This window comes from Saccharibacillus sp. JS10, from assembly GCF_024436065.1.
Classification (GTDB): domain Bacteria; phylum Bacillota; class Bacilli; order Paenibacillales; family Paenibacillaceae; genus Saccharibacillus.
Genome location: NZ_JANFNS010000002.1, coordinates 1 through 57,671 on the forward strand (window position 1 = coordinate 1; position 57,671 = coordinate 57,671).

Consider the following 57,671-nt stretch of genomic DNA (forward strand, 5'->3'; position numbering starts at 1 on the left):
CCGTTAAGCCCTCTTACGCCGATGGTACTTGGACCGCAGGGTCCTGGGAGAGTAGGAAGCTGCCAAGCCGAAGAAGAGGCCTGATCTGCATTTGCGGATCGGGCTTTTTTGTGTTTATTTCAAACCTCATAAACAGCTTCTTCACAAAGTGTGTGTAACCGCGAATCACCACTCCATTTTTATCCCCAGTTAGCAAGTTATTCACAAATTTTAGTTGCAAAAAATATCTACCCACAGGTTCTCCCCAATATACGAAGTCTTACAATGCTGATCTATGTGTTTGTCCTCTGTCACGAGACAATTTAAACCTCTATTTTATAAACAAGTACATATGTTCCTAGATTTATATAAACTTTCTGTGTATTGAGTTGGGGTTTTTTATGAACCAATTGGGTCTTTTGATTCGTTAAGTTTCTTTGCTGTAACTTCCTGAAAATTGCGGTCGATATAAATATCGTGGATGCGTAATTTCATTATCGAATATAAATAGATATGTATATTTATTTAAAAATTCATTATGGAAAAAAGCATTTTATAAAGGAATACGATGTCTTAGATCTTTATTCACTTTTCGGTTTTTACATCATGGGAGGGATACATCTTGAAAAGAAAGAAAGTTATGATCGCACTCGTAGCACTAGCGCTTGCAGTAAGCGGAGGTAGTGTTATTTCGGGGAAAGTACATGCAGCTTCTTCAGAAACGTACAAAGCTTCACCGAATTTTAGTCAGACTACGCAAGGAAATAGCAATTGGTATTATCAACAAAGTGTAACACTTCAATATTCCGATCTTCAGTATGATAAAAATCAAAAACGTTGGAGTACCTCTTCTGGATTTCCGTGGGTGAGTGCAAGTGCTCAATATCCAAGCGCTCAATCAGATGCTGTGCGTAAATGGGTTGCACCGAGTACCGGTATCGTTGAAATTACAGGGATCGTCAAAAAAAGCGGAAATAAAGGCGACGGTATCATAGCCAGCATTTCAAAAGATAACACTGTACTTTGGAGCTCATTAATCACAACCAAAACAGGCGAAAAACCTAAAAACGTCGATCGGATTTCGGTACAAGCCGGAACAGCCATTTACTTTAGTGTAAATAAAAACGGAACAACCGAAGATGACGAGACGCTGTGGAATCCAAGTATTTCGTTTACGCCGACCACTACTGTACCTGTTGAAGTAGCGGTACCACCGACTACGTCTCAACCTGTAGTCAGTATTCCTGTAGAAGAGAAACCAGTGAATAACGTAGAGATTCCTCAAAGCTCAGTGACCCCGGTAATTACAGGGTTGAGCGTAACCGATTTTGGAGCCGTAGCGAATGATGGAAAAGATGACTATGCTGCTTTTGTCGCTGCAATCAAAGCCGCAAAAGAGCAAAAGAAAACTTTATCTATTCCGGCTGGCGAGTTTAGTTTAAGCAAAATTTTAAAAATTGACGGGATTACGGTAGTCGGTGCGGGAAAAGAATCGACAGTCCTGGTTTCTACGGATCCAAATGGCGGCTCAATCGATCTGTCAGGTGACGGCGTACAACTTCGCAACTTGACGCACACGTATCAAACGACGGTGCCAAGAGGAAACGGTTCGCATGATAAAAATAGTATTACTGTGCGTGGCGCGACTAATTTCGTGATCGACAATGTACGTGTGAATAAATCGAGTACGGCTGGAATCATGATGGCTTACGGTTCCAATAATGGAGTCGTGTCGAACAATACGGTTGAGAATACAAACGCTGACGGGATTCATATGACGACAGAAAGCCATCATATTACGGTGGAGAATAACACGGTGATGGGGGTTGGAGACGATGGAATCGCAGTGGTCAGTTATGACACTAGCCCTTCGCCGGTCAACAATATCAAGATTCGGGGAAATCAGATCGGAAACTTTTCAAAAGCTCGCGGGATTTCGGTCGTAGGCGGAACAGATGTGTGGATCGAAAATAACAAAGTTGCGGATACGATGATGGCAGGTGTTTATATTTCGGTAGAAGGCTCATACAATACGCTGAATGTAGATCGAGTGAAAGTAGTGAACAATACAATCCACAATACTGGAATTCAATCACCGCAAAATCATCCGAATGTTTTAGTTTACGCGGGCAAAGGAAATATCGATCATATCGAATTTATAGGCAATATGATCACAGACGGGGCTCATCGCGGTATCGGGATATGGGGAGACGGTACGATTAAAGCCGTAAAATTCGAACGTAATACGCTGATTAACAAAAACGGCGCAGCTACAACTTTCAAGAACGGGATTATCACACTTGTTGATAACATCGGCTTCTGATTCTTCAAATCTTCTCTCACAAAGATTCTTTTTCAGCGGGGACCAGCTGCAACTGGTTCTCGCTTTTATTTTTGCCGATTGCATCCCGTTATTCAAAGTTATACACTACACCGTAAATATGTTTGCAAGTAGTTATACCCGTGATAAACATAGATGAAACATTAACTTTTAAAAAATTAAAATAAAAAATAAATACATAGAGTATCGATACCGCTTATTTATCCGTTTAAGCTCATGAACCCTACGGAAAGGAGGAGACGAATGATGAAGAGTTCTAGCCAGATTGAAGGGAACAAACGTCGCGATGAATTTGAACAACGGATTGCTGAGCATGATGTCGCTCTTACTAAGTACTGTCGGTTTTTAACGGGTTCGATCACGGCTGGGGAAGATTTGCGACAAGAAATGTGGATGAAGGCTTGGGCATCGTATCGGGAAAAAGGCGGTATTCAAAATCGTAGCTATCTGCGGCGGATTGCTTATCATGCCTGGATTGACGGGATGCGCAAAAGTACAGACGAAATAGCGACTACGCAGGATCTAGCAGAAGAATTTAGCTTGGAAGCGGGCATGATGAATGTGGATCGTTCAGATCCTCTTCGATTATGGTCAGCGGCAGAACTGCTAGTACGATGGCTCACTCCGGATCAACGAACGGTTTATTTGTTAATGGAGTATCTACGTTTTACCGCTGCGGAAACGGCTGAGTTTTTGAGAACGACAGAAGGCGGCGTGAAGGCTTCGCTACATCGGGCACGCAAAAAGCTGGAGGAGTACCGAGATTCTTCAGCCAATTTCAATAAGGTTGCCAAAAAATCGAATATCGTCGATGAACAAGTCGTTTTTGCTTATATGCAGGCGATCCAACTTCAAGATGTACGTGCACTGATGGTTTTGTGGAATGGCGGGAGCGGAGAAGAAGCTTCGCTCGCTGTACGATGCGCGGTACCTGTGCCACAACCGAAACGTCAAAGCGATCGACTTTCTCATTCGTCTACCCTACAGCAGATGGTCGAATACCAAGCGGCGGCTTAGTCTTTCCTTTCCGGCAGAGATCAATAGCGAGGCAAGGCTTAAGGAGGCGTAATAGTGAGTACATTTATCCCTTATGTAGTGGAACAAACAAGTCGCGGCGAACGTTCGTACGATATTTATTCCCGGTTGCTCAAAGACCGTATCGTGTTTTTGGGTTCGGCCATCGATGATCAAGTCGCAAATAGCATTACGGCTCAATTGCTCCTTCTGGAAGCGGAAGACCCGGACAAAGATATTTACTTTTATATCAACAGCCCAGGCGGTGTAACGACAGCAGGATTTGCGATCTACGACGCGATGCGACATATCAAGCCGGATGTGCATACGATCTGTACCGGAATGGCAGCTTCTTTTGCGGCGATTTTGTTACTGTCGGGTGCGCCGGGTAAAAGAGGAGCTTTGCCCAATAGCGAGATCATGATCCACCAACCGCATGGGGGAGCTCAAGGGCAGGCAAGCGATATTGCGATCAGTGCCAAACGTATTATCCGTACGCGGGAACGATTGAATGAAATTGCAGCCAAGCATACCGGGCAGCCTTTGGAAAAGATTCAGCGGGATATGGATCGTGATTATTTTATGTCGGCGGAAGAAGCTTTGGAATACGGAATTCTGGATCGAATCATTGACCGTTCCAAATCATAAGCCTATACAGATGAAGACCCTACGCTTTAAGCGGCAGGGTCTTTTTTGATACCTATGCCTACCTATTCAGGGACTTGCCGATGTAAGCCAAAAAGAAGTAAGGTTAGAGTTGCGAAGCAAGATGAAGTGAATGCCTATTAACCGCATCGAGGGGAGCCGAAAAAGTATGGAAATTAGACGTCTCAATCAACAAGATTTCGATGCGTATATCGCATTGGACGAGTATGCTTTTTTGTATAAGGTAAGTGAAAAAGATAAAGAAGAAGATCGCCGTAATTTTGACAAAGAAAAGGTAATCGGAGCCTTCGAGAACGAGGAGTTAAGCGCGAAGTTGGTGCTGCTTCCTTTTGAAGTCTATATTCATGGTCAAGTGATGCAAATGGGCGGTATCGGCGGTGTGGCAACATGGCCGGAGAAACGCCGTCAAGGCATGGTCTCTCAGCTCCTCAGACAAGGTCTCGAAGAAATGAAAGGTCAAGGTCAATTGATTTCGTATCTGTATCCGTTCTCGGTAGGCTTTTATCGGAAATATGGATGGGAGTTATTCACAGACAACAAAAAGTATCAGATTCCTGTTGAAAAATTACCTCCACTCAAAAATGTACCGGGACGCGTTGTTCGCGAAGTGCGAGATATTGAGGTATTGAAGTCGATCTATGACCGCGCAATCGTACGTTTTAACGGTGCAGTCGTCAGAAGCGAAGAGTGGTGGACGAAGCGGGTACTGAAGCGTGCGACCTACACAGCCGTTTATTATAACGAAGCCAAAGAGCCGGAAGCTTATGTGATGTATAAGATCGAAAATGAGAAGTGGATGACGAAAGAAATGTTTTGGATCAACGAAACAGCGCGGCAAGGCATTTGGGACTTTATCGTAAATCACGATTCGCGGATTACGGAAGTTCAAATGAATACGCCTGTAGACGATCCGTTTTATCTGCTGTTACCTGATCCGATTGTCAAACAAGAGATTCAGCCGAATTGTATGGCAAGAGTGGTAGACGTTGTACCGTTCGTTGAACAATATCCGTTTGTACAAACAGGGACAGAACATGCTTTCACCGTACATATTCAAGATCCTCATGCACCGTGGAATGACGGCTTATGGAACTGGCAGATTTCTCGGGAAGGAATCGGTCGCTTGGAAAAACTAGAGTCCGGCGAACACGGCTTGTCCGAAGCAACAGACGTTACTCTTTCGATCGGTACGCTGACTGCGATTTTGCTCGGCTATCGTCGTCCTGCGGAACTTCAACAGATCGGATTGTTGGAGACTTCGGAGGATACCGCGCAATTACTGAATCAAGTGATTCCGGTACGCACGCCATTCATTGTCGATTTCTTTTAACAGGTTACGCACATAACTTGGATAACTTTATCGAGAAACTTAAAAAAAAACCGCAAACTATCCACATGTGGATAAGATTTTGATACGATCAAGAAAAGAGGAACAAACATGACATTGACGATTCCGATCAGTGTTCTGGCAATCGCGGCTTGGCTGATTTTGCTAAACCTGTGTTCGTACGTCGTAATGACATCGGATAAACGTAAAGCCAAACGCAATAAACGAAGAGTACCGGAGCGTACCTTATTCATATGGGCGGCAGTGGGCGGTGCGCTTGGCATCTGGATCGCGATGCGGGCAAAAAGGCATAAAACACAGCATAATTCGTTTAAATTCGGAATTCCGGCTTTGTTTTTACTGAATATTGTCATCTACGGAACACTGCTTTATTTCGCCTCTTCTTATTTCTACATCTAAAAGGCATTTGGGAAGCTAGGTGTTTAAGTCTTCGTTTTGAACGGGTAATAATAGACATACGAAGCAGCGGTTATATTCCAAATTCGCAAGAAAAGAAAGAGGTGCTTGATTATGCTATTTTCTAGAGTGTTAGTCGCTTACGACGGTTCTAAAGCTTCCAATAAAGCGCTCGATCGTGCAGCAGCGCTCGTCAAAGCTTCGCCGGAAGCGGTACTGGAAGTGCTGCATATTTATGATTATCCGCGCTTTTTCGTCGGAGACGGGATTGCTCCGGTTCCGGGTAGCGTAAATAAAGAATTTTTCGATCTTGCTGAGCAAACGGTGAGCGAAGCGCGTCGCCGCATCGAATCTGCCGGTGTGCAAGCGAATATCGAAATGCGTCAAGGTGCGCCTGCGGTACTGATTTTAGAATATGCAAAAGAACTGGATGCGGATTTGATCGTGATCGGCAGCCGCGGTCTAGGCGCGATTCGTGAATTTGTACTGGGTAGTGTCAGCCACAATGTTGTGCAGCAAGCGCAAGTGCCGGTATTGGTCGTTAAATAAAAAGAAAAGGGTCGGAAAACGCATCGCGTTTTTCGATCTTTTTTTATTGAAAAAATAGACAAGTTATACGCTATTTAACGTAAGCCAAGAAGGAATTCAAGAAATTCGGCTTGTCAATTGTGTAAAAACGAACATTCAGATTTTACAATTTTAAAATGTTCGGTTTTTAATTTGACATAGCGTGTACGGAATTGTTAAACTGGAACAGAAGTCGAGCGTGTGAACACCGCGCTTTCGACACTTAACTAAATGATTCTTTTGACCGTATAAAGCTGAGGATAAGGCTCGGCAGTATCTACCCGGGAACCGTAAATCCCCGGACTACGGAAGTCAACGAACAATCTGATCTCAATTTGAGACAAGGTTGGGCGCCGGGTTAACTGGTTGCCGGTTCAACGCGTTCCTTTAAACGAGAATCCGTTTTTTCGACGATAGTTGCATGAGTTGCAGCTAGATGAGATAAAAGCGCGTATTTTCGTCTTTGTGCGTCTAAGCCTTTCTTCTTGACTTCTACAGCCCGGATTCCCGAGAGATCTTTACGATTTTGCGGCGATGTCCGGGCTTTTTGTTTGGACAAGTCAAAATAATGAATATTGGAGTGTGAATGATGTCTTTGCAAGTAGCCGTTATTATGGGCAGTACATCGGATTGGGAAACGATGCAGCATGCTTGTCAGATTCTCGAAGAACTTCAAATTCCGTATGAAAAAAAAGTCGTCTCGGCGCATCGTACGCCGGACTTGATGTTTGAATACGCGGAGCAAGCTCGCGGCAAAGGGTTTAAGGTCATTATCGCAGGTGCAGGCGGAGCCGCGCATCTGCCGGGTATGGTGGCAGCGAAAACGCCGCTGCCGGTGATCGGAGTGCCGGTGCAATCGGCTGCGCTGAACGGATTGGATTCGTTGTTGTCGATCGTGCAGATGCCAGGCGGCATTCCCGTGGCGACGGTTGCGATCGGCAAAGCCGGCGCCATCAACGCCGGCTTGCTGGCGGCGCAGATCGTCGGCGCCGCGGACGGCGAGGTGCTCGACCGCGTCGTTGCCCGTCGCGCGAGAATCGAGCGCGAAGTGTTGGAGGCGGAGTTGCCATGAGCGAAGCCGGCAACGTTAAAGTAGACGGCGCTAACCAAGCGCGCGTCATCGCCCCGGGCAGCACGATTGGGGTGCTGGGCGGCGGGCAACTGGGCCGAATGATGGCGCTGGCAGGCGCGCCGCTCGGCTATCGGTTTGTCGCACTCGATCCGGTCTCGGACGGACCGTGCGGACAAGTATCGGCGCAGATCGTCGCCGCTTATTCAGACAAAGACGCGGCGGCGCAGCTCGCCGCGCAAACGGATGTGATCACGTACGAGTTCGAGAACGTGGACGCGGAAGTTGCCGCTCTGCTGGAAGAGCGGTCGTATGTGCCGCAAGGCAGCCGGCTGCTCTACACGACGCAGCACCGCCTGCGCGAGAAGGCGGCGCTGGAAGCGGCGGGGGCCACGGTTGCGCCTTACGCGGCAGTTACAAGCGAAGCGGAACTAGACGCGGCGTTGCGGCGTCTCGGCACGCCAAGCGTGCTGAAGACCGCGACCGGAGGCTACGACGGCAAAGGTCAATTCGTTATTCGAGACCGCAGCCAAGTCTCGGCGGCTTATGCAGAACTGTCCGCTACCGGCGCGGAGCTGGTACTGGAACAATTTGTTCGGTTCCAATGCGAGATTTCGGTGATCGCGGCGCGTAGCTCTAATGGCGAGACAAGCACGTTCCCGCCAGCCGAAAATATTCATCGCGGAGGCATTTTGCACGCTTCGATCGTACCGGCACGAGTGCCTGCGGGCGTGCTTGCCCAAGCGGAGCAATTGGCAGCGACGATCGCAGAATCGTTCGGAGCGGTAGGGCTGCTAGCCGTTGAAATGTTTTACGGTCAAGACGGCAAGTTGTACGTGAACGAAGTCGCGCCGCGTCCGCATAACTCGGGTCATTACACGATGGAAGCTTGCGTCACTTCCCAGTTCGAACAGCATGTACGCGCGATCTGCGGATTGCCGCTTGGCGCTCCTGATTTGCGAACACCGGTCGTCATGGTGAATGTACTCGGCGAACATCTGGAAGGCGTAGAAGCTCTGATGCTATCGCCGGAAAGCGCAGGTTCCGATCTGGTGCGTCCGAAGTTCCATTTATATGGCAAAGCCGAAGCGAAAACCGGACGCAAAATGGGGCATATCAATCTGCTCTGCGGCGATGTAAACGATGCGCTTGCTTGGATCGATGAAGCTGGAATTTGGCAGAGTGCGGACAAAGACTAAAGACATTTTCCTTTTTGCTTCAGAATGAACTTTTTTATCGGAACCGATTTTATCTTATATAATGAAAGAAAGCTTTGCGATGCTTCGGAAGTTTCGATTCGAAACAGTGAACGCCGCAACGCTAAAACTTAAATTTTGGAGGCTATACCCCTTATGATCGAACGTTACAGCAGACCGGAAATGCGCAGCATTTGGAGCGAAGAAAACAAATTCAAAGCGTGGTTGGAAGTTGAAATTTGTGCTTGCGAAGCTTGGGTCGAACTTGGTGTCATCCCAGCGGAAGACGTGCAAAAAATCCGCGAAAACGCGACATTCGATATTGATCGTATCTACGAGATCGAACAAGAAACGCGTCACGACGTGATCGCTTTCACCCGCGCCGTATCCGAAAGTCTGGGCGAAGAACGCAAATGGGTGCATTACGGTCTGACTTCGACGGACGTCGTCGATACTGCAATGGGTTATCTCCTGCTGCAAGCGAACCAAATCTTGGAACGCGATATTGTGAACTTTATCGAAATTTTGAAAAACAAAGCGATCGCTTATAAAAGTACCCCGATGATGGGACGTACACACGGCGTACACGCGGAACCGACTACATTCGGTCTGAAAATGGCGCTCTGGCATGAAGAAATGAAGCGTAACTTGGAACGTTTCCGTCATGCAGCGGATGGCGTACAATACGGCAAAATGTCCGGCGCGGTCGGCACGTATGCGAATATCGATCCTCGCGTCGAAGAAATCGTCTGCGGCAAGCTCGGTACAAAAGCGGCTCCGATCTCGACGCAGACGCTGCAACGTGACCGTCACGCCGAATATATGGCTTCGCTCGCGTTGATCGCGACGTCGCTCGACAAATTTGCGACTGAAGTACGCGCTTTGCAAAAAAGCGAGTTCCGCGAAGTGGAAGAAGCTTTCGCTAAAGGGCAAAAAGGTTCGTCGGCAATGCCGCACAAACGTAACCCGATCGGCAGCGAGAACATTTCCGGTCTGTCCCGCGTAATTCGCGGTCATATGTTGACGGCTTACGAAAACGTAGGGCTGTGGCATGAACGCGATATTTCGCACTCTTCGGCAGAGCGTGTGATTTTGCCGGATGCGACGATGCTGCTTAACTACATGCTGAACCGTTTCGGCAATATCGTAAACAACTTGACGGTATTCCCGGAAAACATGAAGCGCAATATGGAACGTACTTACGGCGTACCGTTCTCGGGTCGCATTTTGACGAAGCTGATCGATTCCGGTATGAGCCGCGAGCAAGCGTACGACACGGTGCAGCCGCGTGCGATGCAAGCTTGGGAAGAACAACGCAGCTTCAAAGACATCGTATTGGCAAGCCCGGCGATTACAGACGTACTGAGCAACGAAGAAATCGAAGATGCGTTCAATCCGGCTTGGCATTTGAAGCATGTCGATACGATCTTCGCGAAATTGGGTCTGAATTAATTCATTATCCGCATTTCATCGTTAAGGGGGAAAAGATTCATGTCCGCAACTACGCAGGCTTTGTCCACCGCCGAACATCTAGTGGATGCGCCGCTGCTGTACAAAGGAAAAGTGCGCGAACTGTACGATCTGGGGGAGCATTTTCTGATCGTCGTGACTGACCGCATTTCCGCATTCGATTATATTCTCGATCCGGCGATTCCGTATAAAGGCGATGTGCTGAACAGTCTGAGTGCCTACTGGTTTGAACAAACGGCGGATCTGCTCGAAAACCACGTCATTCATACCGATGTGGATCAGCTCGGTTCGATTGCCAAAGATCCAGAAGCGCTAAGACGCCGCATCATGGTGACTCGCAAAGCAGAGCGGATCGATATCGAATGTGTCGTTCGCGGTTATATTACAGGCGGCGGTTGGCGTCAGTACGAAACTAGCGGCGCGGTAAACGGGATCGAGCTTCCAGCGGGGCTACGCAAAAATTCGCCACTGCCGGAACCGATCTTTACGCCCGCTGCCAAAAACGACGTCGGGCACGACGAAGATATTCCGTTTGAGAAAATGGAAGAGTTAGTCGGCGCGGCATTATCTGCGGAGTTGAAAAACAAAAGTCTTGCCCTCTATGCGTATGCCCGTAAAGTCTGCGCGGAACAAGGAATCATCCTTGCCGATTGCAAATTCGAGTTCGGTCTGATCGACGGCAAAGTGATTTTGATCGACGAAATCTTCACGCCGGATTCTTCGCGCTTCTGGGCAGAAGACAAGTACGCGCTTGATATTGAGATTGATAGTATGGATAAAGAACCGGTTCGTACTTATCTTTCCGGTACGGATTGGGATAAAAATAGTGCGCCCGATCCGTTGCCGGATCATGTGGTGCAAGAAACATCGAGACGTTACCTCGGCATTTACGAACGTCTTACCGGTCAAAGTCTGATTTCCATTTCTTAAACCGTTACCTGATTCACCCACTATTACACAGCCGACTTCCCGATTTCGTGATTTTTCAAAAAGCCAAAAAGATTCGGGAAGGGCTTATTCAGGAGGATATTCATGAAAGCCAAAGTCTATGTGACCATCAAGCAAAGTGTACTCGATCCACAAGGTGTTGCTGTTCAAGGGGCGCTGCATTCGCTCGGATTCGAAGAAGTGGAAAGTCTGCGTGTCGGCAAGTATATGGAATTGGAACTCGGTGACGTGAGTCAAGAGGCTGCCGGAGAGCGCGTCAAAGAAATGTGCGAAAAGCTGCTGGCTAATACGGTTGTCGAAGACTACCGCTACGAACTGGAGGGTTAATACCGATGAAATTTGCTGTTCTCGTATTTCCCGGTTCCAACTGCGACGTAGATTGCTACAAAGCGGTTGAACAGGTTCTCGGCGAACCGGTTGATTATGTCTGGCATACGGCGACTGACTTGTCGGCTTACGATTGTATCTTGGTACCGGGCGGTTTCTCTTATGGCGATTACCTGCGCTGCGGCGCGATCTCGCGTTTTGCACCGGTGATGAACGAAGTCGCAAAAGCGGCTGAAGAAGGCAAATTCGTACTTGGGATCTGCAACGGATTCCAAATCTTGACCGAAGCCGGATTGCTTCCAGGCGCGCTTCGCCGCAATATGTCGATGAAGTTCGCTTGCCGCGATACCGTGCTCAAAGTCGAAAACAACGACACGCCGTTTACTCGTGATTATGCAGCGGGCGAAGAAATCGTAATTCCGATTGCACACGGTGAAGGCAACTACTACTGCGACGAAGAAACGTTGGAAGAATTGCGTGCCAACAATCAGATCGCTTTCCGCTACAAAAGCAATCCGAACGGTTCGGTTGAAGATATTGCAGGCATTACGAACAAAGCGGGCAATGTGCTCGGTATGATGCCTCACCCTGAACGTGCAGTTAACGAAATTTTGGGAACGACAGATGGCAAAAAGATGTTCACATCGATTATTAATGCTTGGAGGGAACAACATGACGCAGCAAATGTCCGTTAAAGAACCGACGGCGGAGCAAATCGCGGATCAACAAATTTACAAACAGATGGGTGTGTCGGATAGCGAATTTGAACTCATCTGCGGTTTTCTCGGCCGTAAGCCCAACTACACGGAAATCGGCGTTTTCAGCGTAATGTGGTCCGAACACTGTGCGTACAAAAATTCGAAGCCGTTACTTCGCAAATTCCCGGTTACCGGACCTCGCGTTCTGATGGGACCGGGCGAAGGCGCGGGCATTGTCGATATCGGCGATAATCAAGCTGTTGTATTCAAGATCGAAAGCCATAACCACCCTTCGGCAGTCGAGCCTTTCCAAGGAGCGGCTACAGGCGTGGGCGGTATCATTCGCGATATCTTCTCGATGGGCGCACGCCCGATCGCATCGCTGAACTCGCTGCGTTTTGGACGTCTGGAAAGCGACCGCGTGAAGTATCTGTTTGAGCACGTCGTAAGCGGTATCGCGGGATATGGCAACTGTATCGGGATTCCGACAGTCGGCGGCGAAGTCGTATTCGACGAAAGTTATGAAGGCAACCCGCTCGTTAACGCCATGTGCGTCGGTCTGATCGATCACGATAAAATTCAGCGCGGCGTAGCCAAAGGGATCGGAAACCCGGTATTTTATGTAGGCCCTCCTACGGGACGCGACGGAATTCACGGCGCGACGTTCGCTTCGGAAGAATTGACCGAAGAATCGCAAGAACGCAAAACAGCGGTTCAAGTCGGCGATCCATTTATGGAAAAGCTCGTTATGGAATCGTGTCTGGAACTGATCGACAGCGGTATCGTGGTCGGCATTCAAGATATGGGCGCAGCCGGTCTGACTTGCTCCAGTTCCGAAATGGCAAGTAAAGCGGGCAACGGTCTGGAGTTGTATCTGGATCAAGTGCCGCAGCGCGAAGAAGGCATGACCGCTTACGAAATGATGTTGTCGGAATCGCAAGAACGCATGTTGTTCGTCGTGGAACCAAAAGACGAAGCGCAAGCGATGGAAATCTTCGAGCGTTGGGGCGTAATTTGCGCGAAGGTCGGTAAAGTTACAGACGACGGACGTCTGAAATTGCTGCACCACGGCGAAGTTGTCGGCGATATGCCGGTACATGCGTTGGTAGACGAATGCCCGATTTATGATAAGCCTTCGAGCGAACCTGCTTACTATGCGAAAAATGCAACTATCGATACAACCGCTTATAACGAAGTAACCGATCTTGGCGGTGCGTTGAAAAAAGTACTCGGTTCTCCAAGTGTCGCGAGCAAAGCTTGGGTCTACGAGCAGTACGACTACATGGTGCGTACCAATACAGCGGTTCGTCCGGGTTCGGATGCCGCGGTCGTCACGATCGACGGTACACGCAAAGCGCTGGCGATGACGACAGATTGCAGCGGGCGTTTTGTATACCTTGACCCAGAAGTGGGCGGACGCATCGCAGTCAGCGAAGCGGCACGTAATATCGTCTGCTCCGGCGCAGAGCCGCTCGCGATTACCGATAACTTGAACTTCGGTAGCCCGGAAAAACCGGAAATCTTCTGGCAAATGGAAAAAGCGGTTGACGGTATGGCAGAAGCTTGCCGCGAACTCGATACGCCGGTTATCGGCGGTAACGTGAGTCTGTACAACGAAAATGCCAAAGGTTCGATCTACCCGACTCCGGTCGTAGGTATGGTTGGATTGGTACACGATGTGGATCATATCACGACGCAGCATTTCAAAGGCGAAGGCGATATCTTGATCTTAACAGGCGTAACGCGCGGCGAGCTTGGCGGAACGGAGTTCCAACAAGTGATTCACGGCGTGACCGAAGGACGTCCTCCGCAGCTGGATCTTGCTGTCGAGAAGAAACTGCTTAGCGGCGTGCTTGAAAGTATTCAAAGCGGTCTGGTTCGTTCGGCGCACGATTTGTCGGACGGCGGTCTTGCGGTTGCCGTAGCGGAAAGCTGCATCGGCGGCGGATTCGGCGCACAAGTGAGTCTGCACACCGAAGAAATCGGCGAAGCCGGTCTTCGTCCTGATTTGGCATTGTTCAGCGAAAGCCAATCGCGTATTTTGCTGTCGGCGACGCCTGAAAACGCGGAAGCACTGCTGAGCAGTCTTCAAGCACACGGCGTTCCGGCTGCGAAGATCGGACGCGTATCGGGTCTGCAACTGCATGTTACGGTAGACGGCAAAGAAGTGCTTAGCGAAGAGATTCATACACTTAAACAGGTCTGGGAGGATGCGATTCCATGTCTGATGAAGTAAAGCAGCCGTTGTGGACAGGGGATTACTACAACGAGGGAATGGATCAGATTGATCCATTCGACACCCTGCGCGAAGAATGTGGTGTGTTCGGAGTTTACGGACATCCAGACGCCGCTTCCCTGTCCTATTACGGTTTGCATGCACTTCAGCACCGGGGAGAGGAAAGCGCGGGGATTTGTGTCAGCAACGAAGACCACTTCAATTATCATCGCGGCTTGGGTCTGGTCAAAGAGGTTTTTGACAAAGACACACTCGCTCGTCTTCAAGGTCAACATTCGATCGGGCATGTTCGTTATTCGACTAGCGGCGGCGGAGGTCTAACCAATGCCCAGCCTTTAGTGTTCAAATACAAAGGTGGCGATCTGGCGATCGCAACCAACGGCAATATCGTCAATGCTCCGGAAATTCGCCGCGAGTTGGAAGAGAGCGGTTCGATCTTCCAAACGACGAGCGATACGGAAGTCGTGGCGCACTTGATCGCACGTTCGTCGAAAGACTTCGTCGAAGCGGCGAAAGATGCCATGAACCGGATCGTCGGCGGCTATGCGTTTATGCTGCTGACGCATGACAAGTTACTCGTAACTTGCGATCCGAACGGGCTTCGCCCGCTTACGATGGGACGCCTCGGCGATGCGTACATCTTCACGTCCGAGACTTGCGCGCTTGAAGTGATCGGCGCCGAAAGCGTACGCGATATTCGTCCGGGCGAATTGTTGGTGCTGGATGCCGACGGATTGCATGAAGATCGTTTCACAGAAAGTCAGCGCAAAGCGTTATGTGCGATGGAATATATTTATTTCGCACGTCCCGACAGCGATATGAACGGTTCAAATCTTCATTCGGCGCGCAAACGGATGGGTAGCGTGCTCGCACGCGAACAATTCGTCGATGCCGATATCGTGACCGGCGTACCGGATTCCAGTATTTCAGCCGCGATCGGTTATGCCGAGCAGACGGGGATTCCTTACGAACTCGGATTGATTAAAAATAAATATACCGGCAGAACGTTCATTCAGCCGAGCCAAGAACTGCGCGAGCAAGGCGTGAAAATGAAGCTGAGCGCCGTGCGCCGAGTCGTCGAAGGCAAACGCGTCGTCATGATCGACGATTCGATCGTGCGCGGTACGACTTCGCGCCGAATCGTGAGTCTGCTTCGCGAAGCGGGCGCGACCGAAGTTCATGTGTGCATCACTTCGCCGCCTTTTAAAAACCCTTGCTTCTACGGCATCGATACGCCGGATAGCCGCGAGTTGATCGCGTCTTCTCGCAGCGTCGAAGAAATCCGCGAAGAGATCGGAGCGGATTCCCTTGCTTTTCTAAGCTACGAAGGCTTGGTGGAAGCGGTCGATGGCGATGATCGCGAATCGTATAAAGGCGGGCTGTGTATGGCTTGCTTCGATAATGATTATCCGACTCAGATTGATTTTGGTGGGGAAGAGAAGTTCGGGTGCGGGTGCTAGGAAGGCGCTGCGGGTAGAGGGGCCTTTCGATCGCTGTTTCAATCCGATTCCTTTATTGGAGTAAGACATTTTAAAGGTTGGAATCAGATTTCAAAGGCGAGCTATAGTTTATGCTTCCGATGCAGTTTTCCTACAGAAAACTTTTAGCTTCTATAGCTCCCTCTACCCTCCGCTTACTCCGGCGCAATCTCACTCGGATTTTGTAGGGTGAGAGGGTAGGTCCGCTTTTTCTTCTGGAAGAAAAAGCGGAGAGCGAAATTACGATTTGCTAGTTTTCGTTAACGAATTTATACAATCATTTTATCCTTATCCTTATCCTTATCCTTATCCTTATCCTTAGTAGTCGTTACAATTACGAGCTGGGTTCCCCAGCAAGGTCGGCGGCAAAGCCGGAACTTAAGATAGAAGTTGTACCTTTTCGAATGAAATCGAAAAGTTCTTTAACCCCTCTCCAAAGCAGATACAAGCGCCGCCTGTATCTGCTTTGGAGGAAGTGCCGGGAAGCGAGAGCGAAGGGAGAAATTCAGTGAAAGGCGCCTTTGAACGCGGAGTTGACCATTGGGAGGAACATTCCAATAGTCAACTCCAAAGTGAGACAGCGACTTGAACGAATTTCTCCCGCAGCGCCCCTGCTTCCCCCACAAATCCAATTCAAAGATAAAGGATGTGTCGGTTGTGTCTGAAGCCTACAAAAATGCTGGAGTCGATATCGCGGCGGGCAACGAAGCGGTCGAACGAATGAAAAAGCACGTAAAGAAAACGTTCCGTCCCGAAGTGATGACGGATCTGGGCGGGTTCGGTGCGTTGTTCGGCCTGAATAAAAATGCCTATGAAGAGCCGGTGCTCGTCTCCGGAACGGACGGCGTCGGCACGAAGCTCAAAATCGCGTTCGCGATGGATAAGCACGACACGATTGGGATCGACGCGGTTGCGATGTGCGTGAACGATATTATCGTACAAGGCGCAGAGCCGCTCTTTTTCCTCGATTATCTGGCAACGGGTAAAGTCGTACCGGAAAAAATCGAAGCGATCGTTGCAGGGATCGCCGAAGGCTGTCTGCAATCCGGCTGCGCATTGATCGGCGGCGAAACAGCGGAAATGCCTGATATGTATACCGAAGGCGAATACGATATTGCGGGCTTTACGGTCGGCGTAGTTGATAAAAAGAAAATCATCAGCGGTCAGTCGATTTCGGCAGGCGACGCTGTGATTGGTCTGGCTTCAAGCGGCGTACACAGCAACGGTTTCTCGCTCGTACGCAAATTGTTGCTGGAACAGCATGGCTACAAGCTGACGGACGAAGTGGCTGAGCTTGGCGGAACATTGGGCGCAACTTTGCTTGAGCCAACTAAGATTTATGTGAAGCCGCTGCTCAAATTGCTGGACGAAATCGAAGTCAAAGGCATGGCGCATATTACAGGCGGCGGCTTTATCGAGAATATTCCACGGATGCTGCCGGAGGGCGTTAATGTCGAGATTCAATACGGTACATGGCCGGTACTGCCGATCTTCAAGTTGATGCAAGAAAAAGGCAATATTACGGATTCCGATATGTACACGACATTCAATATGGGCATCGGTCTTGTACTCGTTGTCGCGGACGAACACAAAGAAGAAGCGCTGCGTGTACTGAAAGAAGCAGGCGAAAACGCTTATCTCCTCGGCGGCGTGACGACGGGCGAGAAAGTCGTAACGTTCACAGGAACAGCGCAATGAGTAAGCACGAAAACAACAACATTCCAGAGCAAGACGGAAAGTTAAATGAAGAAAACGAGCCGCTGACGATGCCTGCACTTCCGGCGGTCGCCGATTCTGATGTTGGTGATGCAACTGATGTGGAAGGCGATCCGGCTGCACAATTGCTGGAGCTTGAACAAACGTTGCCGCAAGGCGATGATCGTAATGCTCCGTACCGAGTAGCGGTCTTCGCTTCCGGTTCGGGCAGTAATTTTCAAGCATTGCTCGATTCTTCAAAAGCCGGAAAGCTCGGCGCCGAGGTAGCGCTGCTGGTATCGGATAAGCCGCAATGCAAAGCCGTTGAACGGGCTCGCGCTGCGGGTGTTCCCGTATTTGTATTTACGCCGGCAGAGTACGAGTCGCGCGAAGCGTATGAAGTGATTATTTTGGAAGAACTGAAGGCAGCGAAGATCGATCTGATCGTTCTCGCGGGATATATGCGTCTGATCACGAGTACTTTGGTCGAGCCGTATATGGGCAAAATGATCAATATTCATCCGTCTTTACTGCCGTCTTTCCCCGGGAAAGATGCGGCGGGGCAAGCGATTGCGCATGGCGTCCGAGTAAGCGGAGCAACGGTACATTTCGTCGACGGCGGAATGGATACGGGGCCGATTATCGCGCAGCGCGCGGTTGAAGTGACGCCGGAAGATTCGGCGACCGAGCTTCAACTTCGGATTCAAGACCAAGAGCGTCTGCTCTATCCTGAAGTCGTCTCTTGGTTTGCCGCAGGTCGTGTCAAATTAGACGGTCGAAAGGTTTGGGTATTTTAATGGGCATTGTAGTCGGAGCCGGAGCGGTTCTTTTGAATGAAAAAGGACAGGTATTAATGTTACTTCGTAACAAAGAGCCTGAACGAAATAAATGGAGTATCCCCGGCGGCAAAGTCGATCTTTTTGAAACGGTGGAGCAAGCGATCGTTCGGGAAGTCGAAGAAGAAACCGGTCTGATCATTGAGATCGAACAACCGCTATGTATGGACGAACTTATTGTTCCTGAGCAAGAAACTCATGTGCTTTCACTGATCTATAGCGCGCATCAGATCGGCGGAGAACTTGAAAATCGCGAACCGCAAAAACATGCGGAACTCAAATGGTTTTCGCTAGAGAATCTACCCTCTGATTCTGAAATTGCTGCTTTTTCCAAAAAAGCGTTAAGACTGACCCGAAATCATTCATCCCATACCTTGAAGGAGGACTTTTCATCGTGAGTATCAAAAGAGCGTTAGTCAGCGTATCGGACAAAACAGGTATCGTTGAATTTTGCCGCGAACTGTCTCAGCTTGGCGTCGAAATCATTTCTACCGGGGGCACGAAAAACCTACTGGCACAAGAAGGCGTTCCGGTGATCGGAATTTCGGATGTGACCGGGTTCCCGGAAATTATGGACGGACGCGTCAAAACGCTGCATCCTGCTGTACATAGCGGTCTGCTTGCCGTGCGCGACAACGAAGAACATACTCGTCAGATGAAAGAACTGGGTTTGGATTATATCGATCTGGTCGTTGTGAATCTGTATCCGTTCCAAGAAACGATCGCAAAACCGGATGTCGCTTACGAAGACGCGATTGAAAATATCGATATCGGTGGCCCGACTATGCTGCGTTCGGCTGCAAAAAACCATGCGTTCGTGAGCGTAGTGGTAGATAGCGGCGATTATGCGACAGTCATCGAAGAAGTGCGCGCTGAAGGCGACACGACATTGGATACTCGCAAAAAGCTTGCCGCGAAAGTCTTCCGTCATACCGCGTCTTACGATGCGTTGATCGCGGATTATCTTGCCAAGCAAACAGGCGATCCGCTTCCGGAACGTTACACCGTCACTTATGAGAAAATCCAAGATCTGCGTTACGGCGAAAACCCGCACCAGACAGCCGCTTTCTACCGTGCGCCGCTTGCACCGTCCGGTACGCTGACGACTGCTGAGCAATTGCACGGCAAAGAATTGTCCTACAACAATATCAACGATGCGAACGCAGCTCTTCAGATCGTCAAAGAATTCAGCGAACCTGCTGTAGTCGCAGTTAAGCATATGAATCCTTGCGGCGTTGGCGTTGGTTCGACGATCGCAGAAGCGTATAACAAAGCGTACAGCGCGGATCCGGTATCGATCTTCGGCGGGATCGTAGCGGCTAACCGTACAATTGACGCAGAGACGGCTCAGCCGCTTAGCGAAATCTTTTTGGAAATCGTGCTTGCGCCTGACTTTACGCCGGAAGCGCTTGAGATTTTGACGAAAAAGAAAAATATCCGTTTGCTCAAAATGGGTGAACTCACTTCGGCAGAAGGACGTCAAGCGGTTCATGTCGTGACTTCGATCGAAGGCGGTATGGTCGTTCAAGAAAGCGATGTTCATTCGCTGAGCGAAGCGGATCTGAAAGTGGTGACGAAGCGCCAACCGACCGAAGACGAATTGAAGCAACTGTTGTTCGGATGGAAAGTCGTGAAGCACGTCAAATCCAATGCGATCGTACTCGCAGCGGACAATATGACGATTGGCGTCGGTGCGGGTCAGATGAACCGTGTCGGTTCGGCAAAGATCGCGCTAGAGCAAGCTGGAGACAAAACGAACGGTGCGATTCTCGCTTCGGATGCCTTTTTCCCGATGGGCGATACGGTTGAACTTGCAGCCAAACACGGAATCAAAGCGATCATTCAACCGGGTGGTTCGATCAAAGACGAAGAGTCGATCCAAGCGGCAGACGCAGCGGGCATCGCGATGATCTTCACGGGCGTTCGTCACTTCAAGCACTAAGTCAAAAGTATTCAATTAAGTACTCAAGTCTTCAATCGACGCGCGTCGCGCCGGCGAATCGGGTCTGCGTCAGGCGGACACATTCACGGAGCGACGCGTGTTTTTGCATAATGATAATGACTAGATACGTAAGCGAGAGGGGCGTTTAATATGGATATTTTGGTAGTCGGAGGCGGCGGACGTGAACACGCGATTTGTCGATCGTTGTCGCAGTCGAAGCAAGCAGGGAAAATTTATTGCGCACCGGGAAACGCCGGAATTGCGAATGTAGCGGAATGCGTAGATATCGGCGTATTTGATTTTGATGCGTTGACTGCTTTTGCACTGCAAAAAGGAATCGGGCTTGCGGTTATCGGACCGGATGATCCTCTTGCGGGAGGAATCGTCGATGCTTTTGAAGCGAAAAAGATTCCGGTATTCGGACCTCGCGCCAATGCCGCAGAGATCGAAGGCAGCAAAGCGTTTATGAAAGACTTGCTCAAAAAGTATGAGATCCCGACAGCGGCTTATGAGACGTTTGACGATTACGAAAAGGCTTTGGCGTATTTGCGCTTGCAAAAAGCGCCTATCGTAGTCAAAACCGACGGGCTTGCCGCAGGCAAAGGCGTAACGGTCGCACAAACGTTGGAAGAAGCGGAAAAAGCGTTGCATGACGCGATGGTCGGCGGTTCTTTCGGAAGCGCAGGCAGCAAAGTCGTGATCGAAGAATTTATGGCGGGCGAAGAGATGTCGATCTTGGCTTTCGTCGACGGGGAAACGGTTCGTGCGATGCCTGCGGCGCAGGATCACAAGCCGATCTTCGATGGCGATCAAGGTCCGAATACCGGAGGAATGGGCACGTATTCGCCGCTTCCGCATATCGATCCCGCAATTATCGAGCGTGCGATCGAAGAGATCGTGAAGCCGACGGCAAAAGCGATGGTAAGCGAAGGACGTCATTTTACCGGCATTTTATTTGCGGGATTGATGATCGAAGCAGACGGTACGCCGAGAACGGTAGAGTTTAACGCGCGTTTTGGCGATCCTGAGACTCAAGTGGTGTTGCCGCGTCTACAAAGCGATCTGCTGGAGATTTTCTTGGCGGCGGTGAACGGAACGCTCGATCAAGTAGAGATCGAGTGGAGCGATGAAGCGGCGGTATGCGTCGTGCTAGCGTCCGAAGGATACCCGGCTGCATATCCAAAAGGAAAAGTGATTACCGGAATCGAAGCAGCAGAGCAAAATGGCGGCTTGGTCTTCCATGCGGGCACAGCGCGTAGCGAAGCTGGGGAATTGGTGACAGCGGGCGGCCGTGTACTTGGCGTCGTCGGACAAGGGGCTGGAATCGCCGAAGCTCGTGATGCAGCTTATGCGGCAACGGAGTATATTAGATTCGAAGGCGCTTATAAGCGTAGCGACATTGCGGCGAAAGCTTTGAAATAGTATCGGTCGTTTCGTGAAAAAGAAGCGGAGTAGCGCCCTGATGAGCGCCGCTCCGCTTTGTGTTTTCTATCCTTTTAGCCAAGACTCAATTTGATTGCTTTTCAATCGGGACGTACAGATCCATCTGCAAGTCGGTGTCGCCATCGCTGCGTTCGTCGTACAGCTCAAAATCGACGCCGCCGTTGGCATACGCATAGCCGGAACTTGGGAACCATTCATTGTAGACGTAAGTCGTCATGCCTTGAATCGCATCGCTGAACGCGCCGTTGGCACGGTCTGCTTTTGGAGAAGTGAAGACCGCGTAAGTAGAAGCCGGTAATGTCGCTTGATGCACGCCTTCCGGTACGTTATCGAACGTGTCCACTTCAAAGCCGATGAGATACAGGAAATGCTCGGGTTTATGCGGCAACATGATGCAAGCTCCGTATTCGGCAGGAGTAACAGGTTTAATCTGCTCAAGCAGCTTTTTGCCCCATTGCTTCTCGATATACTTGTTCCAAAAAGCAGGGATTTCAACGAAGTTTTCACCGTTCATTTTCGTTTCTAAAGCATAGCCTACCAGTTTGATTTCAGGTTTGTTTACAATCGTAGGTCGCATCATCATTCCTCCGGTCATTTTATAATGGGCAAGTTTGGCAAGATCGATTCGTTCGGGAACTTTGCCTGTTGCATGAAGACGATATTGTTCGGGCGGAACGCCGTACACTTTGCGAAAAGCTTTGGTGAAGCCGGCATGGGTACCAAATCCGTAATCAAGCGCGATATCCAGCAACGTTCGATTTCCGGCTAGATCTGCCGCGGCATAAGCCAAGCGGCGACGACGAATATACTCCATGATCGGCAGCCCTGTTCTGGAATGAAAAATTCGATAAAAATGGTATGGTGAAAATCCGGCTAACTGAGACAGATGTTCAGCGGTTAATCGTTCTTTGAGATGATTGTCGATATAATCCAGTGTACGCTGGATCGATTCACTATAATCCATAATGAAGCTTCCCTCCCGGTCGGTAATTTGATCTTAGCAGAATTAAAAAGCTGGCGTTTGTCCGTTTTTGCGATGTTCGCGCTATGATAAGATAAGGATAGAAAACTTGAATTTTTTTTGGAATCGCGTTACCTTTAAATTTAATTCAAGTCTCAAAAAGATCGTATACAAAGAAACAATATGTGGAGCGAGGAGAACGACATGAAAACGGAACCTACTATAGAAGCGAGCGATCGTAATCAAGACGGTTTGGTAACGATGGAAGATATCGTTCGTGCCCATCATCGTCTGCGTGAAGCGATTGTTCATACGCCGCTGCACCGAGATGCGACGTTATCGGCGAAATATGAATGTGATGTTTATTTGAAGCGTGAAGATCAGCAAGTGGTGCGTTCGTTCAAAATCCGTGGATCGTACAACAAAATTCGCAGTTTGACCGAAGAAGAATGCGAACGCGGCATCGTGTGCGCGAGTGCGGGTAACCATGCGCAAGGCGTCGCTTTTTCTTGCCAAGCCCTCGGGATTCACGGAAAAATCTATATGCCAAGCACAACGCCGAATCAGAAAGTCAAAATGGTTCGCAAATTCGGCGGTCAAAATGTCGAAGTCATCTTGATTGGAGATACATTCGACGATGCTTACGCAGAAGCAATGACCGCTTGCACGGAGCAAGGTATGACGTTTATCCATCCGTTCGATGATCCGATGATTATCGCAGGGAACGGTACAGTCGGGATGGAGATCATGGAAAGTCTGGAGCAACCGGCGGATTATGTATTTCTGACGATCGGCGGCGGCGGGCTTGCAGCAGGGGTATCGCAATATATCAAAACGATGAGCCCAACGACGCGGATGATCGGCGTAGAACCGCTCGGAGCGGCTTCGATGAGCGAAGCAATGGCACGCGGACAAGTCGTTGCACTCGAAGAGATCGATAAATTCGTCGACGGTGCAGCCGTAAAAAAAGTCGGTAGTTATACGTATGACATTTGCAAAAAAATGTTGGATGAAGTGGTAAAAGTTCCGGAAGGAAAAGTCTGCACAACGATTCTCGATCTGTACAATGAAAATGCGATCGTTGCCGAGCCGGCAGGCGCGATTCCGGTTGCTGCTCTTGATCTGTACCGCGATGAAATCAAAGGCAAAACGATTGTCTGCATCATTAGCGGCGGCAATAACGATATTGACCGGATGCAAGAAATCAAAGAACGTTCGCTGATCTTTGAAGGGTTGAAGCATTATTTCTTGATCAACTTCCCGCAAAGAGCCGGAGCGTTACGTGAGTTTTTGGAAAAAGCACTCGGTCCGAACGACGATATTGCACGTTTTGAATATACCAAAAAAAGCGACAAAGAAAATGGCCCTGCTCTGGTCGGAATCGAACTGACGTCGCGTGAAGATTACGAACCGTTGATCGCCCGTATGGACGAACAAGGAATTAACTATACCGAGCTGAACCGCGATCCAAGCTTGTTTAGTTTATTGATCTGAGGAAGTCGTACAAAAAAGCCTGTCTCAAGCCGGAACTTTCGTGCTTCGAGCAGGCTTTTGCGCTTACATAGAAAATGAGGAAATTCATAGATCCTAAAGGAGATTTCATTATGATTCGTTATCCGCAGCTGCAAAAAGGAACCAAGATCGGCGTTACGGCGCCGTCGTCTGGAGTGAAATCCGATCTGCACGATCTGCTCAAACAAGCGATGGCACGTATGGGAAACGAAGGGTTTGCGGTATCCGGCGGGGATACGGTCTGGACGCAGCATAAAGCCAAATCGGCGCCAGCGGTTTTGCGTGCCAAAGAACTCAATCAGATGCTGCAAAATCCAGAGATCGGATTGATTTTTCCTCCGTGGGGCGGCGAGTTATTGATCGAAGTGTTAGAGCATATTAATTACGAGGCGATGGGCGATAAATGGATACTCGGCTACTCGGATATCAGTCTGTTGCTGCTTGCAATTACATTGAAGACCGGGCTGGCTACCGCACATGGTACAAACCTGATTGACCTTCGCGGCAATCCAGACGATGAGACGACAGCCAAATGGCTCGAAGTGCTTCAGACACCCGCTGGAGGGTCGATTGAACAACATTCTTCCGAAAAGTATCAAGTGGAATGGAAAAGCGCCTTAAGCGAATTGGAGCAAGAAGCGTTAGGAGAACAAGTCTTCAATCTGACAGAGCCTACGGTATGGAAAAGTATTTCCGGCAGCGATGTGGGAATGAAAGGACGGCTGCTTGGCGGCTGTATCGATGTGATCCGTCATCTGATCGGTACGCCTTACGGCGACGTACAAGGTTTTCGCGAGCGACACCTACCGGGCGAGCCTGTGATTTGGTATTTGGAAAATTGCGAGATGGATACGACGGATCTGCGCCGTTCGTTGGTGCACATGAAACTCGCAGGATGGTTCGATAACTGCTCCGGTTTCATGTTCGGACGAAGCGCGGCGAATACCTCTGTCGACGGCTATACCGCCGAAGACGTGTACCGCGATCTTGCGGAAGAACTTCATGTTCCGATTCTTTACGATATCGACTGCGGTCATATGCCGCCTCAATTGACATTGATTAACGGCGCTTTGGCGCATCTTCATTTTTCGGAAGAACAGAGCACCGCAAGCGTCCTACAAATCTTTAAATGATTTTTTCGATCCAACCAATCTCATCGTTCATTTCAGATCTTCAAAGTAATCTCGATTATCTCCTCCACAAAAAAGACCAGCCGCAAAACCTCGGCTGGTCTTTTTATCATTCATCCCTTATCTTTTGTCCCTTGCCCTTTCCCCCTCGCCCCACAACCGCAAGGTGCGCAGCGAAGGAAAAATTCAGTGAAAGAGCCTTTGCCCAGAGGAAGCCACCTTCCAATTCCAATCCAGCTTCCTCTGGGCAACACGCGATTGAACGAATTTTTCCGTAGCGATCAGCTCCAACTTGCGCTATCCTCACTGAGCTACTGTACTATTATACTCCTGAATCTTCTGCGTGATCTCTGCCGAAGCGCGATCCAGTGCGTCTTGCGGCGAAGCTGCGCCAGTCAGCGCTTCTTCGATCGCGGTTTCCGTAAGCTGGCGAGCTTCAGGGAATACGCCCATAACCGCACCTTGCGTTGCCGGAGTCAATTCCGTGCCGTGCAATTGATCGATCGCAGTCTGGAATTGCGGATACTTTTCCAAGTTTTCTTTAACGATATCTTCGTTATAAGCTTCTTTGGTGATCGGGAAGTAGCCGGTATTCACATGCCAGAAAGCTTGAGTAGACGGTTCAGCCAAGAACTTGATAAACTGCCAAGCCGCTTGTTGTTCCGCTTCGGGACGGTCGTTCATCATCCATAAGCTTGCACCGCCTACGACTACGCCGCCTTTGTCGGCATCGGCTTCCGACGGTTTTGGCAGAGGAGCTGTGCCGACTTCGAATTTGCCTTCGGCAGCTTGCACGATCCCGCGCAGCGAAGCTGTGCTATCGAGGGTCATCGCGATTTGTCCGGCTGCAAAAGCTTTTTTCGTATCGTCTGTTTTGCGACCGAGGTTCAACATCGTACCGTCATCGACCATCTTTTTCCACCATTCAAGGGTGTTAACCGCAGCAGGAGCGCCGAGTTGCGCTTGATCCGCGAGCCCTGCGCGTCCGTTGCTGTTGTTGAGCAATTCGGCACCTTGATTGGCAAGAAGTTGCTCCATGAACCAACCGTAGATCGCAAACGATCCGCCGGTCACGCCGTCTTTCGTCAATTTTTTAGCTGCCGCTTCAATCTCTGCGTAGGTCGTTGGTGGATTTTCCAGATCAAGCCCTGCTGCTTTGAATGCGTCTTTGTTGTAGTAGAGGATCGGATTCGACGTGTTGAACGGCATCGAATAAAGACGATCGTCGAATGTGTAGTAGCCGAGAATGTTTTCTTCCAGATGGGAAACGTCGTAACTTTCTTTGTCGATAAATTGTTGCATCGGTGTGATCGCGCCTGAGTCGATCATAAAGCGGCTGCCGATCTCGTAAGTTTGGATCATCGTCGGGCCTGTACCGGAACCCATTGCGGTTTTGAGCTTATTCAAACTTTCATCGTATGTACCTTGGAATACCGCTTCGACTTGAACATCGTCTTGCGAATCGTTAAACTTTTTGACCAATTCGTCAACGACTGTACCAAGTTCGCCGCTCATCGCATGCCACCATATCACTTTGACCGGTTCGCCGCTTGCTGCGGGTTCAGTACTTGAAGCATTGTTGGAAGCCGCTTCCGCGACTCCGCTTGCCGTGGATTGATTTCCGCCGCCGCCGCAAGCCGTAAGAACAACCATCAACATACATAGACACGCAAACATCCACTTTCGACTGCTTTTCATAGAAAAATCCCACTCCCTTTTATATAGTCAAATTTTTTGCATAGATCCTGTAAAAAGGACCCGGAGGAAGGCGGAGCTAACAAGCTTTCCGCGTGTCCGTCCGGGTGACCGGAGATCCGCCGCACCACGCGCAAGGTAGGGGGGAGCAGCAGTGTTGGCGGATTCCACGAGAACCGTGTTTCGCACAAGGCGACGCACAGACCGTTTCGAAGTTGGTCGAAACCGGCGAGATCACTTGGGCGCGCTGAACGCCAAGCAGATCGAGAGCGATCCGGCGAAAAGCACCGGATCAGAATTCGGACGGGCGTTTACCGTCTCTGCTACCGCTATGAACGCGACGTTCTTAGGGGGAGCGGAGACGGCAAGCCGTATCCCGTTCAACCTTTGAGAGCACCTGCGGTCAATCCTCCGACCAATCGGCCCAGACCAAGCGCCAACATAATCAGCGATGGCAAGAGCACCAGTACAAGACCCGCCATTACCAGATTCCAAGCGGTCATTTCCGAAAATTGCAGCATGCTAACGCCGATCTGCACCGTACGCATTTTCTCGCTGCTCGTAACGAGTAACGGCCACAGGTACATATTCCAATGATTGAGGAACGAATAGACGCCGAGCGTTGCCAGACCTGGCATTGAGAGCGGAACAGCGAGCCGCAAAAAAATCCGCAGATGTCCGCAACCGTCGATCCGCGCGGCTTCCATTAATTCTTTGGGAAGTTGAAGGAAAAACTGTCGCATCAAAAACACGCCGAAAGCGGTAGCGAGAAAAGGGATGGTCAATCCCGCATAGCTATCGAGCCATCCCCAACTGCGAACGGTTAAGTAATTCGGAATAACCGCAACTTCCCACGGAATCATCATCGTCGAAAGGAATAAAGCGAAAATGATTTTTTTGCCGGGAAATCGCAGGAAAGCAAAAGCATAAGCTGCCATGCAAGACGTGATCAGACAGCCGATCGTAATGACGCTGCTGACGACAAAGCTGTTCCAAATAAACGTTAAGATCGGAATCGAAGAAAGTACGCCGGAAAAGTTATCCCAATGCAGACCGGTCGGCAAAAATTTAGGCGGATAGGCAGCCGATTCGGCTTCGGTCATGAACGCGTTCGATAACGTGATCCAAAACGGAAACAAGATAAAAAGCGCCGCGATTACCGAGAGTATGTAAGCAAATATGCGAGAAACAGAATGTTTGTTCATTGGTAATGCACCTTCCTTTCCGCGAATACGAATTGCAGTACGGTAATCAGCAGCACAATCGCAAAGAGTACGAGAGCTTGTGCACTGCCGACGCCGAAGCGGAAGTTGACGAACGCATCTTCATAGAGGCTGAATACGAGGACGTCGGTGCTGTTGACTGGGCCGCCTTTGGTTAAAATATTAATTTGTCCGAAAGCTTGGAAGGCGCCAATCACGGAAGTAACGGAAGCGAAAAAGAGCGTTGGTGATACAAGCGGCAAAGTCAGTCTCCAAAAGGTACGCAGAGGACCGGAGCCGTCGATTTTGGCGCTTTCGTAGATATCTTCGGGAATGCCTTGCATGCCACCAAGCAGCAAAATAAACAAGAATCCGATATTCATCCAGACCGTCATCAGGGAGATCGACAGCAACGCCATATTGGGGTCAGTCAGCCATTGGATCGGAGCGAACCCGATTTTTCCAAGCAAAACGTTTAGACTTCCGAGCGTTGGGTGAAAAAGAACCATCCACATAATCGAACCTGTACTCACCGATACCGCGATCGGAAGCGCGAAAATGAACCGGAAAACTCGCATCCCTCGGATTTTGCTCCGACAGATCGCGGCGAAAGCCAGCGCAAGCGCAAGGCTTGCCGGAACGGTAAACAAAATGAATTTCAAGGTCACGATCAGACTATTCGGAAATCCTGGCGAAGCGAAAAGGTTCCGAAAATTGGCAAGACCTACAAAGTTCGCGACTTGTCCGCGCGGATTGGTCGAATGCAAGCTGAGATAGACCGATTGGATCAAAGGATAAAATAAAAAAATACCGAATAGCAGTAAGGCAGGAGCGATAAATACCGCAGCCAAAGCAGGTTCACGCAAACGGCTGAAAAAAGTCGAACGGGATGGGTCGCCGCTAAGACGATTTGTTATCGATGAGGGTCGTCCCCTTTTTTTATCGAGTGAAACTGAAGCCGACTTATCCATGTTTTCCATATGTAGGCGTTGCCTCCTTAGGTATTGCTGAATGTCGAACGCTCCGACCAGACAACCCCAGCGTACCAATGCTTTGTTAAATAAAACCCCTATGTTGTGTAAAACATCCATTTTACGGTAAAATATTAGGTTTAACATAGAATTTACGTAGGGTAGGTATACTAAAAGAAGTAGATAAGACGAAGAGAAGAGGGATAATGATGAATGATATTCAAGATAGAAGTACCGCTGAGCTTACTGAAACCAAGTCGATTTCACTTTTGGGCAGACCGATCATTTTCGCGCATCGCGGAGCTTCCGGCACACGTCCCGAAAATACGATGTCGGCGTTCCGCCGCGCGATTGAGCTAGGCGCAACCGGAATCGAGACGGATGTCCAATTAAGTAAAGACGGTGAGCCCGTGCTGATCCATGATGAGACGCTCACTCGTACCGCAAGTTCTTCGGGCTGCGTGATGGATAAGACGTATGAAGAACTGCGTCATTTGGATGCAGGGAGCTGGTATCATCCTGAATTTATGGGCGAGTCGATTCCTCATCTGAACGAGTTGCTTGCTTTGACGAAACAGACAGGCATTATTCTGAATCTGGAACTGAAAAATACGGTATGCGATTACCCGGGGCTTGAAGAAAAAGTGATTGCGGCTGTACGTGAGCATGGTCTGGAGAAACAGACCGTTTTGTCGAGCTTCAATCATTATTCATTAGCTTTATGCAAAAAGCTGGCACCGGAAATTCGAACAGGTATTTTATATATGGAAGGATTGTATCGTCCGTGGGATTATGCCAAATCGATCGGCGCCGATGCGCTTCATGCTTATCACCCGGCGGTTCGGGCGGAATGGGTAAGCGAAGCGAAGGCGGCAGGCGTAGATTATCATCCATTTACCGTAAACGATGAAGAACAGCTGCAAACATTGATCGATATGGACGTAGCGGGCATTATTACCGATCATCCTGATCGAGTCGTGCGACTGCTCAAACAGACAGAACAATAAAACCGATGTTCAAAAGAGATTAGACGCATAGAAAAGTAAAAACAATGTAAAAAAACAAGGCGGTGCGCATTGCGCCGCCTTGTTTGGTTTGCTAAGGTTAAGGCTAATGAGAAGGTTAACAACCGGCATCAATTACGATCCGGCAGCGTATCAAGCTGCTGGGGATAAGGAGTTGTCTATTTCTATGATGACACGATCTGAAACCGAACATCCCAAGGCGACGCAACCGAGCTTGCGAGCGGGTATTATCGATATTGGTTCCAACTCGATTCGGCTTGTCGTGTATGAGAGCGAAAGCGGCGGCTCATACCGCGTATTAACCGAGTCTCGGGAAGCCGCAAGGCTGAGTGCGCTTGTGACGGCAGACGGGATTATGCCATCGCCGGCTATTCATTCCGTTGTTCCCGTGCTGCGACAGTTTACTGAGATTTGCAAAGCTTATGGCGCTACGCAAATTCGCGCGGTAGCGACAGCAGCGATTCGCAACGCAGCCAATTCGGGTCAAATTATCGAAATTTTGAACCGCGAAGCCGGGCTGGATATTGAACTGCTGCCGGGCGAGATGGAAGGGCATTACGGATTTATCGGTGTCGTGAACAAAATCGATATTGCCGAAGGTTTTATTATCGATATTGGCGGCGGCAGTACCGAAATCACTTTGTTCCAAGAACGCAGACGCGTATCGAGCTTCTCGTTCCCTTTTGGCGCGGTAAATATGAATGTTCGTTTTGGCGGCAAAAAAGGCGAATGGAACGAAGACGATATTAAAGACTTGGAGCAGTTCATTCTGGCTGAAGCGCAAAAGCACCCGTGGATGTCTGAACATCCAGATCTGGATCTGGTAGGGTTAGGCGGAACGATTCGGGGACTTGGCAAAATGGATCAACGCCGCCGTAATTATTCGTTACCGTACACGCATAACTATGTGATGCAAGGCGAAGATGTCGACCATTTCTACGAATCATTGCCGAGTATGGATAATAATCGCCGTAAACGAGTTCCCGGTCTTTCCAAAAGCCGAATCGATATTATTATTCCGGGCATGATCATTTTGCGCACCTTATTCCGGCATATGAAAGCCAAGCGCTATATCGTCAGCGCGACGGGTCTGCGCGAAGGTCTATTCTTCGAATTGCTGAGCCCGGAGCAAGCCGTTCACGAAAGCGTGCTGGAATTCGAACTACGTGCTTTGCTAGCGAATACGCCGCAGCAGCGGCAGCTTCATTTGCGGCAAACGGAGCAGTTTTCGCGTATTTTGTATGAAGCGCTATGTGAAGGTAGCGAAGACGCATGGAACCGCAGACTCCTTCGCGTCGCGGCTTGGACGTATCAATCCGGTACCGAAATCAGCTATATCGATTACGAAGAACATACGCAATATTTGCTGACCAAGCGTCCACTGGCGGGGCTAACGCATCGCGAAATTATTTTGACGGCGTTGATTGCGGGAATTGCCGCCAAGTTCAAATGGCGCAAAAGCACGACGGCTCAGACCTACAAAGATATTTTGCAAGAAGGCGACGAAGAACGTACGCGTAGGCTTGGCGTCGTGCTTCAAATGGCAGCCGCGCTGGATTCGAGCGAAACGCAAGCGATCACGAATCTGAACTGCAAACGTGATGGCGATCATTTCGAGATGGAATTGACTTGCCGCACCGAAGCTTTTATGGAAATTCGCGATTTGAAAGCCGCTTCCAAAGACTTCGAAAAAGAATGGAATGTAAAGATTGATTTGAAGATTCTTTCGGAAAGCTAAGCTTAAGTCGCATAGGATATGTTGTTCTGACTGTTATATACAAAAAGCCGGATATTCGTCCAAGACGAGTATCCGGCTTTTTGGATTATCGAAGTTTATCCATTACAAAGTAAGAAGATTTTACTCAAAAAACGGCGCTTTCCATGTCCGAATATCTTCGGCGCGGAATTGGCTGCGGAAATGTTTTTCGCCGTTTTTGAATGGTTCGTAGCTGCCGCTAGACGTCAAAATACGAGCTTTGACATTGTCTTTGAGATACAGCTTCACAATATTGAGTAACGAATCTTTGCATCCCGCATCGCGAATCGGGCACATCAGCTCCACCCGGCGCGTCAGATTGCGCGTCATCCAATCGGCGCTGGCGAGGAAAATTTCCGAATCATCGCCGCCGCCATTTTCGAAGTAGAAAATGCGCGAGTGTTCCAAGTAACGATCGACAATACTGCGTACCGTGATATTTTCGCTCAAGCCGGCTACGCCTGGGCGCAAGCAGCATACGCCGCGTACGATCAGATCGATTTTGACACCTGCTTTTGAAGCTTCGTACAGTTCATCAATGATTTGCTGATTGGATAGCGAATTGAATTTAGCGATGATATGCGCTGGACGTCCTTCTTTGGCATGTTCCGCTTCGCGTCGAATATTGGTCACGAATGTGCCCATCATCGTATCCGGTGCGACCGAAATTTCTTGCCAATCCGGGTGACGCGAATAACCCGTAATATGATTGAACAATTCGGAAGCATCTTCGCCGATCGAGCTATTGGACGTCATCAAGCCCACGTCCGTATACAGCTTCGCCGTCGAATCGTTGTAGTTGCCTGTGCCTACATGCACGTAACGACGTAGCCCGTCTTCTTCGCGGCGCACGACGAGAATCGCTTTGGCATGGGTTTTCAGACCGACTAGCCCATAGACAACGTGGCAACCTGCTTTTTCAAGCTCCCGTGCCCACGTAATATTACGTTCTTCGTCGAAGCGGGCTTTCAGTTCGACGACGACCGTCACTTGTTTTCCCGCTTCTGCGGCTGCGGCAAGTGAACGAATAATCGGCGATTTGTTACTGACGCGGTAGAGCGTCATTTTGATCGCCATAACATGTGGATCTTCGGCGGCTTGCTCGACAAAATCGCTAACCGCGTCAAACGATTCGAACGGATGATGCAGCAGCACATCGCGTTCTTTGAGCGTCGCGAAAAAGTCGGTATCTTCGCCGTCTGCAAATTCCGGCGGATAGATCGACAAAGCGGCTGGATAACGTAGCGAATCACGATTTTTGATCGACCCGGCAAAAGACGTCATAAATCCAAGATCAATCGGACCATCGATTTCATATACGGAATCGTCGATTTCGAATTCTTCTAATAAGAGCTGCAACGCGTACGGATGGAAGCCTTTTTCCACTTCAAGACGAACCGGTGCGCCGCGGCGACGCTTGCGGAGCTTGCTCTCAATTTCTTCGAGCAAATCTTCGGCTTCTTCTTCGTTGATCTCCAGATCCGCATCGCGCGACAAGCGGAACGCATGAACCGCTACCGGCTTATAACCGCTAAACAAGGTCTGGATATGATTGCAGATCAGTTCGTCAATCAAGACATACACTTGTTTTTTGCTATGGCTGCGACTTGCGACCGGAATGAGGCGCGGCAAGATCGACGGAACTTGCACGATGGCGAAATAATAACGTTCTTCGTCCGTGAGATCGGATGTCGCTTCTTCTTTTTCCAGAAGTGCCGCCAAATAAACGTTTTGACTATGAACCAGCGGGAACGGACGACTGAGATCGACCGCCATCGGCGTCAAAATCGGGAAGATGACATCGTGGAAATAATCATCGGCAGACTTTTGCTGAGTTGCGGTCAGATCTTCGTAATGGCTCAGTACGATATGTTCTTTGGCAAGCAAACGGATCAAATCGCGGTATGTCCGGTATTCCGCCGTTACCATTTTTTCGATACGTTTGGACAAGCGTTTATACAAAATTTGCGGCGTATAGCCGGAGAAATCTTTTTTGACGATACCCGCTTTAAGTTGATTACGAATACCCGCGACTCGAACACTCATAAATTCATCGAGATTCCGAGAAACGATTCCGAGAAACTTGGCTCTTTCAAGCAGTGGAGTATCTGGATGCTGAGCTTCTTCAAGTACACGATAATTGAATTCGATCCAACTGAGATCACGATTGATGTAATACGGGGACGATCCCCTCTGAGCGGTATGGTTATCCATAATTCCTCCAAATTAAATGGTTCGCGCAATGAGACTCGGCACAAACGTAATTTGTACAAGTTGTAATGATAGGTATTTGTCAGACTCTTTTTTAGTATACCCTCGAATTGTTAAATGAATGTAAAATTCAGTATATTCCATTTTACTTCCAGTGACACTATTCAATGTTCTGTTCGAGAAAACCCTCCTACTCAAAAATAAACAAAGATGGATAGGTTGTAAAACATAGAGCTGTATTTTTTGAAAAATAGATCACTTTTGTATGAAGCCACGCTATGATAAACATAACCAAGTTAATACTAAATAATAGTAAAATTGATTTGCTTATAAAAAGGAGTTTAGTAGAAATGGAAAACAGCACATACATCCTTAAAGGCGAGGAACTTACCGTTACGATTCGCAGACCTGAAAGTTGCACAGGAATGCGTTTTGACCGAACAGGATGGATTACGCAAGTGGTATTGAACCAACCGGGCATTTCCTTTTGCGTACCGGAAAGTCTGATCGAAGGGCAAGGCACAGGCGGCGAAGGATTATCTGGCGAATTCGGAATCGACAAGCCTGTTGGGTATCAGGAAGCCGCGATCGGCGATACTTTTGTCAAACTAGGGATCGGCGCGTTAACGAAGATTCAAGAAGAAGGCTATAACTTTGCAGGAACGTATCCTTTGCAAGCTTATGAGGTTCAGACCGAAGTCGGACACAGCGAGATTACATTTACCGTGAACACGCCGGAACATAACGGATACGCGGCAACTTTGGTGAAGCATATTATGGTAGAAGGTCGCTCTATACATATGACATACCGCCTTGAAAATGAAGGTCAGAAAAAAATCTCTACCAATGAATATGTCCATAATTTCGTTGCCGTTAATCAACATGCGGTAGGAGCAGATTATGTACTGAAACTTCCTTATGCACCCAAATTGAAGATGATCGGCGACGGCGGCGTAGAAAAGAAACTGGAATCATCGCCTGACCAATTGACGTGGAATGAAGATGCAGGCGGCGAGTATTACGCGCTGTACGAAGGCTTCGAAGGTGGAGAAGCTCCGTACTGGGAGCTGCTACATACGCCGAGCGGAGCAGGTATGCGAGAAAGCGGAGACTTTGACGTCTCGAAGTTTGCAGTGTGGGGCTCTGGGCATGTGATTGCGCCGGAAGTGTTTATCGATCTGGAGTTGGAAGCGGGAGAAAGCCGCACATGGACACGCACCTATACGTTTTTTGCGTAAGGCGGTGAAGAAATGAACGATAAAATTCGACGACCGGATCGGCTGATTTTTCCGTCTATCCGGTTATGTTATGGAGCATGGGATCGAGAAGGGACGTTAAAGCCGCGAGTGCGTGATCGCGGTGGGGTGCTGCTTGTGGAAAAAGGGCAGGCTACTTTATCGATCAACGGACGATTGCACCGAATCGAAGCAGGCGATCAATTTTGGATTGCGCCGGGAACTGAATACGGTTGCCAGTGGGAAGAAGGATTTCGTTGTTCGCTGCTGCTGCTTGCCTGTCGGCAAATGAAACGTTTTGGAAGGCAGTGGTTAGCCGTCGAAGCGAAATTGCCTTCATCAAGACCATTAGATCCAGAAGATACAGAGCTGAATCTATTCCCGGAAATCGTAATAGGTACTGAAAATGCGACATCGTCACGAAGTCGATTAGAGAATCAGCAAGCACTGCATCGCTGGATGATCGCTTTGATGAACAAGTCGTCAATGATCGCGGAGCCTAACAGACCGTTGCCTTTTTCGATCGACAAGACTTCCGGTATAGAAGCCGTGTTGGACTATATCGCTGCGCATTATGCACGGGAGTTAAGCGTTTCGGAGATGGCGGCGTTAGTCGGGATTAGCGTGAACCATTTTATTCGACTATTCAAATCAGAGACAGGGCTTACGCCTACCCAATATGTGCTGAATCTTCGGATGAAAAAAGCACGCCAGCTTCTTTTTTCTACAGATAAAATCAAGACGGTAGCGCGTAGTGTCGGTTATCGGGACGAACATTATTTTAGCCGAGCGTTCAAAAAAGCAGAAGGTGTTGCGCCGGCTTTTTATATGCAGTCCCCCGAGCGGCGAATTGCCGTGGTCTACTATGGGCTTGACGATTATCTGCAAACTTTGGGCATTTCTCCGGTCGCCGCTGTGTCTTCCTATCGAGAACCGATCCAACAAGTGCATAGCAGGAATACGAAATCAGATACCGTCTGGCTAGATGGTCGAGACTTAAGTTATGCAGCGCTTCGGCGAACTGAACCCGATCTGATTTTAACGAGCAGCCAATTAGAAGCAGACGAGCGCTTGGAGCAGATTGCACCGACGGTCACGATTCCGTATACGCAAGATTTGCCGCGTCAACTCAGGAAGATTGCAGAGATTTTGGATCGAAAAGAAGCCGCGGAGCATTGGATCAATAGGTATACGGAGACCGGAATACTGCTGCGTCAACGACTTGCGAAGCATCTAGGACAACGAACCGCTTGTTATATTCGCGTAGGAGCGACATTTTGCCGAGTCTACGGGAAAATCAATCAGACCGGAGCTTTGTTATACGAAGATCTGGGCTTGGAACTGCCTTCTAATTTTCCTTCTGGGGAATGGGCAGTCACGATAAGCCAGGAGCAATTGTCCGAATTCGATGCGGATTATTTATTTGTCGCAGTCGAGCCGACACCCGAAGCTGCTGGACGAATGAACGCGATCGCGGATTCACCCCAGTGGCGTTCGCTGCAAGCCGTACAAAATGATAGGGTCTACGATGCGGCAGATTTGTTGCTCGAAACGTTGGGGCCTTCCGGGCGACTTCAAGCCATGAACAAAATTTTTGACTGGATGATGTTGCGCAGTTAAATGCGGTAGAGTGAATTTGTCCACGTAAAATCAGTGATAACGTCTATGGAGCTTCGCCCTTTTCTTCTCTAAGATAGTGATAATTATTATCATTTACCGAAGGGGAGTTTGAATATGAATAAAAGTTTGAAGTGGGCATGGACTTGCGTAGGTCTGCTTGCTGTAATGATGATCCTTGCGGCTTGCGGAGCAACATCCGCCACGCAAGTTCCGGCAGCCAATTCAGAAGAATCTGCAACACGCACCATTACCCATTTAAAAGGTGATTCCAAAATTCCGATGAAGCCGCAACGTGTGGTGGCTTTGTCAGCCGCTTATATCGATCATCTCCTGACCATCGGAGAAAAGCCAGTCGGTGTGAATAACGAAGAGCGTTACGGCGCAGATTATCTGCCTTATTTGGCGGATCAGCTTCAAGGCGTGGCAACGGTCGGTTCGGCAGAAGCCCCAAATTTGGAAGCGATCGTGCAATTAAATCCCGATGTGATTTTGATAGAAAGTCGCACGGCTGAAAGTATGTATGACCAACTGAGCAAGATTGCACCGACAATCGTACTTGGCAACGAGTGGGAAGAGTATGACGAAAATCCGGATTTTTGGACAGAAGATCTGCTGAAAATCGCGGAAATGTACGATAAGACGGAATTGGCACAAACGAAAATCGACGAGTTGAAAAAAGAAACAGAAGCGGTTAAAACGTTAGTCGAAAAGTCCGAGCATCGCAAACTCGCGTATATCCGCGTACGTCAAAAGCTATTCCAGATCTATCCGCAAAACGGACATCCGACGAATGCATTGTTATATCACGACTTAGGCTTCGAGCCTTCCTCTATTACGCCGAAAGAGCAACGGGAAGATTTGTCGCTAGAAGGGGTTGCGGATCTGGATGCGAACCAGCTTATTTTGGAAGTCGATCCGAACGGAGCCGATTTTTTGCAAGCCGCAGAACAAAGTTCGCTATGGAGCAAAGTACCGGCAGTTCAGCAAAAACAAGTGTATCAGACCGATTCGTTCTGGTTGTTCAAAGGCTGGGGCGTAATCGGTCGCACGCAAATCCTTGAAGACGTGCGGAAGCTGGTCGAGTAGATGAAGCCAGAGCAGCAGTATGAATTTCAAGAGTTGCTGATGCAACAATTTGCGATCCGGTATGTATCTTCGATTAGCGAAAAAGATTCAGAGCTTTTCCCTTATGCCACAAGCGATCTGCTTGAACCGAGTGTGCTTCGCCATGTATTGAATAAACAAGCAGAGCAGCTTGGCGGCGTATCTTTAGAAGTCGCGAGTACGATGTTCGCAAAGCGTTATTCGGTGCTGATCGCTGGTATGTTTGCTACATATACCTTGTATGACATTCCGTTATCTACGAATCCGAAAGATATTCGAATCCGGCTTGAACGCAGTGGGGTCATGGCTTATGAAGTTCGGCGTCATCCTAAGAATCTAGAGCATACGGATTTGAAATTTTCGGCGTATGTTCAAAATGTTACCGTGCATATGGAACTGATCGTGCAGGCAGTTGCAGACACGAGCGGCGTTCCCGTCAAAGTGTTACGTTCTCTGATCTTACATCAGGTTCATACGCTGTATGCTTGGCTTCAATGGGAAGCGGCAAACCCGGAGTTTCGTCCGCAGGGACGCCAATCCAAGATTGCCGCTGAGCGATTTGCTCTGAATCAATCCAAAGCCGCAGTAGGATTTGCTGCAAAATTCCGTCTGATTCAGCATTACCCTAACGAGCGTCCGCTATTGATGCGACCGTATTGTTGCCAAGCTTATCGAACGGACGATCATGGGTATTGCGAAACTTGTCCAAAACCAAGTAGAAGCGTATAGCTTCTGCTTGGTTTTTTGCTAGAGTGCTTCGTGATTGTTACGCTATAAATGTGTTAAGCTAGTCATACAGACCGGTGCGGATTAGACTCTGCCGGACGAGTGAAGGAGGATGTTCGATGATTGTGATTCACGCGGATATGCAGATCAAGCCGGAAAAAAGAGAAGCCTTTTTGCAAACGATTCAATCCCTTGTTGTCGCTTCGCAAGCCGAAGACGGGTGCCTGCGTTATACGCTCACGCAAGACGTCGCGAGCACCGATCGTTTTACGATGATTGAAGTCTGGGCGGATGAAGCAGCAGTCGAACGTCATAATGCTTCTTCGCATTTCACCGGATTTTTTAAAGTCGCGAACGACTTTTTTGCAATGCCACTGAAAGCCGAAAAATTTAGCGCAGCAGATTTATAAAATAGGGGGCTATATCTTGGGTAAAAAAGTGAATTTGTATTTGATTCGGCACGGCGAGACGTATTTGAATCGGTATAAAAGAATGCAAGGGTGGTCAGACAGCCCGCTTACGGAAGAAGGCAAGTTGGTAGCCGTCGAGACAGGGAAAAAACTTGCCGATACCGTATTTGCTCATGTCTATACGAGTGATTCGGGACGTACGCTGGAGACTGCCGAAATTATTTTAAAAGAAAATAATCATTCTGTACCGACGATCAATCGCAGAAAAGAATTCCGGGAAACGTTTTTCGGAGGTTTGGAAGGCGAATATTCGCAAGTCGCTTTAGAAAAAGTCGCCGAAGCGGCAGACGTATCGAGTTTCCACGAATTACGTCAAAAACATACGGTGAAAGAAGTCGCCGATTTTATCCATAAAGCCGATCCTTACGGTCATGCGGAAAGCTTCGATCAACAATGGGATCGGATTCAAGCGGGTTTAGAAGAAGTCGTTGGACTTGAGTACGAAGACGAAGCGAATATTTTGATCGTGACACACGGCAATACGATTCGAAATACGGTCAGCCAACTATGCAAAGAAGTCGACTTGTCCGTCGATATTCGTAACGCGAGCGTGACGGTTATCCAGCACTTGGATCGTGAATATGCGATGGTTAGTTTTAATCAGTAATAGACAGCAAAGACGCCAGTAGAATACTGGCGTCTTTGCTTCTTTATTCATAAATATCTTTACGGTGTCCAACATCGATAACCGTAATGACAATCTCTTCATCTTCAATTAACGCCAATATTCGGTAGTCGCCTACTCGGTAGCGCCATTTTCCCTTATGATTGGCGACGAGAGCTTTTCCTTGTGCTCTTGGATCGCTACAGTTCATTAAGTTTTTTTCAATCCAACCCACTAACAGGGATGCCTGAAAGCGATCCATCTTCTTTAATTTTTTCAATGCCAAGTCTGAAAATCGAACGGTATACATATTGTCCTACAATCCCAATTCTTTTTTAACTTCATCAAGAGAATAAGTCTTTTTTGTATCAGCGATTGCCCGATCGAAGGTTTCCAAATCAATTTCATCCTCGATTTTTTCGATAATCGCATTTCGCATTAAATCGGATACCGATGTGTTTTTGAGTTTCGCGTAATCTCGAATCAACTTATTGTCGCGATCATCTACTCTAAGAGAAATAGTAACCATAGATAAGCCTCCTTTGTTTCTTTGTAATACATTGTATTACAATGTTGTGAAGTTGTAAATTCATATTCATGAGATTAAAACAACTTAAAAAGAGATTATTGAGCCTCCAATCTTACAGGTTCAATAATCTCTTTTTTAAATTTTATGATTTTCGAATGTTAGCACTTAATTTGCTATCGTAAATGTCTTGCCTACGTTTTGATCACGCCTTTTTTCAAAATAATATTGCCATACAGCGCCTCTTCTCCGGTCATGACGACCAAGTAGGCGTTTTTCGCACGTTCGTAAAAAGCAAAACGTTCTTCGAAAGCCAGTTTGGCGGTATCATCGTGTTTCGCCACGATATCGCGGTATGTATCCCATACCGTCGGCACGACCGGATCGCCCGGAACGACGCTCATCAGTGCCGCTTGATGTTCCGCATACGGATCAAGAGGAAGCAGTTCCAAAATCGCGTCCAGCAAAGGCGGAATGCCGAATCCGTCATAACGGATAACGTTATCATGCAGCGAATGACCAGGGAAGTTGGCATCTGCCAAAACGATTTCGTCGCCATGACCCATTTTCATCAACGCTTGTACCAGATCTGGGGAAAGAATTTTCGGGATTTTTTTCAGCATGTGAACATCTCCTTTTATCTTCTTCGTAACAAAACGACTTGCCCAATAAATCCAATCGCAGCGAGAATCAAGCTTACCCAATATGGAATAGTCACGATCGGCAATATGCGCAGAAGCAACAATCCAATAATCGTGATTCCGGCAAGTACAGCCAATGAAGCGCCGATATTGCGTATATTAAATCTTGGCGGAGCCGGTACGCCTTCTTCGGGATCACGGCGGGTAAGGCGCAGTAACACTTCGACTAAAGCAATTGCGCCGATTACAATAAGTAGCAAAACGCCGGTGCTCATTTTTTCGGTGTCTTTGTCGAAAATAGCGAGCAAGCCGAGGATCAAAAAAGTCCAACTTAACGCGACCCACGGAGCCAGCACATAAGGACGAATTTTCGGCGAGTCTTTGCGCTGCGGCAATTCGGTCAGAGCACGATCGGCAAAAGCGATCGGATCATCGCCAAACAGCTTGGACGCCGTTTTTCCTTTTTGCTGAGCGGCTAATAGTTGCTGGGCACGTTCGAGTAGCCACGTTTCGCCGCTATCTTCTTGTACCCGGCTAGAACGGATATGCACGATCACTTCATCTAAATAATTGCCGTTTTTTTGACTTAACTGATCGCGGATCGTATTGATCTCACGGATTTTTTTTCGAATACTCAAACTCAAAATCCTCCTTCAATTAGTTACGTGACTCTATTTAATCGGCAGCTTGTCCCAGCTCGTCGGTTGTCCACGATTGAGACTGAAAAGCTAGAAACAGACCGACCCATCGATCTTCTTCGGCAAAATGGATCAAAATTCCGCCGTCGCGAAACGTTCCGTTGTCCCGTTGCCAAGCTTCATGGTTGCCTTGATTCATATGAATATTGTGCAAGCCGCGTCCGGGTAGAAAGCCAAAATAATAATCTTTCGTTTCATTCTCCGGTCCCCAGCTATCTCCAAACACATACAGCTCAGCATTGGCAGATATCGCTTGATCGATCAACGCCACAATTTTTTCATTCAAATCGTTATCGGGTCCGGGAAGGCTTGCAGGCATCGGGATCATATCGTTCTTGGCGCAAAGCGGCCTACGAACAAAATCTAGCCCATGTAGCGGCAAGTTTCGCTCAATCGAAGTCAGTCCGCTGGGAAGTTGCTTTAACGCTTCGGCTTCATGCGGATCACAAGGGTTAATGCTGTATAGCAGCTCAGACGGGTACGATTTGGACTGAATATTAATCGAAGCCCGATAATTCAGATCCCGGTCGTCTTGCAGATGGATATGAAAATGAGGCTGCTGACCAAACCCGTGGATATAGCGAACCGCATGGGCTTTCAGCACTCCGTAACGATGGCGATTCAATAAGGTTCCCTCCCGAGCATATTGACTGTCTCTAGCATAGCGTAATCTACAAAGTCGGTCTACAAGGCAACATGGATTCCACCTCTTTTTCAACCTGAAATCACGAAGCTCTGAATTGACAAAAAAAGCTTGTACACGTAAGATAAGAGTAATTCATACTATTTAACTAGGGATTAAAAATAGACAGGAGGCTGCTGCTATGGAACGTCAGATTTTGATTCGTCACGACCAACACGAACTTGCGGCTACTCTTCATTATCCGACATCGGATACTTGCGAAGGACGTCTTCCGTTGACGATCATTTGCCACGGGTTTGTCGGTAGCCGAATAGGCGTTGATCGGTTATTCGTTACGACGGCGCGCGAGTTGGCTGACGAAGGGCAATTGGTCGTCCGGTTCGACTATGCCGGTTGCGGCGAGAGCGACGGGGTGTACGGAGAAGAAGGCATCGAATCGATGATTCGCCAGACTCGGACGGTGCTGGATTATGCGTTGACTTGCGCCGATATCGACCCGAGCCGCGTGACGTTAATCGGGCATAGTCTGGGCGGCGCAGTTGCGCTGCTTACCGCTGTGCGGGATCGACGGATCAAAAGTCTGGCTTTGTGGTCGGCAGTCGGCTATCCTTTTAACGATATTGTGAAAATTACCGGACGTGAGCGATATGACGAATCCGTACGCACGGGCAGCGCGGATTACTTGGGCTATTCCTTCACACCGGGATTTTTCGAATCTTTGGGCGCTTTTCAGCCTTTTCAAGAAGCGAGTAAATTTTACGGCGACGTCTTGGTCGTACACGGCACATCCGATGATGTGATCCCGGTCGATTATGCGTTTTTGTATCAAAAACTGTTCTGGACGAGAGAAGATTCGCGCTGTGACAAAGAGATTATATTTCAGGCAAACCATACGTATTCATCCGGCCCGCACCGACGCCAATTACTTGATATTACAAAGCGCTGGCTACAGGATCGGCACAAAAATGAAATCGACTGGCAGCACTGGACGATCTAACAAATGAATGAAAGAAGATAGAAGCCGGGAGCGGTATCGCTTCCGGCTTTTTGTATGCCAAATGTAAACAAAATGAGAGCAAGCCAACGATCAAAATCACGAAAAAAAGGCTGAAAAGCCGCTTCAATGCGCATTTTGTTAAAAAGAGTCGATTTTTGTGTAAAAACATTATGAAAATCGGCATAAGTTTTCTTTCAACCCTTACATCGTTGTGATAAAATGATGGAGGTCGCAGAAGCGACTTCAAAGCCTTGCCCATTTTTGGTTTTGAACATTTGAAAAGGGGTTTTAAAATGCGTGCAAAAAAGAAGGATATTTTCTTTCAAACACTCGAAGATATGGCGGATACAATCGTCAAAGCTGCAGATTACTTTTCGAAGCATGTAGCGGATCTAAAAGATGTAGATGTCTTTGTTAAAGATATGAAAGATTATGAATCCCAGTGTGACGGATTTACGCATACGATCATTACCGAACTCAACAAGACGTTTATTACGCCGCTTGAGCGTGACGACATCTTGAAACTGGCAACGACGCTTGACGATGTATTGGACGGCTTGGAAGCTTCGGCTTCGCGCTTTTACATGTACAATCTCGGTCAGCCAGACAAATATATGATTCAGTTCGGAGAAATCCTGCGTGAGTCGGCTTACGAAATTCAAAAAGCGATTCATTTGTTGTCGCAAAAAAAATTGCTCGCGATTCGCGAATATACGATTCGTTTGAACGATTTGGAAAACCAAGGCGACGATTTGCTGCGTGTATCGATTAAAGAATTGTTTGCGACAGTAACCGATCCGATTGAACTGATTAAGCGTAAAGAAATCTACGAGCGTCTTGAGACGACGACCGACAACTGCGAAGACGTTGCCGATATTCTGGAAACTATCATTATGAGCAACTCCTAAGCGGAGCCTGCCATTTTAGGGCTAAAGGAGGTCAGGACCGCTTTTTTCCGGAATTATGCTTCTATAAAAAGCAGGCGTTTTGCCTGACAATCGGCAGCAGCAATTTCGTAAATAGATAAAACGGCACGGGAACTACACAGTTGGTGTATGCAGCGGAGCCGTCTTTCTTGATGCGGTCAACACACTATGGAAACCACTTTTATCATCCTTGCGGTTGTCGTTTTTTTGGCGCTCGCATTTGACTTTATTAACGGATTTCACGATACGGCGAACGCGATTGCGATGTCTGTATCGACTCGGGCGCTGAAACCCCGAACCGCGATTTTGCTGGCTGCGGTCATGAACTTTATCGGCGCGATTACGTTTACCGGCGTGGCAAAAACGATTGGCGGCAGTATCGCCGACCCCACCAAGCTCGACAACGGGATCGAGATCGTAATTGCGACGTTGATCGCGGCGATCATCTGGAACTTGGCGACTTGGTGGTTCGGCATTCCGTCTTCGTCTTCGCACGCGATGATCGGTGCGCTTGCGGGCGCGGTATTCGTCGGAGCGGGTTCGGACAGCGTTAACTGGAGCGGATTTATCAAAATTATCGAAGCGTTAATCTTCTCTCCATTGATCGCGTTCGCGGCTGGTTATGTCATCATGATGGTTCTTAAATGGACACTCGGACGACGCAGCCCGCACACGGTCAACAAAGGTTTCCGTTTGATGCAGATTTTCACGGCGGCCCTTCAATCGTTTGCCCACGGTACGAACGACGCGCAAAAAGCGATGGGGATTATGACGTTTGCGTTGATCTCTGCCGGAGAATGGAGCTCGCTTGAGCCTCCTCTTTGGGTCAAACTCGCTGCGGCTACCGCAATTGCGCTCGGTACGTCGGTAGGCGGCTGGAAAATTATCAAAACGCTCGGAACGAAAATTTTCAAAATCGAGCCTATGAACGGTTTTGCGGCTGACGTCGCTTCGGCTTCGGTTATTTTCTCGGCTACTATGCTGCATTTGCCAATCAGTACGACGCACGCAGCAACTTCTTCGATTCTCGGCGTAGGTGCAGCAAAACGTTTCCGCGAAGTGAAATGGGGCATGGCGGGACGTATTATCGTCGCTTGGTTTATTACGATTCCGGTCGTTGCCGTTATGTCCGGTCTGATCTTCAAATTACTTTTTTAAACTTCACTAAATTCCAAGTCTGCCGGATCATTCGGTGGGCTTTTTTTGATCGAATTTGAAAAAGTGTAACATCAATCGACCCTTCTTCGTCTAATAGATTGGAGGTGTTGAAAATGAACAAGAAGAAAATGATGACATTAAGCGCTGCATTGTTGTTGACGATTGCTCTCACAGCCTGCGGACAAGGACAAAGCAATACACCGGTTCCTCAAGAAACGGATACCGAGACGGTGACGCCACCGACAGCCGAAACGGATACGACGCCAGACGATCAAACAGAAGAGGAAGACCAAGTGATCCAAGCCATGGGGACGTACAATGGACAAGCCGATCCTCATACGATTGAAGTCGAGGTTGACGGAATGCCGACTTCCTTCCAAATTTCAGAAGATACGGCGTCTCAGCTTCAAGATTTAAAAGAAGGCGATGCCGTCACGATCGAATATGTGCAGCAAAAAGTAGAAGGTAGCGACGTTCCTGTATTGCAAATTCAAACGATTACGCCGGGAGGCAGCTCCAGTTCTGCATCTGGAGGAGAAGGGTCGGAAGAGGGGGCGACTTCGGAGCGTCCGGCGACCGAGACTTTTGAATTGATGACTGAAGGCACGCTGGATAAGCGTACAGCAACGCTTGAGCAAGGAGACGGCTACTCGTTATATGTGTTTGATGCGTATAGCTTTGATGCAGCGGAGAACAAACTATTTTTGACGGCTTACCCGGAATACGAAGCGGATATTGAGAAATTACCTGCGGATTTCGATCTGGATGAATGGCGTGCAAAATTGACGAACGAACTGAAAGAGTATGGCGAAGTTCGAGAATATGCAGGCGATCAATTGGCAGAAGGCCCGATGTCCAGAGCCACTCTGGTGCTTCAAGTATCGGATGAAAAAGGGATGCACGAATACGCGATATGGGAGCCGGAAGGCGAGAACGGCTATGTCTTCCGCCTACACGCACCGGAAGGTGAAGCTTCCGAAAACTTCGCAACGCCGGCTTTGACTTCGCTCACTACGATCAAAGCTGATCCAGCTGCTTCGAAATAAAATTAAAAAAAAGCTGTTTCCGATATTTTTTGGGGACAGCTTTTTTAGCGGAGGAAGCGAGATGACTGCGAGAGAAATTCGTTTCGGTCGCTTGTTAAAATCGGGAAAAGAGATTGAATTTTTATTTGGTTCTTCCCGATTTCAAAGGCGAACACTATCGTTCCTTCACTGAATTTCTCTCTCCGTCATCTCGCTTCTAGCTACGTTTGGAATTTTAAATATGTTGGCTGTCCCCAAATAGTTGGGGATAGCTTTTTTATTTATCGCTCAGCGACCGAGTCTCGCATCACAAGTTCAGACGCCATCAAGATTTTTTCTATCGGCGCTTTGCGGTCTTGAGAACGTTCGACGAGTTTGAGTGTCGCGCGGCGACCTAGGGCTTCTTTGGGAACATGGACGGTCGTGAGTTCCGGTGACGTGCCGCCGCCTGTTTCGAAAATATGGTCGAAGCCGACTAACGAGACGTCCTCGGGAACTTTCACGCCAAGCGGTTGCAGATTACGCAACGCAACGAGCGCTACATCGTCATTGGCGCAGACCAGAGCGGTCGGGAGTTTGCCTTGCTTGTGCTTTTTTTCTAGCCATATCCGTAAATCCGGTTCGTAGATCGCGCCGTCTACGCCTTCTAAATGACTCATCGGATCATGGGCATTTTGCACGGGTAGATTGTGTTCTTCCATCGCCAGGCGATACCCGATCCAGCGATCGCGGAAACTGCGGGAATATAGACTGTTGCCCAAAAAGTATAGGTCGCGATGACCGTTACCGATTAAATGAGCCGTGAGTCGGGCGCTCGCATCGACATTCCCTGCAAAGACCGTATCGGCTGGAATCAGTGGGTCTTCGTGATCGATCAGTACCATCGGCAGACCGGTCTGATGAACTTCCAGCAGCATAGCTGTCGATATCTGTCCGATCCCGATCAATCCAAGAAAACCGTCAGGATTCAAAATACGTGTGACCGCATCGGTTCGTTGTTCCGAGATAATGACGACGCCAAGCCCCAGTTCTTCGAGCGTTTCGGTCACACCGTTTAAAATTTTGCCCCAGTACAAAGAACCCGCCGTTTGAAACCGGACATTCGGCATCAAGACGAGCACTGATTGTCTGTTATCCTGTTCGGAATCGGCTGACTTGCGATGTTCTCCATATCGTCTAGGTTGGGTGAAGTAACCGAGCTGCGAAGCGGCTTGAATGACTTTCTCGCGGGTGAGTTCGCTGACGCCGCTTTTGCCGGAAAGGGCTTTGGAGACGACGAATTTGGACACGCCGAGTTGGTCGGCAATATGCTGCATCGTCACTTTTTTTACCATGAATGCCGTCCTCCGCTTCGTTAGATAACAAAAGTATAACAAAATCGCTTTTTTGTCGTCTATAGAAGCAAGCGAAGATTGCAAGGTTGTGTTCGAAAGATTACGATAAGAAGGTGCTGGATAGAGTCAAAAGGAGGCGTCGTCCGTGATTCGGACTTTGGCGGTAACGCATGATCATCAAGTCGTTTTGGATATTCCGCTGACGAAGTTAGACCCGGCGGATTTTCGTTGGTTTTGGGCAGATTTTACCGCGCCGAACGCGAAAGAAACCGAGCTGCTCGATACGTATTTTCATTTTCACCCTTTAGAGATCGAAGATTGCTTAAATGATGTGCAGCGTCCGAAGATGGACCCGCATGAAAAATATGTGTTTTTGATTACGCACGCGCTCGAAAAAGGCGGCAAAGAAGCCGGGGAAGTCGATCTTTTTATCGGGCAAAGCTTTTTCGTGACGTTCCATTTTAAACAGATGAAAGAAGTCGACGAAGCTTGGGACCGGATTGTGTCTCGCTCTCAAGATGCCCACAAAAAAACATCGCCAGTCACTGCCGCTTATCTACTCATGGACGCATTAGTTGATGAATATTTCCCGTGCGTATTTGGGATTGAAGACGAGCTTGCGGATCTGGAGGAAAAAGGACGCAGCGAATCGGTCGAAAAGTTACTTGCGCAAGTGTTTGATTTGAGATCGCGTCTGCTTCGATTACATCATACGGTGGTGCCGATGCGCGATCTGCTATACCGGATCATCAACTCTCATCATGTGGACGATGCCAACGAATACCGGGTCTATTTTACCGATGTATACGATCATTTGTTGAAGTTGTCGGAGATGCTTGAATCCAATCGTGAAATGACCGCCGACCTGCGTGATAGTTATATTTCGCTGAACTCCAATCGCATGAACGGAATCATGAAGACGCTGACCGTCATTACGACCGTCTTTATGCCGCTCACGCTGATCGCAGGGATCTACGGAATGAATTTCGAGAATATGCCGGAACTTCACTGGAAATACGGTTACTTCATTATATTGGGGTTGATGGTGTTTTTGGGCGGGGCAATGATCGGATGGTTTTGGCGCAGAGGTTGGTTTAAATAAAAAGGAAGCAGTTGTACACGACTGAACGACACTGTAATTCGTTGGGTCTGCATCGCGTGAAACCGTTAACGCTTGAAAAACGTAACTTGTATCGCTACAATGAGAAAGAAGTGAAAATAAACGCGTACCCGGGCAGATCTGATGATTCTCGTAACGTTATGGAGAAACACAAATCCCCGTTCGTCCGTCGCTTAGAGTCTATAGACCAGTAAATACTAGGGGATGATCTTTCCGTGCAATTGAAAAAATTAAATGATAAAAGTGTCGATCAACTATTCGAAGCGATCTTGACGCTGAAAAACTTGGAAGAGTGCTATGTCTTTTTCGACGATCTATGCACCGTTAACGAAATACAGTCGTTATCGCAACGTCTGGAAGTGGCGCGTATGCTGGGCAAAGGCAGCACGTACAACCAGATCGAAGCGGAAACCGGCGCAAGTACGGCGACCATCTCACGCGTCAAACGTTGCCTGAACTACGGCAACGACGGCTACAAAATGACGCTTGAACGTCTGGGACGTTAAGCGCCATGAACAAAGCAGGCGCGCTGATTATTAGCCACGGTTCGCCGCAGCCGGAATGGGTGCAGGCGGTTGAGGAAGCAGCCGGCGAAGTTCGAATGAAGGAACATATGCCGGTTGCGGTATCGTTTCTCGGAAATGTAGAACATGCGTCGATCCAGCATGGAATCGATGCACTGGAATCCGAAGGCGTGACGGATATTCTTGCCGTGATGCTGTTCGTGTCGGAAGGCAGTACGCATATCGACGAAATTCAGTATGCGCTAGGCTTCAAAGACGCTCCAGACAAAGAAACGGATTTAGAGCCTTTTGCGATCTCGGCTCGTATGCACGTCGGGCGTCCAATGGGCGACGATTCTGACGTAGCGAGAATGGTCTGGGACAAAATCGAGCCTGCTTCGGTTGATCCCGAACGTGAAGTGATTTTACTTGTCGGTCACGGCAGTATTCACGACGGTTTCCGTCAACGCTGGGAAGCAGGAGCCGAGGCTCTTGTGAAACGGGTTGGCGAAACTAGCGGCTTGGTCTGCGATTATGCGCTGCTGAATCCGGACAATGTGCGAAGCAAAGCGCAGGAATGGATCGAAAAAGGTCGCCGCGTATTGATTGCGCCTCTTTTCCTGAGTACCGGGTACTTTTTGCAAACGGTGATTCCTCGGAAATTGGAAGGGCTAACGTATGGGTATACAGGCGAAGCGTTGCTGCCTCACCCCCTGCTGCCGGTCTGGATCGAACGTCAGGTCGAAGATCTGTTGTCACAGGCACGTGCAGAGCAAGAATCGAAAAAAGGATAACCGCCTATGCAGAAGCGAAGATCCCATCCGTGGGTCTTCGCTTCAAAGTGTATGAGCGGCAAGAACTTATAAAGAACAGGTGGAGTTTGATCGATGAGAAGAGCGAGGTTGATCTATAATCCGACGTCCGGACGCGAAGAGATGCGGCGAAGACTGCCGGATATTTTGCAGCGCCTTGATCAAGGCGGAATCGAGACAACGGTGCATGCGACGACCGGCGAAGGCGACGCGACACTCGCGGCGATTGACGCGGCGCAGCGCGGTTATGATATTGTGATCGCGGCAGGCGGCGACGGGACGATCTACGAAGTAGTGAACGGGCTAGCGGATCAGGAACATCGCCCGGAACTCGGCATTTTCCCGGTCGGTACAACGAACGATCTGTCGCGAGCGCTAGGGATTTCCCGTCAATGGGAAGACTACTGCGATCTTGTACTGCGCGGCGAGTCGCGTCCAATCGATCTAGGACGCGCCAACGATCGCTACTTTATTAATATCGCAGGCGGCGGCTCGTTGACCGAGCTGACGTACGAAGTGCCAAGTCGTCTCAAAACGATGATCGGGCAGCTTGCGTATTATTTCAAAGGGATCGAAAAGATGGTCAATCTGACGCCGATGCAGCTTAAGATCGACGCGGAAGGTCAAGAACCGATCGAAGGCGAGTTTATGATCTTCCTGATCGGGAATACCAATTCGGTCGGCGGGTTCGAGCGTCTGATGCCGGATGCCAAGATCGACGATGGCTTGCTGGATGTCATTGCGCTCAAAAAGTGCAATCTTGCCGAACTGATCCGCGTCGTCTCGATGGCGCAGCGCGGCGATCATTTCAATGATCCGAAAGTGATGTATTTCCGTACGAAGCGGCTTGAAGTGACTTCACCGAATAATGTTCTGTTGAATTTGGACGGTGAGCTTGGCGGTCGTCTGCCGGGCGTATTCGAAGTGCTGCCGCAGCATTTGCGGGTATTTACTTAAAAGATAGATGTTGCGTGGTTTTTCGGTAGAAAGCGCTCAGGAAATAGATGCTACCGCCGGAAAAAACGTGTTACAATACGGAAGGATGGATCGTGTAGATCGGCTTCGATAAGCCGAGAAGTCGCGAACCTCCTTCTTTTTTGCGTGCTTGGAAAAAGATAAGGTTGTAAACCGGGCAACATTTGGATGAACATAGGTGATCGATAGAAGGGCATAGATGATTATAAGTGAAAGAAGTGAGTATAGATATGGCAGACAATCGAGGGTACGGGGGTAAGCGCAAGTCGTCTTCGGGCGCTTCTTCGAATAGAGGACGCGGAGGATCGCGCGGACGAGGAACTTCGTCTTCAAGACCGCAAGCCGCTGAGATTACGGGGCTTCCCGTTGCGAAAAACGATGAAGTGACGTTGGATATTATCGGGATGAATCACGACGGCGAAGGCGTGGGTCGAGCGGACGGGTATACGTTGTTCGTGCCGGGCGCATTACCGGGTGAGCAGATTTCGGCTAAAGTGTTAAAAACCAAAAAGCAGTACGGGTATGCGAAGCTTCAGACGTTGATCCAATCCAGCTCTTCGCGTGTCGAAGCGCCGTGCGAAATCTACGACCGCTGCGGCGGTTGCCAGATTCAGCATATGGATTATGCCGCGCAGCTAGAGTGGAAGCGGCAGCAGGTTGTAGATAGCTTGCAGCGGATCGGGAAGCTGAATGTACAAGCAGTTGGTGCGGGTTCCGGGTCTGCCGCAAATGGGGCTTTGGGAACTCAAGCATCTTCGGCTACTGCGGAAGCCGGAGCCCATGCAGCGGGACCGGGCGAAGCGGAACATGCGCGTAGCGAAAGCATGGAATACGCGGATACGACCGCGACAGGCGGAACGCCGGAAGAAGCGGCAGTGGCGTTCGGCGGCGGCGAAGGCGATGAGAATGCCGGAGCAGTATCCGGTGCAGCGGGATTTGAACGCGGCGAAGAAGCGCAAAAGCCCGCTGCGGCGCAAGATGCGCAGCCGCCAGCAAGCGGCGCAGCAGCGGAAGGCATTGTCGTGCCGGCGACGCTGGGCATGAGCGAGCCGTGGCGTTATCGGAACAAAGCGCAAGTTCCGATGGGTCAAGAAAATAGCCGCTTGATCGGCGGGTTCTACGCGCGCGGCAGTCACCGCATCGTCGATATGGAGACGTGCATCATTCAGCATGCCGACAATGACGAGATGGTCGAGGCGGTGAAGGCAATCGGTCGCGAGCTGGGCATCAGCGCGTACGACGAAGAAAGCGGCAGCGGATTGCTGCGGCATGTCGTGGTGAAAGTGGCTTTCGCGACCGGAGAAAAAATGGTCGTGCTGGTGACGAACGGCGATCAATTGCCGCACGCGGACAAATGGATCGAAGAAATTCAGCGCCGCGTTCCGGGCGTGAAAAGCATCTGTCAGAACGTGAACACGCGTCAGACGAATGTGATCTTCGGCGACGTCACGCGCGTGCTATGGGGCGACGAAGTCATTCACGACTATATCGGAGACGTGAAATTCGCGATCTCCGCGCGTTCGTTCTATCAGGTGAACCCGGTGCAGACGGAAGTCTTGTATGGCAAAACGTTGGAGTATGCCGGGCTGACCGGCAATGAAACGGTGATCGATGCGTACTGCGGCATCGGCACGATCTCGCTGTTCCTCGCGCAAAAAGCGAAGCGCGTATACGGCGTCGAGATCGTCAAAGAAGCGATCGAAGACGCGCGCAAAAATGCGAAGCTGAACGGTATTGAGAACGCCGAATTCGAAGTCGGCGCTTCCGAAGACGTGATCCCGCGTTGGAAAGAGCAAGGCATCACGCCAGACGTGATCGTCGTCGATCCGCCGCGCAAAGGCTGCGATCCGAGACTTTTGGAAACGATTCTGGAGATGAAACCGGAGCGTGTCGTGTATGTGTCGTGTAATCCTGCGACATTGGCGCGGGATTTGCGGGTGTTGGAAGATGGCGGGTTTAAAACGGTGAAAGTGCAGCCGGTCGATATGTTCCCGCAGACGGTGCATGTGGAGGCTGTGGCGTTGCTTGAGCGGCAAGATTAATGACAAATAGATCAATGAGTTTGAGACGGAGGTTACTTCCGTCTCTTTTTTATTTCATGATCTTCTCTAACTGCATGATATTCGTTGAATTTTTACATATCATTTAAAAACTCATTTATTCATTATCTTTTCAAAAATAAACTTTTTAATTATAATCCCGACTTTCCGCCGAAAACGTTGAGAAAAACCAAGTTAAGGTTTATGCTTGAGAAAAATACACTGTAAGGAGAAGAAGACTTGAAAAAGATTACCTTGCAAATGATTGCTGAGCACGTAGGTGTATCGAAAGCCCTCGTTTCCAAGGCACTTGCCAATGATCCTGCCGTGAACAATAATACGCGCGAAGCGATTTGGAAAACGGCGCAAGATATGGGATATCGATTTGATAAATTACGCAAATCTTCTTTATATGCGAAGACAGGCAATATCGCGGTGCTGATGCCGGAAGCTTATTTGGAAGATATCGAATATTGGGGCAAGATTATTCGGGGAATCGATAAAGAGTTGTCGACTCACGATTTTAGTATGCTGCTATCCAGCGTCAATGTATCGGTCGAGAATAAGGGCGAGCTCCCTTCTAGTATCACCGAAGCCAAAGTGGACGGAGCGCTGTTGTTAGGGCATATTCCGGAATCGTACATGATCGTGCTTGAGAAAAAAGGGCTGCCTTTCGTACTCGTAGACTCCAATATCCAGAACGTCGAACACGATCATATTTTGGCAAACAATTATTTAGGTGCGTACAGCGCAGTTCAGCAGTTGATCGAACAAGGGCATCAAAATCTTGCTTTTGTCGGCGATGTCGAGACGGCGTGGAGTTTCAGAGAACGGGAAAGAGGCTTTGCCGAAGCGATCAAAGATCATGACGATGCTTATAACATCCAGATCACGTACGTGCGCGGCGTCGGCGTGAGTGGCAAAGGCAACTATATCACTTCGGAGTTTGAAGAAAAACTGCGTGCATCTATATCGGAAAAGAAAGTAACGGCGTTCTTTTGCGCGAATGATATGTTGGCAATCGAATCTTTGCGGTTTTTGACCGAATGGGGTTTCCGTTGCCCGGACGACTTCTCGATTGTTGGCTTCGATAACTTATCTTTATCTGAATACATGATCCCTAAACTGTCTACGGTAGAAGTGCCGAAAGAAGATATGGGTTCGAGAGCCGTTCGTTCGGTGCTGGAGCGGATCAAAAATCCGGAATCCGTGACCGAGCAAGTCTTGCTAGCTACCCGGTTTATTGAACGTTCTTCCGTGAAAAAGATTGAGCCGATTGGCGCTATATCCGAGTGAAAAAGACCTTCTTGAGTTGAACGTTTAACTTGAGAAGGTCTTTTTTGTATACAAAATTAATTTTAAGTTTAAAAATTTAATTAAATTAATTAAAAAGTTTATAAAAACAATTGAATTAAAAAAATCAACATGGTAGTATTTTTCTGTAAGCGATATCAAATGAACGTAGATGAAAGAGAAGGAGGGCTAATTATTTCAAATAAGCCGTTTATCGAGAACGTGCAATCGGAATTAGAACGTATTCTTGCTTATTGGAGCGAAAAAACGGTAGATCATGAACATGGCGGATTTTATGGAGCATTAGATGAGTATTCAGAAGTGGTTCCCAATGCCGCAAAAGGGCTTGTGCTCAATGCGCGTCTATTATGGACATTTTCCAGAGCCTATAGATTTGATCGGAATCCCAAATGGATAACGCTTGCGGAGCGAGCATGGCAGGTACTTGAACAACAATTTTCGGATCAAGAATACGGCGGCTACTATTGGATGCTGAATCATCTTGGAGAACCTGTGCATACCAAGAAGCAGACGTACGGACAAGCTTTTGTTCTTTATGCTTTGGCTGAATATATACTCGCGACTGGCAACCAAAAGTTGCTGCCGAGACTTCAACAGATTTTTACGTTTGTTGAGCTGAGCTACGATCCGCTGAACAACGGGTATTACGAAGCGTTCACTCGTGAATGGGAAGCCGAGCAAGATTTGCGTCTAGGCAGTCACGATCTCAATGAAAAGAAATCGATGAATACGCATCTGCATATTTTGGAAGCGTATACGAATGCCTACCGCGTCTGGAAGTCCGATATTTTACGCCAACGTTTACAGAATTTGATCGTACTGACTGCCGAGCGGATCGTAGATCATGATACCGGGCATTTTTTACTCTTTTTCGATGAATATTGGGCCGTGAAGTCGGACAAGATTTCGTACGGTCACGATATTGAAGGCAGTTGGTTGTTGTACGAAGCTGCCGAAGTGCTTGGCGATGCCGAGGTTTTGGAAAAAATCAGACCGATTACGCTGGCTATGGCAGATGCTGTGCTTGCGGAAGGCATAGATCAAGACGGCGGCTTGTGGAATGAAGCAGATGCGACGGGGCTGATCGACCGGGACAAAGATTGGTGGCCTCAAGCGGAAGCGGCGGTCGGATTTATCAATGCTTGGCAGATTACAGGCGATCAGAAGTATTACGCAGCCGCCGAAAAAAGTTGGAACTTTATCGAAAACCATATGCTAGACCGGGAGCATGGCGAATGGTTTTGGAAAGTTAGCGAGACCGGTATTCCTTATCCGGAGCCGAAGGTGAGCGAATGGAAATGTCCGTACCACAACGGGCGAGCTTGTTTTGAACTACTAGAGCGAATGAAAGTAGAGGTCGAACATAATGGATCGCAATTTTAATACACGGTATGAGCAGATGAAGACGCGCTACGAAGAAGTAGTGGGTCGCAAAAACATTCCTTTGTTTTCCGAAAACGGTATCTATCAACGTTATGAGTATCCGGTGCTCACGAATGCGCATATCCCGCTGACTTGGAAGTATGATCTCAACCCGGAAACCAACCCTTATTTTATGGAGCGTTTGGGCGTGAACTGTGTGTTCAATCCCGGGGCGCTTTATTTGGACGGCAAGTTTTATCTGGTGGCACGGGTCGAAGGCGCCGACCGCAAATCGTTTTTTGCTCTTGCGGAAAGCGATAACGGCGTCGATGGATTTACGTTTTGGGATTTTCCTATCACGTTGCCTGAGACGGCTGATCCTGATATTAACGTATACGATATGCGATTGGTTAAGCACGAAGACGACTATATCTATGGGCTTTTTTGCACGGAACGCAAAGACCCCGAAGCTCCCGCAGGCGATCTCTCCAGTGCCATCGCGCAATGCGGCATTGTACGGACAACCGATCTGAAGACGTGGGAAAGATTGCCCGATTTACAAACGAAGTCTGCTCAGCAGCGCAATGTCGTGTTGCATCCAGAATTCGTAGACGGCAAGTATGCTTTTTACACACGTCCGCAAGATGGATTTATTAACACGGGATCAGGCGGAGGGATCGGTTGGGGATTATCCGAATTGATGGAGCCGGCTGTGATCGAAGAAGAAATCATTATCGACGAACGTGCGTATCACACCATCAAAGAAGTGAAAAACGGGCAAGGCCCCGCACCGATCAAAACGTCTGACGGCTGGCTGCATATCGCGCACGGCGTACGGAATACAGCGGCGGGACTGCGGTATGTGCTGTACGCCTTTATGACGGATCTACACAAACCGTGGATACAAACACACACTCCGGGCGGGCATCTGATTGCTCCCGAAGGCGAAGAACGAGTAGGCGATGTATCGAATGTGGTGTTCAGCAATGGCATGATCGCGGCCGGCGACGGAAAATTGTTCATTTATTACGCTTCTTCGGATACACGCTGTCATGTGGCGACGACGACAATCGATCAGTTAGTGGATTATGTCAAAAACACACCGGAAGATGCAGGACGTTCTTATGCGTGTGTGCAGCAGCGAAGTACGTTGATCGAAAATAATTTAAGTTATCTTGCGAATAAAAACCATAAACAATAAGGAGGGTTACGACACTTATGCAATTTCGATATCTCGATCATCCGGTACTGGAACCTGTAGCCGGATGCGACTGGGCAGACAAAATGGTGTTAAATCCCGCGATTGTCAAAGATCCGAGTTCCGATACAATCCATATGCTATTCCGCGCGACAGGGCCGTGGCATCAGAAACGCCGTGAAGGTTGCCATGATCCGTACCCGATCTTTTTGGGATATGCCAAAAGCGAAGATAACGGTCATACATGGGATGCGGATTTTTCTCGTCCCGCGTTAGCTCCGGCGATGGGGTATGAAGAAGACGAACTATATACGACAGATATTCACGGAAACCGCGTCCGTAACTATGCGAACGGTTGTATCGAAGATCCGCGGATTTTTCCGATTGAAGACGAGCTATATATGACCGTAGCTTGTCGGCCTTTCTCGCCGGGGCCTTATTGGCTAAGCGATCAAGATCCGCCTGTAGAGACGCGCTTCGAATACGTACCAGAATGGATTTTTGAACAGAGCGACGAAGATCCTTTTAT

At 48.8% G+C, this 57,671-nt stretch carries 54 protein-coding genes and 1 riboswitch (1 of these 55 running past the window's edge); of the genes, 43 read left to right on the plus strand and 11 right to left on the minus strand.

Annotated features, from left to right (window positions below; all coding sequences use genetic code 11):
• Positions 1 to 601: 601 nt before the first annotated feature.
• From NOM90_RS05510 to purD, 19 genes are all read left to right on the plus strand, one after another.
• Positions 602 to 2,302, plus strand: coding sequence for a right-handed parallel beta-helix repeat-containing protein (locus NOM90_RS05510; protein ID WP_255940584.1), 1,701 nt, complete (start codon positions 602 to 604; stop codon positions 2,300 to 2,302).
• 261 nt (positions 2,303 to 2,563) lie between these two features.
• On the plus strand, positions 2,564 to 3,337 hold the full coding sequence (locus NOM90_RS05515; RefSeq protein ID WP_255940585.1) for an RNA polymerase sigma factor: 774 nt from the start codon (positions 2,564 to 2,566) through the stop codon (positions 3,335 to 3,337).
• 54 nt (positions 3,338 to 3,391) lie between these two features.
• On the plus strand, positions 3,392 to 3,982 hold the full coding sequence (gene clpP / locus NOM90_RS05520) for an ATP-dependent Clp endopeptidase proteolytic subunit ClpP (protein WP_255940586.1): 591 nt from the start codon (positions 3,392 to 3,394) through the stop codon (positions 3,980 to 3,982).
• Positions 3,983 to 4,148: 166 nt separating this feature from the next.
• A complete protein-coding gene (locus tag NOM90_RS05525; protein WP_255940588.1) occupies positions 4,149 to 5,330 on the plus strand; it encodes a GNAT family N-acetyltransferase in 1,182 nt (393 codons plus the stop codon).
• A 108-nt stretch (positions 5,331 to 5,438) separates the two neighbouring features.
• Positions 5,439 to 5,747 (plus strand): DUF1294 domain-containing protein, encoded by a 309-nt coding sequence (locus tag NOM90_RS05530; RefSeq protein ID WP_255940589.1) that lies wholly within the window; start codon positions 5,439 to 5,441, stop codon positions 5,745 to 5,747.
• 111 nt (positions 5,748 to 5,858) lie between these two features.
• A complete protein-coding gene (locus NOM90_RS05535) occupies positions 5,859 to 6,293 on the plus strand; it encodes a universal stress protein (protein ID WP_255940590.1) in 435 nt (144 codons plus the stop codon).
• Between the two features lie 242 nt (positions 6,294 to 6,535).
• Positions 6,536 to 6,637, plus strand: a riboswitch (purine riboswitch).
• Positions 6,638 to 6,900: 263 nt separating this feature from the next.
• The gene (purE, locus tag NOM90_RS05540) at positions 6,901 to 7,383 is read left to right on the plus strand and encodes a 5-(carboxyamino)imidazole ribonucleotide mutase (RefSeq protein ID WP_255940591.1); all 483 of its coding nucleotides are present in this window, start codon (positions 6,901 to 6,903) and stop codon (positions 7,381 to 7,383) included.
• Positions 7,380 to 8,579, plus strand: coding sequence for a 5-(carboxyamino)imidazole ribonucleotide synthase (gene purK / locus NOM90_RS05545; RefSeq protein WP_255940592.1), 1,200 nt, complete (start codon positions 7,380 to 7,382; stop codon positions 8,577 to 8,579). Before purE ends, purK begins: the two co-directional genes overlap by 4 nt.
• A 153-nt stretch (positions 8,580 to 8,732) precedes the next feature.
• Positions 8,733 to 10,028 carry an adenylosuccinate lyase gene (gene purB, locus NOM90_RS05550; RefSeq protein WP_255940594.1) on the plus strand — a complete coding sequence of 432 codons (1,296 nt, stop codon included), beginning with the start codon at positions 8,733 to 8,735 and terminating at the stop codon, positions 10,026 to 10,028.
• A 39-nt stretch (positions 10,029 to 10,067) separates the two neighbouring features.
• Positions 10,068 to 10,976 (plus strand): phosphoribosylaminoimidazolesuccinocarboxamide synthase, encoded by a 909-nt coding sequence (locus tag NOM90_RS05555; protein WP_255940596.1) that lies wholly within the window; start codon positions 10,068 to 10,070, stop codon positions 10,974 to 10,976.
• A gap of 102 nt (positions 10,977 to 11,078) precedes the next feature.
• Positions 11,079 to 11,321, plus strand: a complete 243-nt coding sequence (purS, locus tag NOM90_RS05560; protein ID WP_255940598.1) for a phosphoribosylformylglycinamidine synthase subunit PurS — start codon at positions 11,079 to 11,081, stop codon at positions 11,319 to 11,321.
• Between the two features lie 5 nt (positions 11,322 to 11,326).
• Complete coding sequence (gene purQ, locus NOM90_RS05565) at positions 11,327 to 12,016, plus strand: phosphoribosylformylglycinamidine synthase subunit PurQ (protein WP_255940599.1); 690 nt, start codon at positions 11,327 to 11,329, stop codon at positions 12,014 to 12,016.
• Positions 11,994 to 14,255: a phosphoribosylformylglycinamidine synthase subunit PurL gene (gene purL / locus NOM90_RS05570; protein ID WP_305120936.1), complete on the plus strand. Its 2,262-nt coding sequence runs from the start codon at positions 11,994 to 11,996 to the stop codon at positions 14,253 to 14,255. Before purQ ends, purL begins: the two co-directional genes overlap by 23 nt.
• Positions 14,240 to 15,715: an amidophosphoribosyltransferase gene (gene purF / locus NOM90_RS05575; RefSeq protein WP_255940600.1), complete on the plus strand. Its 1,476-nt coding sequence runs from the start codon at positions 14,240 to 14,242 to the stop codon at positions 15,713 to 15,715. The genes purL and purF overlap by 16 nt, the downstream gene beginning before the upstream one ends.
• Positions 15,716 to 16,390: 675 nt before the next feature.
• Positions 16,391 to 17,431, plus strand: a complete 1,041-nt coding sequence (gene purM / locus NOM90_RS05580; RefSeq protein WP_255940601.1) for a phosphoribosylformylglycinamidine cyclo-ligase — start codon at positions 16,391 to 16,393, stop codon at positions 17,429 to 17,431.
• A complete protein-coding gene (gene purN / locus NOM90_RS05585) occupies positions 17,428 to 18,225 on the plus strand; it encodes a phosphoribosylglycinamide formyltransferase (RefSeq protein ID WP_370866572.1) in 798 nt (265 codons plus the stop codon). The genes purM and purN overlap by 4 nt, the downstream gene beginning before the upstream one ends.
• The gene (locus tag NOM90_RS05590) at positions 18,213 to 18,662 is read left to right on the plus strand and encodes an NUDIX domain-containing protein (RefSeq protein ID WP_255940602.1); all 450 of its coding nucleotides are present in this window, start codon (positions 18,213 to 18,215) and stop codon (positions 18,660 to 18,662) included. The genes purN and NOM90_RS05590 overlap by 13 nt, the downstream gene beginning before the upstream one ends.
• Positions 18,659 to 20,206 (plus strand): bifunctional phosphoribosylaminoimidazolecarboxamide formyltransferase/IMP cyclohydrolase, encoded by a 1,548-nt coding sequence (gene purH / locus NOM90_RS05595; RefSeq protein WP_255940603.1) that lies wholly within the window; start codon positions 18,659 to 18,661, stop codon positions 20,204 to 20,206. Before NOM90_RS05590 ends, purH begins: the two co-directional genes overlap by 4 nt.
• Positions 20,207 to 20,356: 150 nt before the next feature.
• Positions 20,357 to 21,628, plus strand: coding sequence for a phosphoribosylamine--glycine ligase (gene purD / locus NOM90_RS05600; RefSeq protein WP_255940604.1), 1,272 nt, complete (start codon positions 20,357 to 20,359; stop codon positions 21,626 to 21,628).
• 85 nt (positions 21,629 to 21,713) lie between these two features.
• On the opposite strand, the gene NOM90_RS05605 is transcribed toward purD, so the two are convergent.
• Entirely contained in the window at positions 21,714 to 22,613 is a 900-nt protein-coding gene (locus NOM90_RS05605; protein WP_255940605.1) for an AraC family transcriptional regulator, read from the minus strand.
• 201 nt (positions 22,614 to 22,814) lie between these two features.
• On the opposite strand from NOM90_RS05605, the gene ilvA reads away from it, so the two are divergent.
• Together ilvA and NOM90_RS05615 are read left to right on the plus strand one after the other, a co-directional pair.
• Positions 22,815 to 24,104 carry a threonine ammonia-lyase IlvA gene (gene ilvA, locus NOM90_RS05610; RefSeq protein WP_255940606.1) on the plus strand — a complete coding sequence of 430 codons (1,290 nt, stop codon included), beginning with the start codon at positions 22,815 to 22,817 and terminating at the stop codon, positions 24,102 to 24,104.
• Positions 24,105 to 24,214: 110 nt separating this feature from the next.
• Positions 24,215 to 25,255 (plus strand): S66 family peptidase, encoded by a 1,041-nt coding sequence (locus NOM90_RS05615; RefSeq protein WP_255940607.1) that lies wholly within the window; start codon positions 24,215 to 24,217, stop codon positions 25,253 to 25,255.
• 300 nt (positions 25,256 to 25,555) lie between these two features.
• On the opposite strand, the gene NOM90_RS05620 is transcribed toward NOM90_RS05615, so the two are convergent.
• Positions 25,556 to 26,950, minus strand: a complete 1,395-nt coding sequence (locus tag NOM90_RS05620) for an ABC transporter substrate-binding protein (RefSeq protein WP_255940608.1) — start codon at positions 26,948 to 26,950, stop codon at positions 25,556 to 25,558.
• 151 nt (positions 26,951 to 27,101) lie between these two features.
• Between NOM90_RS05620 and NOM90_RS05625 the strand changes: the two genes are divergently transcribed.
• Complete coding sequence (locus tag NOM90_RS05625; protein ID WP_255940609.1) at positions 27,102 to 27,338, plus strand: hypothetical protein; 237 nt, start codon at positions 27,102 to 27,104, stop codon at positions 27,336 to 27,338.
• On the opposite strand, the gene NOM90_RS05630 is transcribed toward NOM90_RS05625, so the two are convergent.
• Complete coding sequence (locus NOM90_RS05630; protein WP_255940610.1) at positions 27,328 to 28,152, minus strand: carbohydrate ABC transporter permease; 825 nt, start codon at positions 28,150 to 28,152, stop codon at positions 27,328 to 27,330. The genes NOM90_RS05625 and NOM90_RS05630 overlap by 11 nt on opposite strands.
• Positions 28,149 to 29,129, minus strand: a complete 981-nt coding sequence (locus NOM90_RS05635; protein ID WP_255940611.1) for a carbohydrate ABC transporter permease — start codon at positions 29,127 to 29,129, stop codon at positions 28,149 to 28,151. Before NOM90_RS05635 ends, NOM90_RS05630 begins: the two co-directional genes overlap by 4 nt.
• Positions 29,130 to 29,389: 260 nt before the next feature.
• Between NOM90_RS05635 and NOM90_RS05640 the strand changes: the two genes are divergently transcribed.
• On the plus strand, positions 29,390 to 30,127 hold the full coding sequence (locus NOM90_RS05640; RefSeq protein WP_255941820.1) for a glycerophosphodiester phosphodiesterase: 738 nt from the start codon (positions 29,390 to 29,392) through the stop codon (positions 30,125 to 30,127).
• 184 nt (positions 30,128 to 30,311) lie between these two features.
• The gene (locus tag NOM90_RS05645; RefSeq protein WP_255940612.1) at positions 30,312 to 31,883 is read left to right on the plus strand and encodes a Ppx/GppA phosphatase family protein; all 1,572 of its coding nucleotides are present in this window, start codon (positions 30,312 to 30,314) and stop codon (positions 31,881 to 31,883) included.
• A gap of 120 nt (positions 31,884 to 32,003) precedes the next feature.
• On the opposite strand, the gene ppk1 is transcribed toward NOM90_RS05645, so the two are convergent.
• Positions 32,004 to 34,115 carry a polyphosphate kinase 1 gene (ppk1, locus tag NOM90_RS05650; protein ID WP_255940613.1) on the minus strand — a complete coding sequence of 704 codons (2,112 nt, stop codon included), beginning with the start codon at positions 34,113 to 34,115 and terminating at the stop codon, positions 32,004 to 32,006.
• A 347-nt stretch (positions 34,116 to 34,462) separates the two neighbouring features.
• On the opposite strand from ppk1, the gene NOM90_RS05655 reads away from it, so the two are divergent.
• From NOM90_RS05655 to NOM90_RS05680, 6 genes are all read left to right on the plus strand, one after another.
• The gene (locus NOM90_RS05655; protein WP_255940614.1) at positions 34,463 to 35,350 is read left to right on the plus strand and encodes a hypothetical protein; all 888 of its coding nucleotides are present in this window, start codon (positions 34,463 to 34,465) and stop codon (positions 35,348 to 35,350) included.
• A 12-nt stretch (positions 35,351 to 35,362) separates the two neighbouring features.
• A complete protein-coding gene (locus tag NOM90_RS05660; RefSeq protein ID WP_255940615.1) occupies positions 35,363 to 36,967 on the plus strand; it encodes a helix-turn-helix domain-containing protein in 1,605 nt (534 codons plus the stop codon).
• 114 nt (positions 36,968 to 37,081) lie between these two features.
• Positions 37,082 to 38,053 carry an ABC transporter substrate-binding protein gene (locus tag NOM90_RS05665; protein ID WP_255940616.1) on the plus strand — a complete coding sequence of 324 codons (972 nt, stop codon included), beginning with the start codon at positions 37,082 to 37,084 and terminating at the stop codon, positions 38,051 to 38,053.
• The gene (locus tag NOM90_RS05670; RefSeq protein WP_255940617.1) at positions 38,054 to 38,800 is read left to right on the plus strand and encodes a (2Fe-2S)-binding protein; all 747 of its coding nucleotides are present in this window, start codon (positions 38,054 to 38,056) and stop codon (positions 38,798 to 38,800) included.
• A 116-nt stretch (positions 38,801 to 38,916) separates the two neighbouring features.
• A complete protein-coding gene (locus tag NOM90_RS05675) occupies positions 38,917 to 39,207 on the plus strand; it encodes a putative quinol monooxygenase (RefSeq protein WP_255940618.1) in 291 nt (96 codons plus the stop codon).
• Between the two features lie 16 nt (positions 39,208 to 39,223).
• A complete protein-coding gene (locus tag NOM90_RS05680) occupies positions 39,224 to 39,874 on the plus strand; it encodes a histidine phosphatase family protein (protein ID WP_255940619.1) in 651 nt (216 codons plus the stop codon).
• 43 nt (positions 39,875 to 39,917) lie between these two features.
• On the opposite strand, the gene NOM90_RS05685 is transcribed toward NOM90_RS05680, so the two are convergent.
• The 5 genes from NOM90_RS05685 to NOM90_RS05705 all read right to left on the minus strand — a co-directional run bounded on the left by NOM90_RS05685 (position 39,918) and on the right by NOM90_RS05705 (position 42,361).
• On the minus strand, positions 39,918 to 40,181 hold the full coding sequence (locus NOM90_RS05685) for a type II toxin-antitoxin system RelE family toxin (protein WP_255940620.1): 264 nt from the start codon (positions 40,179 to 40,181) through the stop codon (positions 39,918 to 39,920).
• A gap of 6 nt (positions 40,182 to 40,187) precedes the next feature.
• Positions 40,188 to 40,400 carry a type II toxin-antitoxin system RelB family antitoxin gene (gene relB / locus NOM90_RS05690; RefSeq protein WP_255940621.1) on the minus strand — a complete coding sequence of 71 codons (213 nt, stop codon included), beginning with the start codon at positions 40,398 to 40,400 and terminating at the stop codon, positions 40,188 to 40,190.
• Between the two features lie 191 nt (positions 40,401 to 40,591).
• A complete protein-coding gene (gene fucU / locus NOM90_RS05695) occupies positions 40,592 to 41,020 on the minus strand; it encodes an L-fucose mutarotase (protein ID WP_255940622.1) in 429 nt (142 codons plus the stop codon).
• 14 nt (positions 41,021 to 41,034) lie between these two features.
• Complete coding sequence (locus tag NOM90_RS05700; protein WP_255940623.1) at positions 41,035 to 41,676, minus strand: DUF1129 family protein; 642 nt, start codon at positions 41,674 to 41,676, stop codon at positions 41,035 to 41,037.
• A 37-nt stretch (positions 41,677 to 41,713) separates the two neighbouring features.
• Positions 41,714 to 42,361: a YukJ family protein gene (locus NOM90_RS05705; RefSeq protein WP_255940624.1), complete on the minus strand. Its 648-nt coding sequence runs from the start codon at positions 42,359 to 42,361 to the stop codon at positions 41,714 to 41,716.
• Between the two features lie 199 nt (positions 42,362 to 42,560).
• Between NOM90_RS05705 and NOM90_RS05710 the strand changes: the two genes are divergently transcribed.
• The 4 genes from NOM90_RS05710 to NOM90_RS05725 all read left to right on the plus strand — a co-directional run bounded on the left by NOM90_RS05710 (position 42,561) and on the right by NOM90_RS05725 (position 46,506).
• Complete coding sequence (locus NOM90_RS05710) at positions 42,561 to 43,376, plus strand: alpha/beta hydrolase (RefSeq protein WP_255940625.1); 816 nt, start codon at positions 42,561 to 42,563, stop codon at positions 43,374 to 43,376.
• 293 nt (positions 43,377 to 43,669) lie between these two features.
• Entirely contained in the window at positions 43,670 to 44,284 is a 615-nt protein-coding gene (locus NOM90_RS05715; protein WP_255940626.1) for a DUF47 domain-containing protein, read from the plus strand.
• A 186-nt stretch (positions 44,285 to 44,470) separates the two neighbouring features.
• A complete protein-coding gene (locus tag NOM90_RS05720) occupies positions 44,471 to 45,460 on the plus strand; it encodes an inorganic phosphate transporter (RefSeq protein WP_255940627.1) in 990 nt (329 codons plus the stop codon).
• A 113-nt stretch (positions 45,461 to 45,573) separates the two neighbouring features.
• A complete protein-coding gene (locus tag NOM90_RS05725) occupies positions 45,574 to 46,506 on the plus strand; it encodes a hypothetical protein (protein ID WP_255940628.1) in 933 nt (310 codons plus the stop codon).
• Positions 46,507 to 46,766: 260 nt separating this feature from the next.
• On the opposite strand, the gene NOM90_RS05730 is transcribed toward NOM90_RS05725, so the two are convergent.
• Positions 46,767 to 47,819 (minus strand): LacI family DNA-binding transcriptional regulator, encoded by a 1,053-nt coding sequence (locus tag NOM90_RS05730; RefSeq protein ID WP_255940629.1) that lies wholly within the window; start codon positions 47,817 to 47,819, stop codon positions 46,767 to 46,769.
• A gap of 145 nt (positions 47,820 to 47,964) precedes the next feature.
• On the opposite strand from NOM90_RS05730, the gene corA reads away from it, so the two are divergent.
• The 9 genes from corA to NOM90_RS05775 all read left to right on the plus strand — a co-directional run.
• On the plus strand, positions 47,965 to 48,921 hold the full coding sequence (gene corA / locus NOM90_RS05735; protein WP_255940630.1) for a magnesium/cobalt transporter CorA: 957 nt from the start codon (positions 47,965 to 47,967) through the stop codon (positions 48,919 to 48,921).
• A gap of 233 nt (positions 48,922 to 49,154) precedes the next feature.
• Positions 49,155 to 49,445 (plus strand): YerC/YecD family TrpR-related protein, encoded by a 291-nt coding sequence (locus NOM90_RS05740; protein WP_255940631.1) that lies wholly within the window; start codon positions 49,155 to 49,157, stop codon positions 49,443 to 49,445.
• A 5-nt stretch (positions 49,446 to 49,450) separates the two neighbouring features.
• Positions 49,451 to 50,236, plus strand: a complete 786-nt coding sequence (locus NOM90_RS05745; RefSeq protein WP_255940632.1) for a sirohydrochlorin chelatase — start codon at positions 49,451 to 49,453, stop codon at positions 50,234 to 50,236.
• Positions 50,237 to 50,329: 93 nt separating this feature from the next.
• Entirely contained in the window at positions 50,330 to 51,211 is an 882-nt protein-coding gene (locus tag NOM90_RS05750) for a diacylglycerol kinase (protein WP_255940633.1), read from the plus strand.
• A gap of 248 nt (positions 51,212 to 51,459) precedes the next feature.
• Positions 51,460 to 53,271, plus strand: coding sequence for a 23S rRNA (uracil(1939)-C(5))-methyltransferase RlmD (rlmD, locus tag NOM90_RS05755; protein ID WP_255940634.1), 1,812 nt, complete (start codon positions 51,460 to 51,462; stop codon positions 53,269 to 53,271).
• Between the two features lie 237 nt (positions 53,272 to 53,508).
• Positions 53,509 to 54,564, plus strand: a complete 1,056-nt coding sequence (locus NOM90_RS05760) for a LacI family DNA-binding transcriptional regulator (RefSeq protein ID WP_255940635.1) — start codon at positions 53,509 to 53,511, stop codon at positions 54,562 to 54,564.
• A 159-nt stretch (positions 54,565 to 54,723) separates the two neighbouring features.
• Positions 54,724 to 55,965, plus strand: a complete 1,242-nt coding sequence (locus NOM90_RS05765) for an AGE family epimerase/isomerase (RefSeq protein ID WP_255940636.1) — start codon at positions 54,724 to 54,726, stop codon at positions 55,963 to 55,965.
• A 16-nt stretch (positions 55,966 to 55,981) separates the two neighbouring features.
• Complete coding sequence (locus tag NOM90_RS05770) at positions 55,982 to 57,145, plus strand: glycoside hydrolase family 130 protein (RefSeq protein WP_370866588.1); 1,164 nt, start codon at positions 55,982 to 55,984, stop codon at positions 57,143 to 57,145.
• A gap of 17 nt (positions 57,146 to 57,162) precedes the next feature.
• Positions 57,163 to 57,671 carry the beginning of a glycoside hydrolase family 130 protein gene (locus NOM90_RS05775; protein ID WP_255940639.1) on the plus strand. 709 nt of this gene lie beyond the right edge of the window, so 509 of the gene's 1,218 nt are visible here — the first part of the coding sequence; it begins with the start codon at positions 57,163 to 57,165; its stop codon lies beyond the right edge, outside the window.

What these genes read in the sequence shown, in the direction of transcription:
- ilvA (WP_255940606.1), top strand. Translation starts at nt 22,815, where the DNA reads ATGAAAACGGAACCTACTATAGAAGCGAGCGATCGTAATCAAGACGGT.
- NOM90_RS05525 (WP_255940588.1), top strand. Translation starts at nt 4,149, where the DNA reads ATGGAAATTAGACGTCTCAATCAACAAGATTTCGATGCGTATATCGCA.
- purF (WP_255940600.1), top strand. Translation starts at nt 14,240, where the DNA reads ATGTCTGATGAAGTAAAGCAGCCGTTGTGGACAGGGGATTACTACAAC.
- relB (WP_255940621.1), bottom strand. Translation starts at nt 40,400, where the DNA reads ATGGTTACTATTTCTCTTAGAGTAGATGATCGCGACAATAAGTTGATT.
- NOM90_RS05635 (WP_255940611.1), bottom strand. Translation starts at nt 29,129, where the DNA reads ATGGAAAACATGGATAAGTCGGCTTCAGTTTCACTCGATAAAAAAAGG.
- purE (WP_255940591.1), top strand. Translation starts at nt 6,901, where the DNA reads ATGTCTTTGCAAGTAGCCGTTATTATGGGCAGTACATCGGATTGGGAA.
- NOM90_RS05720 (WP_255940627.1), top strand. Translation starts at nt 44,471, where the DNA reads ATGGAAACCACTTTTATCATCCTTGCGGTTGTCGTTTTTTTGGCGCTC.
- NOM90_RS05645 (WP_255940612.1), top strand. Translation starts at nt 30,312, where the DNA reads ATGATGACACGATCTGAAACCGAACATCCCAAGGCGACGCAACCGAGC.
- NOM90_RS05535 (WP_255940590.1), top strand. Translation starts at nt 5,859, where the DNA reads ATGCTATTTTCTAGAGTGTTAGTCGCTTACGACGGTTCTAAAGCTTCC.
- NOM90_RS05630 (WP_255940610.1), bottom strand. Translation starts at nt 28,152, where the DNA reads ATGAACAAACATTCTGTTTCTCGCATATTTGCTTACATACTCTCGGTA.
- purK (WP_255940592.1), top strand. Translation starts at nt 7,380, where the DNA reads ATGAGCGAAGCCGGCAACGTTAAAGTAGACGGCGCTAACCAAGCGCGC.
- purN (WP_370866572.1), top strand. Translation starts at nt 17,428, where the DNA reads ATGAGTAAGCACGAAAACAACAACATTCCAGAGCAAGACGGAAAGTTA.
- NOM90_RS05710 (WP_255940625.1), top strand. Translation starts at nt 42,561, where the DNA reads ATGGAACGTCAGATTTTGATTCGTCACGACCAACACGAACTTGCGGCT.
- ppk1 (WP_255940613.1), bottom strand. Translation starts at nt 34,115, where the DNA reads ATGGATAACCATACCGCTCAGAGGGGATCGTCCCCGTATTACATCAAT.
- NOM90_RS05655 (WP_255940614.1), top strand. Translation starts at nt 34,463, where the DNA reads ATGGAAAACAGCACATACATCCTTAAAGGCGAGGAACTTACCGTTACG.
- NOM90_RS05620 (WP_255940608.1), bottom strand. Translation starts at nt 26,950, where the DNA reads ATGAAAAGCAGTCGAAAGTGGATGTTTGCGTGTCTATGTATGTTGATG.
- NOM90_RS05660 (WP_255940615.1), top strand. Translation starts at nt 35,363, where the DNA reads ATGAACGATAAAATTCGACGACCGGATCGGCTGATTTTTCCGTCTATC.
- NOM90_RS05670 (WP_255940617.1), top strand. Translation starts at nt 38,054, where the DNA reads ATGAAGCCAGAGCAGCAGTATGAATTTCAAGAGTTGCTGATGCAACAA.
- purB (WP_255940594.1), top strand. Translation starts at nt 8,733, where the DNA reads ATGATCGAACGTTACAGCAGACCGGAAATGCGCAGCATTTGGAGCGAA.
- purL (WP_305120936.1), top strand. Translation starts at nt 11,994, where the DNA reads ATGACGCAGCAAATGTCCGTTAAAGAACCGACGGCGGAGCAAATCGCG.
- NOM90_RS05615 (WP_255940607.1), top strand. Translation starts at nt 24,215, where the DNA reads ATGATTCGTTATCCGCAGCTGCAAAAAGGAACCAAGATCGGCGTTACG.
- fucU (WP_255940622.1), bottom strand. Translation starts at nt 41,020, where the DNA reads ATGCTGAAAAAAATCCCGAAAATTCTTTCCCCAGATCTGGTACAAGCG.
- rlmD (WP_255940634.1), top strand. Translation starts at nt 51,460, where the DNA reads ATGGCAGACAATCGAGGGTACGGGGGTAAGCGCAAGTCGTCTTCGGGC.
- NOM90_RS05675 (WP_255940618.1), top strand. Translation starts at nt 38,917, where the DNA reads ATGATTGTGATTCACGCGGATATGCAGATCAAGCCGGAAAAAAGAGAA.
- NOM90_RS05750 (WP_255940633.1), top strand. Translation starts at nt 50,330, where the DNA reads ATGAGAAGAGCGAGGTTGATCTATAATCCGACGTCCGGACGCGAAGAG.
- purQ (WP_255940599.1), top strand. Translation starts at nt 11,327, where the DNA reads ATGAAATTTGCTGTTCTCGTATTTCCCGGTTCCAACTGCGACGTAGAT.
- NOM90_RS05685 (WP_255940620.1), bottom strand. Translation starts at nt 40,181, where the DNA reads ATGTATACCGTTCGATTTTCAGACTTGGCATTGAAAAAATTAAAGAAG.
- NOM90_RS05665 (WP_255940616.1), top strand. Translation starts at nt 37,082, where the DNA reads ATGAATAAAAGTTTGAAGTGGGCATGGACTTGCGTAGGTCTGCTTGCT.
- purD (WP_255940604.1), top strand. Translation starts at nt 20,357, where the DNA reads ATGGATATTTTGGTAGTCGGAGGCGGCGGACGTGAACACGCGATTTGT.
- NOM90_RS05555 (WP_255940596.1), top strand. Translation starts at nt 10,068, where the DNA reads ATGTCCGCAACTACGCAGGCTTTGTCCACCGCCGAACATCTAGTGGAT.
- NOM90_RS05730 (WP_255940629.1), bottom strand. Translation starts at nt 47,819, where the DNA reads ATGGTAAAAAAAGTGACGATGCAGCATATTGCCGACCAACTCGGCGTG.
- NOM90_RS05745 (WP_255940632.1), top strand. Translation starts at nt 49,451, where the DNA reads ATGAACAAAGCAGGCGCGCTGATTATTAGCCACGGTTCGCCGCAGCCG.
- NOM90_RS05725 (WP_255940628.1), top strand. Translation starts at nt 45,574, where the DNA reads ATGAACAAGAAGAAAATGATGACATTAAGCGCTGCATTGTTGTTGACG.
- NOM90_RS05515 (WP_255940585.1), top strand. Translation starts at nt 2,564, where the DNA reads ATGATGAAGAGTTCTAGCCAGATTGAAGGGAACAAACGTCGCGATGAA.
- NOM90_RS05765 (WP_255940636.1), top strand. Translation starts at nt 54,724, where the DNA reads ATGAACGTAGATGAAAGAGAAGGAGGGCTAATTATTTCAAATAAGCCG.
- purS (WP_255940598.1), top strand. Translation starts at nt 11,079, where the DNA reads ATGAAAGCCAAAGTCTATGTGACCATCAAGCAAAGTGTACTCGATCCA.
- NOM90_RS05715 (WP_255940626.1), top strand. Translation starts at nt 43,670, where the DNA reads ATGCGTGCAAAAAAGAAGGATATTTTCTTTCAAACACTCGAAGATATG.
- NOM90_RS05530 (WP_255940589.1), top strand. Translation starts at nt 5,439, where the DNA reads ATGACATTGACGATTCCGATCAGTGTTCTGGCAATCGCGGCTTGGCTG.
- NOM90_RS05605 (WP_255940605.1), bottom strand. Translation starts at nt 22,613, where the DNA reads ATGGATTATAGTGAATCGATCCAGCGTACACTGGATTATATCGACAAT.
- NOM90_RS05770 (WP_370866588.1), top strand. Translation starts at nt 55,982, where the DNA reads ATGAAGACGCGCTACGAAGAAGTAGTGGGTCGCAAAAACATTCCTTTG.